Source organism: Mycobacterium sp. SMC-19, from assembly GCF_045310815.1.
Classification (GTDB): domain Bacteria; phylum Actinomycetota; class Actinomycetes; order Mycobacteriales; family Mycobacteriaceae; genus Mycobacterium.
The window spans coordinates 57,672-114,575 of record NZ_JBJIAM010000008.1; the positions used below are offsets into that span (position 1 = coordinate 57,672).

Annotated in this window: 52 protein-coding genes (2 of these 52 running past the window's edge); 19 read left to right on the forward strand and 33 right to left on the reverse strand. The window is 67.4% G+C overall.

Annotation, left to right across the window (positions count from 1 at the left end; all coding sequences use genetic code 11):
- The 3 genes from ACJH5R_RS17700 to ACJH5R_RS17710 form a co-directional block, all read right to left on the reverse strand.
- Window positions 1-813: the 5' portion of an FAD-dependent oxidoreductase gene (locus ACJH5R_RS17700; protein WP_406756636.1), read on the reverse strand. Its footprint begins 537 nt before the window's first position; the window shows 813 of its 1,350 coding nt (coding positions 1-813); its start codon is at window positions 811-813; the stop codon falls past the left edge of the window.
- 85 nt (window positions 814-898) lie between these two features.
- The gene (locus tag ACJH5R_RS17705; RefSeq protein ID WP_406756637.1) at window positions 899-3,853 is read right to left on the reverse strand and encodes an RND family transporter; all 2,955 of its coding nucleotides are present in this window, start codon (window positions 3,851-3,853) and stop codon (window positions 899-901) included.
- Window positions 3,850-4,296, reverse strand: coding sequence for an MmpS family transport accessory protein (locus ACJH5R_RS17710; RefSeq protein ID WP_406756638.1), 447 nt, complete (start codon window positions 4,294-4,296; stop codon window positions 3,850-3,852). Before ACJH5R_RS17710 ends, ACJH5R_RS17705 begins: the two co-directional genes overlap by 4 nt.
- A gap of 123 nt (window positions 4,297-4,419) precedes the next feature.
- On the opposite strand from ACJH5R_RS17710, the gene ACJH5R_RS17715 reads away from it, so the two are divergent.
- Window positions 4,420-5,037, forward strand: coding sequence for a TetR/AcrR family transcriptional regulator (locus tag ACJH5R_RS17715; protein WP_406756639.1), 618 nt, complete (start codon window positions 4,420-4,422; stop codon window positions 5,035-5,037).
- A 295-nt stretch (window positions 5,038-5,332) separates the two neighbouring features.
- Here the strand turns inward: ACJH5R_RS17715 and ACJH5R_RS17720 are convergent, their stop codons facing one another.
- Entirely contained in the window at window positions 5,333-5,782 is a 450-nt protein-coding gene (locus ACJH5R_RS17720; RefSeq protein ID WP_406756640.1) for a hypothetical protein, read from the reverse strand.
- Window positions 5,783-5,835: 53 nt separating this feature from the next.
- Complete coding sequence (locus ACJH5R_RS17725) at window positions 5,836-6,477, reverse strand: class I SAM-dependent methyltransferase (protein WP_406756641.1); 642 nt, start codon at window positions 6,475-6,477, stop codon at window positions 5,836-5,838.
- 54 nt (window positions 6,478-6,531) lie between these two features.
- Between ACJH5R_RS17725 and ACJH5R_RS17730 the strand changes: the two genes are divergently transcribed.
- The 4 genes from ACJH5R_RS17730 (at window position 6,532) to ACJH5R_RS17745 (ending at window position 13,723) form a co-directional block, all read left to right on the forward strand.
- On the forward strand, window positions 6,532-7,332 hold the full coding sequence (locus ACJH5R_RS17730) for a rhomboid family intramembrane serine protease (protein ID WP_406756642.1): 801 nt from the start codon (window positions 6,532-6,534) through the stop codon (window positions 7,330-7,332).
- A 146-nt stretch (window positions 7,333-7,478) separates the two neighbouring features.
- The gene (locus tag ACJH5R_RS17735; protein WP_406756907.1) at window positions 7,479-9,554 is read left to right on the forward strand and encodes an acyltransferase family protein; all 2,076 of its coding nucleotides are present in this window, start codon (window positions 7,479-7,481) and stop codon (window positions 9,552-9,554) included.
- A 142-nt stretch (window positions 9,555-9,696) separates the two neighbouring features.
- Window positions 9,697-13,218: a carboxylic acid reductase gene (gene car / locus ACJH5R_RS17740; protein ID WP_406756643.1), complete on the forward strand. Its 3,522-nt coding sequence runs from the start codon at window positions 9,697-9,699 to the stop codon at window positions 13,216-13,218.
- A gap of 328 nt (window positions 13,219-13,546) precedes the next feature.
- Entirely contained in the window at window positions 13,547-13,723 is a 177-nt protein-coding gene (locus ACJH5R_RS17745) for a hypothetical protein (RefSeq protein ID WP_406756644.1), read from the forward strand.
- Window positions 13,724-13,807: 84 nt separating this feature from the next.
- On the opposite strand, the gene ACJH5R_RS17750 is transcribed toward ACJH5R_RS17745, so the two are convergent.
- The 3 genes from ACJH5R_RS17750 to ACJH5R_RS17760 are packed head-to-tail and all read right to left on the reverse strand — an operon-like array spanning window position 13,808 to window position 17,226.
- Window positions 13,808-14,563: a L,D-transpeptidase family protein gene (locus ACJH5R_RS17750; protein WP_406756908.1), complete on the reverse strand. Its 756-nt coding sequence runs from the start codon at window positions 14,561-14,563 to the stop codon at window positions 13,808-13,810.
- Window positions 14,564-14,611: 48 nt separating this feature from the next.
- A complete protein-coding gene (locus tag ACJH5R_RS17755; protein ID WP_406756645.1) occupies window positions 14,612-15,094 on the reverse strand; it encodes a hypothetical protein in 483 nt (160 codons plus the stop codon).
- A 20-nt stretch (window positions 15,095-15,114) separates the two neighbouring features.
- On the reverse strand, window positions 15,115-17,226 hold the full coding sequence (locus tag ACJH5R_RS17760) for an elongation factor G-like protein EF-G2 (RefSeq protein WP_406756646.1): 2,112 nt from the start codon (window positions 17,224-17,226) through the stop codon (window positions 15,115-15,117).
- Between the two features lie 173 nt (window positions 17,227-17,399).
- On the opposite strand from ACJH5R_RS17760, the gene ACJH5R_RS17765 reads away from it, so the two are divergent.
- Window positions 17,400-18,446, forward strand: coding sequence for a S1C family serine protease (locus tag ACJH5R_RS17765; protein ID WP_406756647.1), 1,047 nt, complete (start codon window positions 17,400-17,402; stop codon window positions 18,444-18,446).
- Between the two features lie 17 nt (window positions 18,447-18,463).
- The gene (locus ACJH5R_RS17770; RefSeq protein ID WP_406756648.1) at window positions 18,464-19,141 is read left to right on the forward strand and encodes a YoaK family protein; all 678 of its coding nucleotides are present in this window, start codon (window positions 18,464-18,466) and stop codon (window positions 19,139-19,141) included.
- Window positions 19,142-19,278: 137 nt separating this feature from the next.
- Here the strand turns inward: ACJH5R_RS17770 and ag85C are convergent, their stop codons facing one another.
- Entirely contained in the window at window positions 19,279-20,271 is a 993-nt protein-coding gene (gene ag85C / locus ACJH5R_RS17775) for a diacylglycerol acyltransferase/mycolyltransferase Ag85C (protein ID WP_406756649.1), read from the reverse strand.
- A gap of 201 nt (window positions 20,272-20,472) precedes the next feature.
- Between ag85C and ACJH5R_RS17780 the strand changes: the two genes are divergently transcribed.
- Together ACJH5R_RS17780 and ACJH5R_RS17785 are read left to right on the forward strand one after the other, a co-directional pair.
- Window positions 20,473-21,696 (forward strand): CoA transferase, encoded by a 1,224-nt coding sequence (locus tag ACJH5R_RS17780; protein WP_406756650.1) that lies wholly within the window; start codon window positions 20,473-20,475, stop codon window positions 21,694-21,696.
- 18 nt (window positions 21,697-21,714) lie between these two features.
- Entirely contained in the window at window positions 21,715-22,170 is a 456-nt protein-coding gene (locus ACJH5R_RS17785; RefSeq protein WP_406756651.1) for a MaoC family dehydratase, read from the forward strand.
- Here the strand turns inward: ACJH5R_RS17785 and ACJH5R_RS17790 are convergent.
- Both ACJH5R_RS17790 and glnA read right to left on the reverse strand, forming a co-directional pair.
- Entirely contained in the window at window positions 22,158-23,213 is a 1,056-nt protein-coding gene (locus ACJH5R_RS17790) for a MinD/ParA family protein (protein WP_406782498.1), read from the reverse strand. The genes ACJH5R_RS17785 and ACJH5R_RS17790 overlap by 13 nt on opposite strands.
- A 111-nt stretch (window positions 23,214-23,324) precedes the next feature.
- The gene (gene glnA, locus ACJH5R_RS17795; RefSeq protein ID WP_406782499.1) at window positions 23,325-24,749 is read right to left on the reverse strand and encodes a type I glutamate--ammonia ligase; all 1,425 of its coding nucleotides are present in this window, start codon (window positions 24,747-24,749) and stop codon (window positions 23,325-23,327) included.
- Between the two features lie 264 nt (window positions 24,750-25,013).
- Here glnA and gltB point away from each other — a divergent pair, with 264 nt between their 5' ends.
- A complete protein-coding gene (gene gltB / locus ACJH5R_RS17800; RefSeq protein WP_406782500.1) occupies window positions 25,014-29,627 on the forward strand; it encodes a glutamate synthase large subunit in 4,614 nt (1,537 codons plus the stop codon).
- Complete coding sequence (locus tag ACJH5R_RS17805) at window positions 29,620-31,071, forward strand: glutamate synthase subunit beta (protein ID WP_406756655.1); 1,452 nt, start codon at window positions 29,620-29,622, stop codon at window positions 31,069-31,071. Before gltB ends, ACJH5R_RS17805 begins: the two co-directional genes overlap by 8 nt.
- 16 nt (window positions 31,072-31,087) lie before the next feature.
- On the opposite strand, the gene ACJH5R_RS17810 is transcribed toward ACJH5R_RS17805, so the two are convergent.
- Genes ACJH5R_RS17810 through ACJH5R_RS17830 form a run of 5 tightly spaced genes read right to left on the reverse strand, consistent with a single transcriptional unit; the run spans window position 31,088 to window position 35,364 of the window.
- Window positions 31,088-31,909, reverse strand: a complete 822-nt coding sequence (locus ACJH5R_RS17810) for an ABC transporter permease (protein WP_406756656.1) — start codon at window positions 31,907-31,909, stop codon at window positions 31,088-31,090.
- Entirely contained in the window at window positions 31,906-33,075 is a 1,170-nt protein-coding gene (locus ACJH5R_RS17815; RefSeq protein ID WP_406782501.1) for an ABC transporter substrate-binding protein, read from the reverse strand. The genes ACJH5R_RS17810 and ACJH5R_RS17815 overlap by 4 nt, the downstream gene beginning before the upstream one ends.
- A complete protein-coding gene (locus tag ACJH5R_RS17820) occupies window positions 33,072-33,812 on the reverse strand; it encodes an ABC transporter ATP-binding protein (RefSeq protein ID WP_406756658.1) in 741 nt (246 codons plus the stop codon). The genes ACJH5R_RS17815 and ACJH5R_RS17820 overlap by 4 nt, the downstream gene beginning before the upstream one ends.
- On the reverse strand, window positions 33,788-34,834 hold the full coding sequence (locus tag ACJH5R_RS17825; protein WP_406756659.1) for an acyl-CoA dehydrogenase: 1,047 nt from the start codon (window positions 34,832-34,834) through the stop codon (window positions 33,788-33,790). Before ACJH5R_RS17825 ends, ACJH5R_RS17820 begins: the two co-directional genes overlap by 25 nt.
- Entirely contained in the window at window positions 34,831-35,364 is a 534-nt protein-coding gene (locus ACJH5R_RS17830; protein ID WP_406756660.1) for a DUF4242 domain-containing protein, read from the reverse strand. Before ACJH5R_RS17830 ends, ACJH5R_RS17825 begins: the two co-directional genes overlap by 4 nt.
- Before the next feature lie 87 nt (window positions 35,365-35,451).
- Here ACJH5R_RS17830 and ACJH5R_RS17835 point away from each other — a divergent pair, with 87 nt between their 5' ends.
- Window positions 35,452-36,060, forward strand: a complete 609-nt coding sequence (locus ACJH5R_RS17835; protein WP_406756661.1) for a TetR/AcrR family transcriptional regulator — start codon at window positions 35,452-35,454, stop codon at window positions 36,058-36,060.
- Window positions 36,061-36,398: 338 nt separating this feature from the next.
- Here the strand turns inward: ACJH5R_RS17835 and ACJH5R_RS17840 are convergent, their stop codons facing one another.
- On the reverse strand, window positions 36,399-37,259 hold the full coding sequence (locus ACJH5R_RS17840) for an LLM class F420-dependent oxidoreductase (protein ID WP_406756662.1): 861 nt from the start codon (window positions 37,257-37,259) through the stop codon (window positions 36,399-36,401).
- A 104-nt stretch (window positions 37,260-37,363) separates the two neighbouring features.
- On the opposite strand from ACJH5R_RS17840, the gene ACJH5R_RS17845 reads away from it, so the two are divergent.
- Window positions 37,364-37,786, forward strand: a complete 423-nt coding sequence (locus ACJH5R_RS17845; RefSeq protein ID WP_406756909.1) for a hypothetical protein — start codon at window positions 37,364-37,366, stop codon at window positions 37,784-37,786.
- 22 nt (window positions 37,787-37,808) lie between these two features.
- Here ACJH5R_RS17845 and ACJH5R_RS17850 read toward each other — a convergent pair whose 3' ends face one another.
- A complete protein-coding gene (locus ACJH5R_RS17850) occupies window positions 37,809-38,444 on the reverse strand; it encodes a TetR/AcrR family transcriptional regulator (RefSeq protein ID WP_406756663.1) in 636 nt (211 codons plus the stop codon).
- A gap of 76 nt (window positions 38,445-38,520) precedes the next feature.
- Between ACJH5R_RS17850 and ACJH5R_RS17855 the strand changes: the two genes are divergently transcribed.
- Entirely contained in the window at window positions 38,521-39,990 is a 1,470-nt protein-coding gene (locus tag ACJH5R_RS17855) for a flavin-containing monooxygenase (RefSeq protein ID WP_406756664.1), read from the forward strand.
- Here the strand turns inward: ACJH5R_RS17855 and ACJH5R_RS17860 are convergent.
- The 11 genes from ACJH5R_RS17860 to ACJH5R_RS17910 all read right to left on the reverse strand — a co-directional run bounded on the left by ACJH5R_RS17860 (window position 39,987) and on the right by ACJH5R_RS17910 (window position 47,050).
- Entirely contained in the window at window positions 39,987-40,706 is a 720-nt protein-coding gene (locus ACJH5R_RS17860) for a YggS family pyridoxal phosphate-dependent enzyme (protein WP_406782502.1), read from the reverse strand. The two genes, ACJH5R_RS17855 and ACJH5R_RS17860, sit on opposite strands and share 4 nt — an antisense overlap.
- 13 nt (window positions 40,707-40,719) lie before the next feature.
- Window positions 40,720-41,193: a ribonuclease E activity regulator RraA gene (rraA, locus tag ACJH5R_RS17865; protein ID WP_406756666.1), complete on the reverse strand. Its 474-nt coding sequence runs from the start codon at window positions 41,191-41,193 to the stop codon at window positions 40,720-40,722.
- Window positions 41,194-41,199: 6 nt separating this feature from the next.
- Window positions 41,200-41,679 (reverse strand): nucleoid-structuring protein H-NS, encoded by a 480-nt coding sequence (locus ACJH5R_RS17870; protein ID WP_406756667.1) that lies wholly within the window; start codon window positions 41,677-41,679, stop codon window positions 41,200-41,202.
- Window positions 41,680-41,779: 100 nt separating this feature from the next.
- Entirely contained in the window at window positions 41,780-42,316 is a 537-nt protein-coding gene (locus ACJH5R_RS17875) for a copper resistance protein CopC (RefSeq protein WP_406756668.1), read from the reverse strand.
- Window positions 42,313-42,999, reverse strand: coding sequence for a YcnI family protein (locus tag ACJH5R_RS17880; protein WP_406782503.1), 687 nt, complete (start codon window positions 42,997-42,999; stop codon window positions 42,313-42,315). Before ACJH5R_RS17880 ends, ACJH5R_RS17875 begins: the two co-directional genes overlap by 4 nt.
- Window positions 42,996-43,655, reverse strand: a complete 660-nt coding sequence (locus ACJH5R_RS17885) for a DUF6474 family protein (protein ID WP_406782504.1) — start codon at window positions 43,653-43,655, stop codon at window positions 42,996-42,998. Before ACJH5R_RS17885 ends, ACJH5R_RS17880 begins: the two co-directional genes overlap by 4 nt.
- A 64-nt stretch (window positions 43,656-43,719) precedes the next feature.
- Window positions 43,720-44,118: a transcriptional regulator gene (locus tag ACJH5R_RS17890; protein ID WP_406756671.1), complete on the reverse strand. Its 399-nt coding sequence runs from the start codon at window positions 44,116-44,118 to the stop codon at window positions 43,720-43,722.
- 342 nt (window positions 44,119-44,460) lie between these two features.
- Complete coding sequence (locus ACJH5R_RS17895; RefSeq protein ID WP_406756672.1) at window positions 44,461-45,150, reverse strand: TMEM165/GDT1 family protein; 690 nt, start codon at window positions 45,148-45,150, stop codon at window positions 44,461-44,463.
- 121 nt (window positions 45,151-45,271) lie between these two features.
- On the reverse strand, window positions 45,272-45,808 hold the full coding sequence (locus ACJH5R_RS17900; protein WP_406756673.1) for a peptidase: 537 nt from the start codon (window positions 45,806-45,808) through the stop codon (window positions 45,272-45,274).
- A gap of 253 nt (window positions 45,809-46,061) precedes the next feature.
- A complete protein-coding gene (locus tag ACJH5R_RS17905; protein WP_406756674.1) occupies window positions 46,062-46,682 on the reverse strand; it encodes a superoxide dismutase in 621 nt (206 codons plus the stop codon).
- Between the two features lie 209 nt (window positions 46,683-46,891).
- The gene (locus ACJH5R_RS17910; RefSeq protein WP_406756675.1) at window positions 46,892-47,050 is read right to left on the reverse strand and encodes a hypothetical protein; all 159 of its coding nucleotides are present in this window, start codon (window positions 47,048-47,050) and stop codon (window positions 46,892-46,894) included.
- Between the two features lie 522 nt (window positions 47,051-47,572).
- Between ACJH5R_RS17910 and ACJH5R_RS17915 the strand changes: the two genes are divergently transcribed.
- Window positions 47,573-48,652 carry a DUF4328 domain-containing protein gene (locus ACJH5R_RS17915; RefSeq protein WP_406782505.1) on the forward strand — a complete coding sequence of 360 codons (1,080 nt, stop codon included), beginning with the start codon at window positions 47,573-47,575 and terminating at the stop codon, window positions 48,650-48,652.
- A gap of 4 nt (window positions 48,653-48,656) precedes the next feature.
- The gene (locus tag ACJH5R_RS17920) at window positions 48,657-49,472 is read left to right on the forward strand and encodes a glycerophosphodiester phosphodiesterase (RefSeq protein WP_406782506.1); all 816 of its coding nucleotides are present in this window, start codon (window positions 48,657-48,659) and stop codon (window positions 49,470-49,472) included.
- A gap of 17 nt (window positions 49,473-49,489) precedes the next feature.
- Here the strand turns inward: ACJH5R_RS17920 and ACJH5R_RS17925 are convergent, their stop codons facing one another.
- Together ACJH5R_RS17925 and ACJH5R_RS17930 are read right to left on the reverse strand one after the other, a co-directional pair.
- A complete protein-coding gene (locus ACJH5R_RS17925) occupies window positions 49,490-50,026 on the reverse strand; it encodes a ferritin (protein WP_406756678.1) in 537 nt (178 codons plus the stop codon).
- A gap of 126 nt (window positions 50,027-50,152) precedes the next feature.
- Window positions 50,153-51,343, reverse strand: coding sequence for an LCP family protein (locus ACJH5R_RS17930; RefSeq protein WP_406756679.1), 1,191 nt, complete (start codon window positions 51,341-51,343; stop codon window positions 50,153-50,155).
- A gap of 189 nt (window positions 51,344-51,532) precedes the next feature.
- On the opposite strand from ACJH5R_RS17930, the gene ACJH5R_RS17935 reads away from it, so the two are divergent.
- Complete coding sequence (locus tag ACJH5R_RS17935; protein ID WP_406782507.1) at window positions 51,533-53,842, forward strand: cellulase family glycosylhydrolase; 2,310 nt, start codon at window positions 51,533-51,535, stop codon at window positions 53,840-53,842.
- Window positions 53,843-53,866: 24 nt separating this feature from the next.
- On the opposite strand, the gene ACJH5R_RS17940 is transcribed toward ACJH5R_RS17935, so the two are convergent.
- Window positions 53,867-54,619, reverse strand: coding sequence for a CPBP family intramembrane glutamic endopeptidase (locus ACJH5R_RS17940; RefSeq protein ID WP_406782508.1), 753 nt, complete (start codon window positions 54,617-54,619; stop codon window positions 53,867-53,869).
- A 69-nt stretch (window positions 54,620-54,688) separates the two neighbouring features.
- A complete protein-coding gene (locus tag ACJH5R_RS17945) occupies window positions 54,689-55,525 on the reverse strand; it encodes a DUF2470 domain-containing protein (protein WP_406782509.1) in 837 nt (278 codons plus the stop codon).
- Between the two features lie 199 nt (window positions 55,526-55,724).
- Between ACJH5R_RS17945 and pheA the strand changes: the two genes are divergently transcribed.
- Both pheA and ACJH5R_RS17955 read left to right on the forward strand, forming a co-directional pair.
- A complete protein-coding gene (pheA, locus tag ACJH5R_RS17950; RefSeq protein WP_406756683.1) occupies window positions 55,725-56,591 on the forward strand; it encodes a prephenate dehydratase in 867 nt (288 codons plus the stop codon).
- Window positions 56,588-56,904, forward strand: the 5' end (the start) of a protein-coding gene (locus ACJH5R_RS17955; RefSeq protein ID WP_406756684.1) for a histidine phosphatase family protein. It continues 373 nt past the right edge of the window; only the first 317 of its 690 coding nucleotides appear in the window; its start codon is at window positions 56,588-56,590; the stop codon falls past the right edge of the window. Before pheA ends, ACJH5R_RS17955 begins: the two co-directional genes overlap by 4 nt.

The window sequence follows — 56,904 nt, forward strand, 5'->3', positions numbered from 1 at the left end:
CGCGGTCCGCATGGCGGTGAAATTCCTTGGGGGAGAGCCATAGTCACCGTGGCGGGCAATGGACAGCATCCACGTGTCGTGCTCGTAGGCCACCAGCAGCAGACCGGGATAGGCGCGCCCGGAGTTGACGAAGACCATCCGGTCCTCGAGCCGTCCGGGTGGGATGCGCAGCAGCTGGCTGGAGTAGGCCCACGCGGGGCGTAGGCGGTGGTCCGGTACGCAGCCGAAGCCCTGTCCGGCCAGGAACTCCGGAGTCCGCGAGGCCCGCCCGGTCGCGTCGATGACGAGGTCGGCGTGCAGCACCTGGGTGAGCTTGTTGTCCCGATTCGTCACTCGCACGCCGCGGACGACCCCTCGATCGTGCACCGGTTCGATCGCGTCGTGGCCGTCGAGGAACGCGACGTTGGTGAGCTTGTCGACGCGTTGGCGCACGTGGAACTCCATGAACGGCCGGCTCGCACTGTAGATCGCCAGGGCCCGGGGATCGGAGAGTGTGCCCGTGCGGTTCAACTCATGACGGCCGATGCGCGCATACCGCCCAGACAGGTCGCAGTTGTCGATCACCACCGCGCCGGCGGTGGCGAGCTCGTCGAGGATCCCCGGAAACAACTCGCCGAGGATGCCGGTGCCGCGGGTGAGGAAGCTGTGCAGATGCCGCCCCTGCGGTACCCCCTTGCGCTGAGCGGGGTGATCGGGGAGCCGATCGCGGTCCACGACCGTGACGGAGGCGTAGGACTCCGAGGCCACCCGCGCTGCCAGCAGGCCGGCCATCCCGGCTCCCAGCACGACCGCTGACCTATCCGAACTGACCATCGCAAGCCCCTCTCCATGACGCAAGGGACCCACGATACAGATAAATTAAGAAAAATAAGAGTATCTTGGCGTAACAGTAAGATTCTTAGCTCGCGGGGATCGGCGATGCCGGTTCGAGCGCCGGCGATTCCGGCGCGAGCGTGAAGGTGCCTTCACGCTCGTCGTCTAACGTGCGGCCAACTTCACGCTCGGCGGGGTGGGCGGCCGGTTCCGGGGCCGGGCGGCGGTGCACATTGATCGGCCACCAGAACCACCTGCCCAGCAGCGCCGCGATCGACGGGGTGATCAGGCTGCGGACGATGAACGTGTCGAACAGCAGGCCCAGCCCGATGGTGGTGCCGATCTGCCCGACCGACCGCAGGTCGCTGGCGATCATCGCGATCATCGTGAAGGCGAACACCATGCCGGCTGCTGTCACCACCTTGCCGGTGGCGCCCATCGCCCGGATCAGTCCGGTGCGCAGACCCGTCGCAGATCCGCTGTTGATCTCCTCCTTCATCCGCGAGACCACCAGCAGGTTGTAGTCGGAGCCCACCGCCAGCAGCACGATCACCGACATCGCGATCACCAGCCACTGCAGCTCGATACCGAACACGTACTGCCACAGCAACACCGACAATCCGAACGAGGAGGCCAGTGACAGCACCACGGTCCCCACGATCACGATCGAGGCCACCAGGGCCCGGGTGATCAGCAGCATCACCACGAAGATCAACACGATGGCCGCGATCGCTGCGATCAGCAGGTCATAGTGCGCCCCGGTCTGGATGTCGGCGTAGGTGGCGGCAGTGCCGCCCAGGTAGAACTTCGCCTTGGCCAGCGGCGTGCCCTTGACGGCTTCCTTGGCGGCCTGCAGCTCGGCGCCGACGTGCGAGATCCCGTCGACGGTCGCCGGGTCGGTGTCGTGGGTGATCAGAATGCGTGCGGCCTGGCCGTCCGGCGACATCATCAGCTCCATCCCGCGCTGAAAGTCGGGACTGTCGAACGCCTCCGGCGGCAGATAGAACATGTCGTCGTTGCGGGCGTCGTCGAACACCTGGCCCATCACCGCAGCGGTGTCGGTCATCTGCTCCAGCTGGGTCACCACCTGGCTGAAGCTGCTGTGCATGGTCAGCATCAGGTCGCGCATGTTGGTGGTGATGGCGATCATCGGCGGGATCTGGTCGGCGATCGCCGGCGTGATCTCATCGACGCGGTCCAACTGACCGGCCAATGCCGCGGTGTTCTCCGCCAGCTTGTCGAAACCGTCGGTGGCGTCGAACATCGAGCGGAAAGCGTTGCACACACCGATGTTGAAACAGTGCGGCTCCCAATAGAAATAGTTGCGCAGCGGCCGGACCTCGTCGTCGAAGTCGGCGATGCGGTCCCGGACTTCCTCCATCGTGCCCTGCATATCGTGGGCGGCCTCGTCGGTGCCGTGGGTGGCATCGGAGAGTTGCACGGTCAGTCCGTGTAGCCGGTCCATCACCGTGATCATCGAGGAGAGCTGGTCGGCCATCGTCTGGGTGTCGTCGAGGCGAGCCTTGAGGAACTGCAGGTTCTCCCGCATCGTCACGCCTTGTGCGCTGATCTGAAACGGCACCGATCCATGTTCCATGGGTGGTCCCAGCGGCCGCGTGATGCTTTGCACCCGCTCGATGCCCGGCACCCGGAAGATGTTGCGTGCGATTCGGTCCAGCACCAGCATGTCGCGGGGATTGCGCATGTCGTGATCGGACTCCACCATCAACATGTCGGGGTTCATCCGCGCGGAGCTGAAGTGCTTCTCGGCTGCGGCATAGCCGATGTTGGACGGGACGTCGGCCGGGATGTAGTGCCGGTTGTCATAGCTGGTCTGATAGCCGGGCAGCACCAGGACGCCCACGGCCGCAATTGCGATGGCGGCGGCCAGAATCGGCAGTGGCCAGCGCACCACGGCGGTGCCCACCTTGCGCCATCCGCCGGTCTTGGTGGCCTGCTTAGGGTCCAGCAGTCCGAATCGGCTGCTGACCGCAAGTACCGCTGGAGCGAAGGTCAGCCCCATCGCCAGGATGGTGAACATGCCCAGCGCACACGGCACCGCCAGGGTGTTGAAGTAGTTCAGCCGGGTGAAGTGCAGGCACAGCATCGCCCCGGCGATGGTCAGGCCGGAGCCCAGGATGACGTGGCTGACGCTGGACAGTGTTGTGTTCTGCGCGGTTTGGCGCTCCTCGCCGGCATTGCGTGCCTCGTGGTAGCGGCCGATCAAAAAGATCCAGTAGTCGGTACCGGCCGCGATGGCCAGCGCGGTGAGGATGCTGACCACGAAAGTCGAGATCGCGAAGACGTGGGAGTTGCTCAGCACCGCGATCAGGCCACGGGCCACACTCATCTCGGTGACAACCACCAGCAGTCCGATCAGTGTGGTCGCGATCGACCGGTAGACCACCAGCAGCATCACCGCGATGACGGCCATGGTGATGCCGGTCATCTTCACCATCGAGGCGTCGCCGGCCTCGTTGGTGTCGGCGACCAGGGCCGCCTGCCCGGTCACATAGGAGCGCAGTCCGGCCGGCGGGTCGGATTCCTCGACGATGTCGCGCACCGCGTCGACCGATTCCACGCCCTGCGCCGAACCCTGGTTGCCCGCCAGGTGCACCTGCACGTAGGCGGCCCGGCCGTCTTCACTCTGCGAGCCCGCCGAGGTGACCCGGTCACCCCAGAAGTCCTGCACGTGTTCGACGTGCACGGTGTCGGCTTGCAGCGTCGCCACCAGCCGGTCGTAGTAGCGGTGGGCGTCCTCTGCCAACTCGGCATCGCTCTCCAGCACGATCATCAGCACGCTGTCGCTGGTGAACTCACCGAATTTCTCGCCGATGTGCTTCATCGCCATCACCGACGGCGCGTCCTGCGGGGAGAGCGAGACGGCGTTGCGCGCGCCGACGACCTCCAGTTGCGGAACCAGCAGATTGGTCGCTGCCGCCGCGGCGAGCCAGAACAGGATGATCGGGATGGCGCACGCGCGGATCAGCCGCGGGAACCACGGAGCTCCTGTGCCGACGGGGGTGTGGTGGCCGCTCATGCCGCTTTCACCACGCAGAACGTCGCGGCGTTGTGGCCGTCGGCCTGGTGTTCGTCGCGCAGTTCGCCGTTGACGGTGATCCGGCAGCCCAGCTCGCGGCTGTCGCCCTGGGCCATGACGTTGGCGAACACGCTCGGTTGCGTGGTGGTCAACGTCAGCGACCAGGGCAGCGAGTGGAACTGGGCTTCCTGGGACTGCGCGCGCTCGTCGACGTAGCTGACCATGCCCGACGTCGACTCGGGGCCGTAGAGCTCGTAGGTGACGTACTTCGGCACTGTGGAGACGATTTCGCCACCGGTGCCGCCGGCGACCGCCGCCCCGTCCGCGCCGAAGACGCCGTGGAACCGGTAGATGACCAGCCCACCGATCGCGGCGACCGGGACGATCACCAGCACGATCCACAGTCGCTCAAGCGGCCCGCGAAGCTTCTTCATTGCGCTCATGACCGTTAACCTTACGACCGTAAAGAAACGAGTGTAAAGTTAAACAGTGCCAGCTCACACTTGCGCGCGAGATGTTATGCAGAACGCAAGTGAGGACAGCTAACAAACCGTTAGGATCACCGCGTGCCCACTCCCCCTCGTCGGCGCAATTTGCGAGGCCACGGCGCGCTGCTGCGCGACGAGATCCTGGCTGCCGCTGTTCGGGTCATCGACGGCGCGGACAGCGAAGCCGAGGTTTCGCTGCGCGGCATCGCCCGCGAGGCCGGCATCGCCGCACCTTCGGTGTATGCGCACTTCGACCATCTGGACCGGGTGCTCGAGGCAGTCACCGAGTCGAGCTGGGTTCAGGTCTCCGACGAGATCGCCGAGCACGTCCAGCAGGCCACTGACCCGCGGGAACGCCTGCTCATCGGCTGTCGGGTGTATGTCTCGTTCGCGCAGCGCCATCCGCTGCGCTACGCGCTGATGACCCAGGACGGTCACGCCCCGCCGGCGGCCCGCCGCGCACTGGCCGTGGTGACCAGAGGATTGCTGGCCTGCCGGGGGGAGGCGCCGGATTCGGACTCGGATCCTGATTCGGACCGGATTGCCGCGGCGTTGTCGGTGGCACTGCACGGCGTCGCGATGCTGCACCGCACCGACGCCCCGAATCTGTGGCTCAGCGATTTCAGCACCGACGAGGTGATCGGAACGCTGGTTGACGGCGCCACCCTACTGCTGGCCGAGGCCGAACCCGTCTGAGTTGACGGTCATCGGTACCTGTCCGTCGCAGCGGCGCTATCCCGCAGACTTACAGGCGATTTTCATCGAATGCTCAGCTCAGGCGGCCATAGGCTTAGCCCGCCCTGAACTGGTGTTACGTGCGGTGCCGTTGACCGCCGGCCAAGATGTGGGACTGGCCGTCGGAGGCACCCTGCAGGACCTGACCTGATCGTCGCCTGATCCAGCCGCCCGGTCGAGTGGGAATTTGGCGACGCATCCACGGCGTGTCGCGTCGTGAGTTTCACACTCGCGCGTGGAGCCGGCGGCTGGAGCGTTAGCCGCCGCTCGGGGCTGGGCTCGGGGCCGGGGGCCGAGCCTGCGGGACGAAGCCTTTGAGCACATCGGGCAGGCCCACCGACTGCTGTGGCACCGGTGCACAGGTGGGCGGGCATTCGGTCAGCTGCCAGGTCTGGCAGCGGTCGGTCCGGAACGCGGTGTCGCTCGGCTCGATCAGCACGACTTGGGACTTCTTGGTCATCGCGCTGTCGAGGGTCTTGTCGCCGCCGATGCGGCGCCAGTAGCAGGCGGCGCCGTCACGCGGGCCGTCGGAGCGATAGGTGCCCGGCACGATGTCCTTGCCGACCGCGAAGGTGCCATCGCCGTCGATCACCTGCTTGGGCGCCGGCGGGGGAGGAGGGGCCGGATCGGCTCCGGCGATCCCGGCCGCAGTGCACCAGGTTGCCAGCGCGATCGCCGTCATCCCGGCCAGCTTCATCGATCTCATACCTAACGAAGGTACCGCGACGGAGCTGCGGGGGACGGGTCGTCGTCAGCTGGTTACGGCTTCACCCCGACCGTGATCAGGTCCGACACGACCAGTGTCCAGGCCGGACGGGCCACGCGATGCTGGTCGGGAACGGTAAAACCGGCGTCGGTGAACAGCGTGCGCATCTCACTGGGCGTCGGCTGGCGTGCCGGGTTCCACCGGATTCCGGTCAGCGTCTTGAGCGGATCGGACAGCCGGGGGCTCATCGCCGTGACCGCCACCATCCCGCCCGGCGCCAGCACCCGGTAGAACTCGCGCACCGCGGCCGGCTGGTTGAAGAAGTGAAACGCCGAGCTGGTGACCACCGCATCAAGCGCGCCATCTTCGAACGGCAGCTGCTCGGCGGGCCCGGTCAGCCACCGCACCCGCGACGAGCGCTCCCGTGCCTCGTTGAGCATGCCGTCGGACATATCCACCCCGTAGACCGCGTCCGGGGACAGCTCACGTTCGATGCGGTCGGCCAGGATGCCGGTGCCGCAGGCGATGTCGGCAACCCGGGCCGGCTGGTGCGACCGCAGCGCGGCGATCAGCTCGTCCTGGGCCGGACGGTAGACCCAACGCTGCAGAAATTGGGCGTCGTAGGCCGGAGCGGCGAAGCTCCAAAACCGGGTGACGACGTCATTGAACGCTTGGCGTGGAGCTTGGGACGACATGATGTGAAATCTACCGGCAGCGCCCCGGCAAACGTGCTCTGAGAGGGTATAGCCATGACCGTCTGCTACCGGCACCCCGATCGGGCCACCGCGCTGCGCTGCACCCGGTGTGACCGTTACATCTGCGGGGACTGCATGCGCAGCGCCGCCGTCGGCCAGCATTGCGTGGACTGCGCGCAGGCGGGCGGCACGCCGGTGCGCCGGGCGGCGCGGCCCCTGGTCCGCGCGGCCTCGGGAGCGCCGGTGGTCACCTACGGGCTGATCGCGCTGAGCGTGCTCGCCTTCCTGGCACAGCTGGCGTCGCGTGAGCTGGAGTCCGAGTTGGTGCTCTGGACACCGGCGGTGGCAGACGGGCAGATCTACCGCTTGCTGACGTCGGCGTTCCTGCACTACGGACCGATGCACCTGCTGCTCAACATGTGGGCGCTGTACGTGGTGGGCCCCGAACTCGAGGGCCTGCTCGGTCGGGTGCGATACAGCGCGCTATACCTGCTCAGCGCACTGGGCGGCTCGGTTGCCGTCTACCTGTTGGCACCGATCACCACCGCGACCGCCGGCGCTTCGGGCGCCATCTTCGGCCTGTTCGGCGCCACGCTGGTCATCGGGCGCCGTCTGCGGATGGACGTCCGCGCGGTGGGCGCGGTGATCGTGGTCAACCTGATCTTCACCTTCACCATTCCGCACATCAGCTGGCAGGGGCACGTCGGTGGTCTGATCACCGGGGTGCTGGTCGCGTTCGCCTACGTCTATCCGCCGCAGGCGAGCCGGACCCGGATCCAGGCGGCGGCCAGCCTTGCGCTGCTGGCACTGTTCATCGCGCTGATCTGGTGGCGCACTGCCGAATTGGTCTACTGATCGCGAGCGTGTCATCCGGCTGAGACGACCGCTCGCCCCCTAAGCTTTCGGTGGTCCACCAGCGAGAGGATCGACCAATCGGCGCCAACGGCGACCAAGATGACATGAGTCGACCGGCCGGGAACCGGACTCGCCAGGCCACCTCGATGCGCACCTCGGGTAAATCGCGCTGGGTTGCGCCGGCCCCGCGTGCCGCCCGGTTGACCACCGCGCGCGCCGCGGATCGGGTTCGGCGGGAGCGGCGACGCCCGGGCATTCACGCCCTGGACGGTCTGCGCGCGATAGCCGTCGCGTTGGTGTTGGCCGACCATGGCGGCATCCCCGGACTGTCGGGCGGGTTCCTGGGTGTGGACCTGTTCTTTGTGCTCAGCGGATTCCTGATCACCTCGCTGCTCATCGACGAGCTGGGCCGGACCGGCCGGATCGACCTCACCGGCTTCTGGATCCGGCGCATCCGCCGACTGCTGCCCGCTCTGGTGCTCATGGTGCTGACCGTCGCCATAGCCCACGAGCTGCTGCCGTCGGAGGCGGTGGTGGGCCTGCGCGAGGACGCGATCGCCGCCTTCTTCTGGGTAGCCAACTGGCGGTTCGTCGCTGAGCACACCGACTACTTCACCGAAGCCGGCACGCCGTCGCCGCTGCAGCACACCTGGTCGCTGGGCGTCGAGGAGCAGTACTACTTCTTATGGCCGCTGCTGCTGATCGCGATCGCGTTGCTGCTGGGGGCCCGCGCCCGGCGCCGCGGCGGGTGGGCCACCGTCGGCGGGGTGCGGCTGACGGTTTTCCTGTTGGCCAGCGCAGGGGCGGCGGCTTCGGCGACGGCCGCGGAGATGCTGGCCTCAGACGCCACCCGCGATCGCGTCTACTTCGGCACCGACACTCGTGCGCAGGCCCTGTTGATCGGTGCCGCGGCCGCGGCCCTGCTGGTGGGGGACTGGCCGGCGCTCACCGCGGGCTGGTCGGTGGTGCGCACCCGCCGCGCGCTGTGGGTCGCTCGCCTGCTGCCGCTGGGTGGGCTGGCCGTACTGGCGATGGCGGCCCACCGCGCCACCGGCACGGCCGCGGAGTTCCACGGCGGCCTGCTCACGCTGGTGGCCGTCGCTGCGATCGCGGTGATCGCCCCGATCGCGCTGCATCAGAGCGGTCTGGTCGCCCGGGCGTTGGCCTGGTCGCCGCTGGTGTGGCTGGGGACCATCTCCTACGGCGTGTACCTGTGGCACTGGCCGGTCTTCCTGGTCCTCAACGGGCAGCGCACCGGGTGGTCGGGGTGGGCGTTGTTCGCCGTGCGGTGCGCCGCCACGCTGCTGCTGGCGACGGTGTCATGGTGGGTCCTTGAGGAGCCGATCCGCCGCTGGCGGCCGGCGCGGGTGTCGCTGCTGCCGCTGGGGGCCGCCGTCAGCGGCACTGCGGTGGCAGTCACGGTGCTGGTGGTCCCGGTCGTCGAGCGTCCCACAGCCGAGAACGGTGTGACCCCGGATGTGGCCGCGGCCGCCGCGGTGTCCCCCTCGCCGCCTGCGCGGCTTTCGGAGGTCAAAAAGCCACCACCGCAGGCCGCGCGACGCGACCCCAACCGGCCGCGCACCGTGTCGGTGTTCGGTGATTCGATCGGCTGGACCCTGATGCACTATCTGCCGGACACCCCCGGTTACGACTTCATCGACCACACCGTCGTCGGCTGCAGCATTGTGCGCGCCGGGCCATACCGCTGGGCCGGCAAGGTCATCGACCAGGGCAAGGAGTGCGACGGATGGCCGGCGCGCTGGACTCGGCAGGTCAAGGCCGACCAGCCCGATGTCGTGCTGTTGTTCGTCGGCCGCTGGGAAACCGTGGACCGGGTCAACGAGGGTCAGTGGTCGCGCATCGGTGACCCGACCTTCGATGCCTATCTGACCGCGGAGCTGCGCCGTGCGCTCGACGTGCTCCAGGCCGCCGGCAGCCGGGTCGTGGTGACGACCGTGCCGTACAGCCGTTACGGTGAGCGGCCCGACGGCAGCCTGTGGCCTGAAGACAAACCCGAGCGCGTCGACCGCTGGAACGCCCTGCTGCGCCGGGAGGTCGCCGGGCGAGAAGCCGTCACGGTGATGGACCTGAACAAGAAGCTGGGGCCGGCAGGCACCTACACCGCCAAAGTCGACGGCATCAAGGTCCGCAGCGACGGCATTCACCTGACGCCCGAAGGGGTGAAGTGGCTGCTCCCGTGGCTGGAGGAATCGCTGAGCTGACGCTCACTGGCAAACAGCCGTGAGTGCAACGTCACACCAGTTCAGGGGTCCTAAATTAAGTTAGTTTTGCTAACGTAGTTTACATCGGCGCAGACCGCGCCCCTGAAAATCACTTTCACGAAATATCCGTTAGAGGTTCGATATGTCGCCTGTTTCCACCACCGCTGACGAGGAGCAACTCGCCCGCCGCATCGCCGACCTGGTCGCCACCGACCCGCAATTCGCCGCCGGTCGGCCCGACCCGGCCGTCGCCGCCGCTATCGAAGGGCAGTCGCGGCTGGCGCACATCGCCCGGACCGTCTTCGACGGCTACGCCGCCCGGCCGGCGCTCGGGCAGCGTGCCGTCGAGTACGTCACCGATCCGGCCACCGGTCGCAGCACCGCAGCCCTGCTGCCGCGCTACGAAACCATCACCTACGGAGAACTCGGTGAGCGCGTCCGCGCTGTGGCTGCCGCCCTGGCCGCCGGCGCCGTGCGGCCCGGTGACCGGGTTGCGGTGCTGGGCTTCACCAGCGTCGACTACACCGTCATCGACGTAGCGCTGGGCCAGATCGGTGCGGTCTCAGTGCCGCTGCAGACCTCGGCGGCGATCAACACATTGGTGCCGATCGTGACCGAGACCGAGCCCCGGGTAATCGCTGCCAGCGTTGACTCGCTGCCCGATGCGGTCGAGTTGGTGCTGACCGGTCCGGCCCCCACCCGCCTGGTGGTCTTCGACTACCACCAGCAGGTCGATGACCACCGCGAGGCGCTTGCCGATGCGCGGGCGCGGCTGGCCGGTGTCGAGGTGGTGGTCGAGCCGCTGGCCGACCTGCTGACCCGCGGTCACTCCCTGACCCTGCCGGCCCAGGCGCTTGCGGAAGCCGGCGACGACGCCAACCCACTGGCACTGCTCGTCTACACCTCCGGCAGCACCGGCGCCCCCAAGGGTGCGATGTACCCCGAGAGCAACGTGTCCCGGATGTGGGTGCGGTCGACCAAGAACTGGTTCGGCCCGACCGCCGTCTCGATCACGCTGAACTTCATGCCGATGAGTCACATCATGGGCCGAGGCATCTTGTACGGCACCCTCGGCAACGGCGGCACCGCCTACTTCAGCGCACGCAGCGACCTGTCCACCTTCCTCGAAGACCTCGCCCTGGTTCGCCCGACCGAACTGAACTTCGTCCCCCGGATCTGGGAGATGCTCTACCAGCACTTCCGCAGTGAACTCGATGGGGTGAGCGGAGACCGGGCCGCCGCCGAAGCGCAGGTCTTGGCGCAGATGCGCGCCGAACTGCTCGGCGGGCGGTGTGTGTTCGCGATGACCGGCTCGGCGCCGATCTCCGACGAGCTGCGGTCCTGGGTCGACCAGCTCACCGAGCAGCATGTGCTCAACGGCTACGGCTCCACCGAGGCGGGCATGGTGCTCTTCGACGGCGAAGTGCAGCGGCCGCCGGTTCTGGACTACAAGCTGGTCGATGTGCCGGATCTGGGCTATTTCGGCACCGACACCCCGCACCCGCGCGGCGAACTGCTGCTCAAGACCGAGAACCTGTTTCCCGGCTACTACAAGCGTCCCGAGGTGACCGCCGAGGTGTTCGACGCCGACGGTTACTACCGGACCGGTGACGTGGTCGCCGAGATCGCGCCGGACCACCTGGTCTACGTCGACCGGCGCAACAACGTGCTCAAGCTGGCCCAGGGCGAGTTCGTCACCCTGGCCAAGCTGGAAGCGGTGTTCGGCAACAGCCCGCTGGTTCGCCAGATCTACGTCTACGGCAACAGCGCGCAGCCCTACCTGCTGGCCGTGGTGGTCCCGACCCCGGAAGCTGCGGACCGCTTCGACTCCGACGCCGCCCTCAAGGCCGGGATCGCCGAGTCGCTGCAGCAGGTGGCGAAAGACGCCGACCTGCAGTCCTACGAAGTTCCGCGTGACTTCATCGTCGAGACCGAGCCGTTCACCCTGGAGAACGGACTGCTGACCGGGATTCGCAAGCTGGCCTGGCCGAAGCTGAAGGCGCACTACGGCGATCGCCTTGAGCGCCGCTACGCCGAGCTGGCCGAAGGGCAGGCCAGTGAGTTGAGCGAGCTGCGTCAGCACGGTGCTCAGCGTCCGGCGTTGGAGACCGTCAGTCGTGCCGCCGCGGCGCTGTTGGGCGCCTCGGCCGGCGACCTGGCCCCGGAGGCACATTTCACCGACCTGGGCGGCGACTCCCTGTCGGCGCTGACGTTCGGAAATCTGCTGCGCGACATCTTCGACGTCGACGTTCCGGTGGGCGTGATCGTCAGCCCGGCCAACGATCTGGCGGCCATCGCCGACTACATCACCGCCGAGCGCAACGGCTCCAAACGGCCGACTTTCGCCTCGGTGCACGGCCGCGACGCGGTCGAAGTGGCTGCCGCGGACCTGACCCTGGACAAGTTCCTCGACGAGGCGACCTTGGCCGCGGCACCGTCGCTGCCCGGCCCCTCCGAGCAGGTGCGCACCGTGCTGTTGACCGGCGCAACCGGCTTCCTCGGTCGCTACCTGGCGCTGGAGTGGTTGCAGCGGCTGGCCCCGGTGGACGGAAAACTGATCTGCCTGGTGCGTGGCAAGTCCGACGAGGATGCCCGCCGTCGGTTGGACAACGTCTTCGACAGCGGAGATGCGCAGCTGCTGGCCCGCTACACCGAACTGGCCGCCAAGCATCTCGAGGTGATCGCCGGTGACAAGGGTGAAGCGAATCTTGGTCTGGACCAAGAGGTTTGGCAGCGGTTGGCGGACACGGTCGACGTGATCGTCGACCCGGCGGCCCTGGTAAACCACGTGTTGCCCTACAGCGAACTGTTCGGGCCGAACGCGCTCGGCACCGCCGAGCTGATCCGGGTCGCGCTCACCAGCAAGATCAAGCCGTTCACCTACTTCTCCACAATTGGTGTGGGCGACCAGATTCCGCTGGGTCAGTTCACCGAGGACGCCGACGTCCGGGTGATGAGTGCGGTCCGGGCGATCAACGACGGCTACGCCAACGGTTACGGCACCAGTAAGTGGGCCGGCGAGGTGCTGCTGCGTGAGGCCAACGACCTGTGCGGCCTGCCGGTCGCGGTGTTCCGCTGCGACATGATCCTGGCCGACACCAGCTACGCCGGCCAGCTGAACCTGCCCGACATGTTCACCCGGATGATGTTCAGCCTGGTTGCTGCCGGGGTAGCGCCCGGTTCGTTCTACGAACTGAGCGCCGACGGTCAGCGACAGCGCGCGCACTACGACGGCCTGCCGGTGGAGTTCATCGCCGAGGCGTCCACCGCGCTGGGATCCTTCGCGAGCGGCGGGTTCACCACCTATCACGTGATGAACCCGTACGACGACGGTCTGGGGATGGACGAGTTCGTCGACTGGCTGATCGAAGCCGGTTACCCGATTCGGCGGATCGCCGACTACGGCGACTGGCTGCAGCGGTTCGAGACCACGCTGCGCGCGCTGCCGGAAAACCAGCGCCAGGCATCGCTGTTGCCGCTGCTGCACAACTACCAGAAGCCGCAGCCGCCGATCTGCGGATCGATCGCACCGACGGACAGGTTCCGGGCCGCGGTGCAGTCGGCCGGGATCGGGCCTGACCCCGAGCATCCCGACATCCCGCATGTCACGCCGGCGGTGATCGTCAAGTACGTCACCGACCTGCAACTGCTCGGGCTGCTCTGAGGGAAGCGCTGAATAGCGCTTGCTGCGAAGGGGTTTCGGGAAGGTGCTGGTCGCCGTCATGGGCGGCCGGCACCATCGGAACCCGTTTGCGTTTGACGGTCCCGTATTTCGATGACACCATGGTGAACAATGCCACGACATGCCCGTGTGTCCCGACCGGAAGGAGGTGAGGGCGAAGTGAGTTCTAGTGACGGTCCGCATCCGTATCCGTGTTCCACGATCGATCTGTACCTCACCGGTTCCGGCGCCTCCGTTGTGGCCTGAACCACGAGTTCCGCCGACCCGTACGGGTTGTGCCGGCCGGTGAGTTTCCCGGCAGGAGAAAATCATGGCTTTCATCACCATCAGTGTTCTGGCTCTCGACGGCTCGACGAACCACCAGGCGGGAAACCGCATGGTGAACCGGCTGCGCAACCGGATGGCCGCTCGTCGCGAAATGCGTCGTGAGCAGCGTGCTCAGCGCTACGTGGCGCACATGCCCACGGCGGTCCTCGGCGCCTGCTGACGCGGTGCGTCCCAGGCTAGAGCCAAGACAGTCGTAGACGCGGCGAGTTATCGCCGCGTCTACGACTGCCTTAGGCCTTAAGTGCTAGGCCTGCACGATGATTGGGTCGCCCAGGTGTACCGAGTTGAAATACCACGCGGCGTCGTCGGGACTGAGGTTGATGCATCCGTGGCTGACGTTCGAGTAGCCCTGTGAGCCCACCGACCAGGGGGCGGAGTGCACGTAGACGCCACTCCAGGTAACCCGAACGGCGTACTCGCCGTTGAGCAGGTAGCCCTCCGGGTCATTGAGTGGGATGCCGATGGTGCGCGAATCGAACTTGATGGTGCGCTCTTTCGACAGTGCGGTGAAGGACCCGACAGGCGTGGGGCGCTTGGGTTTACCCATGGACGCCGCCATGATTCGTTGGATCTCGCCGTTGACGCTGACGGTGAAGGTGTGGTCCGAGATATCGGCGAGCCCCACCACGGCGTCGCCGGTCTCGAAACCCGTTGACATCCCGTGCGCGTCGACGTCGATCTTGCTGTGCGGTGACCAGTAGCCATCCGGGACCCACTGCACGACATCGCTGCTCGTCCACTCGAAGTGGCCGGCATTATTGCCCGTGGAGTTGATGTGGATCCCACGTTCGGCGGCAGCCCGGTCCCCGACCGGTCCATTGAAGGTCACGATCACCGGGTAGGCCACCCCGACCACTGAGCCGGCGGCCGGCTCGATCGCCGCGACGGCCAGCCCCCGTGCCGGCGACGTCTGAGCCGCTTCGCTGATTCCGGCCGACGCCCCAACAGACACGAGTGCCAGGGCCATCGACCCGGCAATCGCCACAATTCCCCGCCTCACATTGCGCATGGCATCCATTGTGCCAACAGCTACGGCATCAGCGCAGGTTTAGCCGTCGTCCGACGCGGTGAGCAGGTCTCCCCAGGCGGCCTCGGTCCCGGTCGAGCCGATGTTGTGGATCGCCAACATCGACCCGCCGGCCAGCGCGATCACTGCGGTGACGATGCCCAGTCGCAGCAGTGAACCGACTTTGCTGCCGCGTGACAGCGCCACATGCAGTCCGGCCAGCAACGCCGCGGCGACGGCCAGGCCCAAGGCCATGTAGAGGCCGTACTCGCCGGCGGCCATGTGGGCGTCCAGCTCGGGTGACCCGGCGAACTTACCGGTGTCGGCCAGCCACTCGCCGGCAGTGACCGTCAGCGGCGTCACGAGCAGCGTGATGGCGGAAAACGTCACCACCAGCCAGACCAGTCGCCGCCGGGCCGCCGGCCATACCGCGCACACGATCAGCAGTATCGCGGTCAGTGGCACCAACGACACCACCACGTGCAGCAGTACGACGTGCGCGGGCAACCCGGCGATTGTCGACATGGACGTCCTCTCTCCGACGATCAGGCGGTGCTGGCAGCATGCGCGACCGCAGACTCCGGCAGCGGTTCATAGCGGGCGAAGCCGCGCGTGAAAGAACCGGCACCGTGGGTCAACGATCGCAGGTCGACTGCGTACCGGATGAGCTCGGTCTGGGGTACTTCGGCCTTCACACTTGTGCGGTCCGCACCGACCTTGTCGGTGCCCAGGACCCGGGCGCGGCGGGCGGACAGATCACCCATCACCGCGCCTACCAATTCGTCGGGGATCACCACGGTGACGTCGTCGATCGGCTCGAGCAGCCGCACCCTGCCGGTCGCCGCGGCGTCGCGTAGGGCGGCGGCGCCCGCCATCTGGAAGGCGAAGTCGGACGAGTCGACGCTGTGCGCCTTGCCGTCGATCAGGGTTACCCGGATGTCGACCACCGGATAACCGCCGCCGGCGTCGAGCGTCAGCCCGCGCTCCATCTGGGCGCGAATGCCCTTCTCCACGCTGGGGATGAATTGGCGGGGCACGGCTCCGCCGACCACGCGGTCGACGAACTCGAAGCCGGCGCCTTGAGTCACCGGCTCCACTTCGATGTCGCAGATCGCGTATTGGCCGTGGCCACCGGACTGCTTGACATGGCGGCCGTGGCCTTTGGCCTTGCTGGAGAACGTCTCTCGTAGAGCCACGCGCAGGGCTACGGTATCCACCGACACCGCGTAGCGGTGGGCCAGCGCATCAAGCACGATTCCCGAGTGTGCCTCGCCCATGCACCACAGCACCGTCTGGTGGGTTTCCGGGTTCCGCTCGATGCGCAGGCTGGGGTCCTCGGCGGCGAGCCGGGCCAACCCGACAGCCAGCTTGTCCTCATCGGTCTTGGCGTGCGGAATGACCGCGACCGGCAAGAGCGGATCCGGCATGGACCAGGGTTTGCACACCAGCGGTTCGTCCTTGCCCGACAGCGTGTCCCCGGTCTCGGCGTGGCTCAGCCGGCCGATGGTGCAGATGTCGCCGGCCATCACCACGGTGGTTGGACGCTGCTGCCTGCCGAGGGGAAACGCCAGCGTCCCGATCCGATCGTCTTCGTCATGGTCGGTGCGACCTGTCCCGTCGCCGAAGAATCCGGCGCAATGACCGCTGACATGAATCCCGCTGTCGGGCTTGATGGTTCCAGAAAACACCCGCACCAGGTTGACCCGGCCGAGGTAGGGGTCCGATGTTGTCCGGACGACTTCAGCCAACAGTGGCCCGTCCGGGTCGCAACTCAGCCCGGCACGAGCCACGCCGTTCGGGCTGAATACCTCCGGGAGCAGATGTTCCGGCGGCGCGGGAAAGCCGGTCGAGACGACCTCGAGCAATTCAGGGACGCCGATGCCGGTGCTGCCGCAGGCCGGGATGACCGGGAAGAACGAGCCGCGCGCCACGGCCCGCTCCAGATCCGCGGCGAGCACCGCGGGTTCGATCCGCTCCCCACCCAGGTAGCGGTCCAGCAGAGACTCGTCCTCCGACTCCTCGATGATCGCCTCGATCAGCGCGCCACGCTGCTGCTCGGCGTCGGGCAAATCGACGGATTCGGCTGCCAGCAACCCGATCACGCCGTCGCCCCGGCCCGGCGCGGGTAGATACAGCGGCAGCACCGTATCGCCGAACGCCGCCTGGGCCGCGGCCAGGCGGGCGGGGAAGTCGGCCCGTGCGTGGTCCAACTTGGTGACGACGACCGCGCGCGGCATACCGACCCGACTGCACTCCTGCCACAGCGTGGCAGTCGCGTCGTCGACGTCTTCGTTGGCCGCGATCACGAACAGTGTGCAGTCGGCGGCCCGCAACCCGGCACGCAGTTCTCCGACGAAGTCGGCGTAGCCCGGAGTGTCGATCAGGTTGATCTTGACGCCGTCGTGCTCCAACGAGGCGCACGCGACCCCGACCGAACGCTGCTGACGGAGTTCCGCGTCGTCGTAGTCGCAGACCGTGCTGCCGTCGGCGATGCATCCGGCTCGGGTCAAGACACCAGCGCTCACGAGCATCGCCTCGACCAGTGTGGTTTTGCCGGAGCCGGGTGGACCGACCAGCGCGACATTGCGGATGGCGGCCGGACTGGCCGCGGTCGGGGCGGAACCGGCGCCCCGTGCTGTTCCGGTCTTGTCTGCCATGGCAGCCTCCTCCGCAGATCAGCCTTCCCTCAACGGTCGCTGAGCACAAGAGTTGCGCCGCGGCGACGATTGCCCAGCCGGCGTATAGCGTTTGCCAGCCGGATTGGCGGTTCCGGTAAGCTGGGGATTCTTGTTTCGCGAGTCCCGCGGCACGACTGCAGGAGGTACGACGAATGAGCGGAGCGCATCGCCCTGTCCGGTGGCGGCTGCTCAGTGCGGTGACCGCGGCGATCGCCACGGCCGGGCTGGTGGCGGCGCCGGTCCAAGCGTCGCCTACTCTGCCCGCTTTTCCGCTCGACCCTGCGGCGATGATTGCGCAGGTCGGTCCTGCAGTGGTCAACATCGATGCCCAGATGGGCTACCAGAGCGCAGTCGGCGCCGGAACCGGGATCGTGTTGGACCCCGGCGGCGTGGTGTTGACCAACAACCACGTCATCGCCGGCGCCACCGGGCTCACGGCGGTCTCGGTTGCCAACGGCCAGACCTACGAGGTCGACGTGCTCGGCTTCGACCGCAGCCACGACGTCGCAGTACTGCAATTGCGCGGCGCCGGCGGCCTACCGGCTGCGAACATCGGCAACTCCTCGCGGGTCGCCATCGGTGACCCGGTGGTCTCGTTGGGCAACGCCGGCGGCCATGGCGGTGCGCCGACCGCGGTGCCGGGACGGGTCATCGGTCTGAACCAGACCGTCTCGGCCGCCGACGAGTTGACCGGCAGTACCGAGACCCTGACCAACATGATCAAGGCCGACACCGCGATCCGTCCCGGTGACTCGGGCGGTCCGATGGTGAACGCCGCCGGACAGGTGATCGGGATGAACACCGCGGCGTCGGACAACTACAAGTTCGCCCAACCGGGCGGCGAAGGCTATGCCATCCCGATCGACCAGGCGATGGCCATTGCCGGTCAGATCCGGGCCGGTATCTCGTCGAACACCGTGCACATCGGTGAGACCGCCTTTATGGGTGTCGGTGTGATCGACAACATCGGCGGCGCGCGGGTCGCCCAGGTGCTCGACGGCACCCCGGCCGCGGCCACCGGTATCGCCCGCGACGACATCATCACCTCGGTCAACGGCCGGCCGGTGAACTCGGCAACCGACCTGACCGACGTACTCGACCAGCGTCACCCGGGCGACACCGTCACGCTGACGTGGCGCAACCCGGGCGGCGGAGAACACAGCGCAACCGTGACCCTGGTTCCAGGTCCGGTCGGCTGACACATATTTAGGCGCGCGTGCTAGATAAACGCTATGGCAGTGAAGCAAGACTGTCGTGGGTTCTTGCTGGGCTTGCCGGGGTTCTGGCCGCCACGGCGTACACCCACTCCGAGGGGTACTTCGTCACCTTCATGACCGGCAACGCCGGGCGTGCGGCGCTGGGCTTGTTCACCGACAGCCAGTGGATGTCGATTTCCGCGGCCGCCCTGCTGGTGTCCTTCATCGCCGGCGTGGTGATCGCCTCGCTGTGCCACCGCCACATCTGGCGCAGCCGACCGCACGGCGCTTTGCGGCTGACCGGGGTGTCGCTACTGGCCGCCACCGTGACCGACTGGATCGAGGGCGGGCCCGCGCTGCCGGTCCCCCTCCTGCCGATCCTGCTCGTCGCGTTCGGGGTGGGCGCACTGAACACCACGTTCGTCCGCGATGGCGAAGTGTCGATCCCCTTGAGCTACGTGACCGGCACAGTGGTGAAACTGGGGCAGGGCATCGAGCGCCACATCAGCGGCGGCAGCATCCACGATTGGTTCTTCAATTTCATGCTGCTGACCGGATACATCTCCGGGGCGGTGGTCGGTGGCATCATCAGCGTGTTCGTCGGTGGTACCTGGATGTTGGCTACCGCCACGGTTATCTGCCTGATGGCCACCTGGTACAGCCACCGCTATGTCGACCGCCGCGGCTTGTGGCGCTGACCGCTCGCTCCTCCTAGTCCCGCGCCGAAGCCGTTTGCAGGTCCTTGTCTGCGAACGTCGGCTTCGTTTCACCCTTTCCCACAGACACGTCGGCGGCAGTGCTGGATTGCACTGCCGCCGAGGTGTTGGGGGATTGGTTAGGTCGGGTCGACTCCCGCACCCAGCACCCGCTGGATGTCGGGCTTCATCGCGACCAGCTGCTCGTTCCAGTACGGCCAGTCGTGCGTCCCGTTGGCCGGGAAGTTGAACACGCCGTTGTTGCCACCGGCCGCCGCGTAGTTCTGCTGGAACTGCTGGTTGGTGCGCAGTGTCAGGCTCTCCAGGAACTTGGCGGGCAGGTTGTTGCCGCCGAGGTCGCTCGGTGTGCCGTTGCCGCAGTAGACCCAGATCCGGGTGCGGTTGGCCACCAGCCGCGGGATCTGCACCATGGCGTCGTTACGCTTCCAGGCCGGGTCGGACGACGGGCCCCACATGCTGTTGGCGTTGTAGCCGCCGGCGTCGTTCATGGCGAGCCCGATCAAGGTCGGCCACCAGCCCTCGGAGGGGTTCAGGAACCCCGAGAGCGCCGCTGCATAAGGGAACTGCTGCGGGTAGTAGGCCGCCAGGATCAGCGCCGATCCGCCCGCCATCGACAGGCCGACCACCGCGTTGCCGTAAGGCGAGACACTCTTGTTGGCCTGCAGCCAGGTGGGCATCTCCCGGGTCAGGAAGGTCTCCCACTTGTAGGTGTAGTTCTGGCCGTTGCCCTGCGACGGCTGGTACCAGTCCGAGTAGAAGCTGGACTGACCGCCGACCGGCATGATCACCGACAGCCCGGACTGGTAGTACTCCTCGAATGCCGGGGTGTTGATGTCCCAGCCGCTGAAGTCGTCCTGGGCGCGCAGCCCGTCGAGCAGGTACACCGCGTGGGTGCCGCCCGGCTGGAACTGGACTTTGATGTCCCGGCCCATCGCAGCCGAGGGGATCTGCAGGTACTCCACCGGCAGGCCCGGGCGGGAGAACGCGGACGCGTTACCCGTACCACCGACAGCCCCGACGAGGCCGCTCAGCAGCGCGGCCCCCACCGCCGCGACCATCAGCCGGCGCGGTAGCCGACTCGCCGCGTTACGCAACTTCTCAACGCTCTTCATAGCCCTTGTCCCATCCCAATGTCGTGCGGTCTAGCCCTTCTGAACGGAGTCAAACACGGTGCGCCGTCGTGTCCTGTTCGCCGCCACGGGTTTTCATATCGCGGTTCGGCAACGATTGAGATTCGGCGCGGACTCGCCACCGGCCGGGTGGCCTTGTGGGTGGGCATATAGTCGACGTAATTCATCGACGAAGGGCAGGTCATGCAGGCGAGTGCTCGGGCCTTGGGGACCGCTGAGGCTCCGTTGGCCGGGGTGCGTGTCATCGAGATCGCCAGCTTCGTCGCCGTCCCGCTCGCCGGAATGACGCTGGCGCAGCTCGGTTGCGACGTGGTGCGTATCGACCCGATCGGCGGTGCGGCCGACTACCGGCGCTGGCCGGTCACCAACGACGGCACCTCTATCTACTGGACGGGCCTGAACAAGGGCAAGCGCTCGGTGGTCGCAGACCTGCGTTCGCCCGAGGGGCAGCGCGTGGTGCAGCAACTGATCGCCGACAGTGGTGTGTTGCTGACGAATATGGCTGGCCGGCAATGGCTTTCCTACGAAACGCTCGCAACGATGCGTCCTGACCTGATCCACCTCGAGGTTCTCGGACGTGCCGATGGCTCGACCGCTGTGGACTACACGATCAATGCGGGTGTCGGCTTTCCGCTGGTCACCGGGCCCGGGGACTACGCCGCCCCGATCAACCACGTGCTGCCGGCCTGGGATATCGCCTGCGGGCTGCACGCCGCGCTGGCGGTGTCCGCCGCGCTGCACCGCCGGGACCACACCGGCGAGGGCTGCCGGATAAGCCTGGCGCTGGAGGACGTCGCACTGGGCACCGCCAGTGCCCTGGGCTTCCTCACCGAGGCCATGGTCAACGGCACCCGCCGGGAACGCATCGGCAACGCGGTTTACGGCCAGTACGGGCAGAGCTTCGCCAGCGGTGACGGGGTCTCGTTCATGGTCGTCACGCTGACCGATCGGCACTTCCGAGATCTGGCCGAGCTGACCGGATCGACGAAAGTCCTTGCCGCACTGTCGCAAGCGCGCGGCATTGATTTTGGCGACGAAGGACAGCGTTATCGGCACCGCGACTTGCTGACCGGGCTGTTCAGCGGGTGGTTCGCCGAGCGACCGGCGGCGCAGATCGAAGCCGCCCTGGCGAGAACATCGCTGCTGTGGGACCGCTACCGCAGCTTCGCGGAGGTAGCCGCCGACGAGCGCCTGCGCGACAACCCGATGTTCGCCACGCTGTATCAGCCCCGGGTGGGGGAGTACTTGGCGGCCGGCCTGCCGGCGTCGATCGACGGCTCCCACCCCCCGGCCGTCGCGGCACCTGCGCTGGGTGCCGACACCGGACAGGTGCTGGCGGACCGACTGGGAATGAGCACCGACGATATCGACCGACTGCGCCAAAGCGGCGCGGTGGCAACGGATTAGCAAAGGAGCTCCGACCAAGTGCGTACTTTCGGATCGATCGATGAGCTTGCCGCATGCCAGGGTCAGGTGATCGGCCACAGCGATTGGGTGACCATCACCCAGGACGCGGTCAACCTGTTCGCCGACGCGACCGGTGATCATCAGTGGATTCACGTCGATCCGGAGCGCGCGGCCACCGGGCCCTTTGGGACCACGATCGCCCACGGCTACATGACACTGGCCATGCTGCCGCAACTGATGGCGCAGATCAGTCGCCTCGACGGGGTCAAGCTGGCGATCAACTACGGATTGAACAAGGTGCGTTTCCCGGCGCCGGTGCCGGTCGGCTCCAAGATCCGGGCCGAGACCTCCCTGGTCGAGGTGGCCGATGTCGGCGGTGGCGCCCACCAGGTGACCTTCTCCACCACGGTGTCCATCGACGGCCATGCCAAGCCGGCCTGCGTCGCCGAGAGCGTCGTGCGCTACGTGCTCTGAGTACGGCCCGGCTTCGCGTCCCGGCGTTGGGGGCGGGACGCGAAGTAGTGCGCGACGATCGCCGCGATTTGCAGGAATCGCCGGCGGGTCGCCGGCGCCATCTCGCTCATCACGTCGATCACCCCGCCCGGGCGCAGGTGCGGGTCGAACGGCACCTCAACCACGGCCTGGCCGTGCTGCAGGAACTGCGCAGTCAGTGTCGAGCGGGTGCGTCGGTCGGCATGGCCGTCGGAGTCGTTGAGCACCACCACGGTGCGCTGCAACAGCCCGCCCTGGCCGCGGTCGGCCAGCCACTCCATGGTCTTGGCGGCCGCGCCGGCACCGTCCGCCCACGGTGACGAGACCACGATCAGGGCGTCCAGGTCACGCAGCGCCTCCTGGGTCACCGGCGAGTCCATCGTCGAACCGCAGTCGATGATCGAGATGGTGAAGTGCCGGTCCAGGCGCAGCGCGGCCTCCCGGTACAACGCCGCGTCAAGGATCCGGCGACTGCCCGCGGCCGGCTCGCCCACCAGGACGTAGAGTCCCGCCGCATTGGCGCCCACTCGGCCGCTGATGTCGGCGAACGATTGCATGCTCTGATCGGCGGCCAGATCCCAGTAGGAGCTGGTGGCATGCGGGTCGATACGGCTGCCCAGCCGGCCGAACGCGGTGTCGGCATCCACGGCCACCACATGGTCGGCCCGGCGCAGCGCGGCGAACACCGAACCGACGCTGGCCGCCACCGTCGTCTTGCCGACGCCGCCTTTGCCCAGCACGCCCACCTTGTAGCTGCCGTTGGGCAGCGACCGGATGGCCGCCTGGTAGGCCGTCTCCTCCCGCTCGGCCGGTGACGGGCCCAGGTTGACCAGCCCCAGCGTCGCGGACAGGACCACCCGGCGCCAGCCGCGGGCAGGCTGCGGTCGCGGCATCGGGCCCGGCGGCGGGTACGACGCCATCGGCTGCGGCTGCGGCTGCGGCTGCGGCGGAGGCGGCGTCCAGGGCCGGGGCTGTTGCTGCTGCGGCGGCATCCGCTGCCGCAGGAAGTCGTCCTCTGCGTTCATCGGCTCCTCGAGGCATACGGCGGCACGGCCAGGCGGCCCATCAACACCGCAGCCTAGTCGCGGAAGCGCCCATCGCCGGGCAGCCCAGCCCGAGTCGCGCTTGCGCCCCGATCAGCAGTCGTAATAGAGCGCGAACTCGTAGGGGTGCGGGCGCAGGTTGACCGGGGTGATCTCGTTGTCCCGCTTGTAGTTGATCCAGGCCTCGATCACATCGGGGGTGAAAACCCCACCTTCGGTGAGATATTCGTGGTCCGCCTCGAGGTTGTCCATCACCTCGGCCAGGGTGGTCGGCGCCTGCGAAATCGAGGCCGCCTCGTCGGCCGGAAGGTCGTAGAGATCCTTGTCGACCGGGGCGGCCGGCTCGATCTTGTTCTTGATGCCGTCGATGCCGGCCATCAACATGGCCGAGAACGCCAGGTACGGGTTGCCGGAGGAGTCCGGGCAGCGGAACTCGAGCCGCTTGGCCTTGGGGTTGGTACCGGTGATCGGGATGCGCACGCAGGCCGAGCGGTTGCGCTGGCTGTAGACCAGGTTGATCGGCGCCTCGTAGCCCGGAACCAGGCGCTTGTAGGAGTTGATGGTGGGGTTGGTGAACGCCAGTAGTGACGGCGCGTGGTGCAGGATTCCGCCGATGTAGTGCCGGGCGGTGTCCGAGAGTCCGGCATAACCGATCTCGTCGTAGAACAGCGGCTCGCCGTCCTGCCATACCGACTGGTGGACGTGCATACCTGAACCGTTGTCCCCGAAAAGCGGCTTCGGCATGAATGTCACCGTCTTGCCGTGCGCCCAGGCGGTGTTCTTGATGATGTATTTGAACAGCATCAGGTCATCGGCGGCGTGCAGCAGGGTGTTGAACTTGTAGTTGATCTCCGTTTGCCCGCCGGTTCCGACCTCGTGGTGGCCGCGTTCGACGGTGAACCCGGCGTTGGTGAGATTGGTCGACATTGCGTCGCGTAGATCGACGTATTGATCGGTGGGCGCGACCGGGAAATAGCCGCCCTTGGGGCGAACCTTGTATCCGAGGTTGGGGCTGCCGTCGGCTTCGGTTGTGCGGCCGGTGTTCCACCAGCCGGCCACCGAATCCACTTTGTGGAAAGACCCGTTGATCTGTGAGTCGAAGCTCACCGAGTCGAAGATGTAGAACTCGGCTTCGGCGCCGAAGTAGGCGGTGTCGGCGATGCCGGTACTGGTGAGATAGCTCTCGGCCTTGCGCGCGATGTTGCGTGGGTCGCGTGAGTAAGGCTCGCGGGTGAACGGGTCGTGGACGAAGAAGTTGAGGTTCAGCGTCTTTGCGGCCCGGAACGGATCGATGCGGGCGGTTTCCGGGTCGGGCAGCAGCAGCATGTCCGACTCGTGGATGGACTGGAAGCCGCGGATCGACGAACCGTCGAAGGCGAGGCCGTCCTCGAATACGCTTTCATCGAGCGCAGCGGCCGGGATCGAGAAATGCTGCATAACCCCCGGCAGGTCGCAGAATCGAATGTCGACGTACTCAACGGACTCGTCGGCGACGAGCTTGAAAATGTCGGCGGCCATATTGGTCTCCTTCGCGTGCAGACAGCCAAACGATAGGCAGTGCACATTTCCTGGACATCATCCAGTTATTGCGTTGGCGTAACACAAACCTCACGGCAAGCGTGCTGTCCAGCGAACTAGCACGTTTGCTGGGTCGGGGTATATCGTGGCGTTGCCTGTGAGATTTTTCAGGCAGGAACGCCGTTCAACGTCGCACGGACCAATCCCCTTGACCGCTTGTCCATAGAGGGCAACGGGCAGGGATGTGCGAAGGGTTAGGTGGCGATGGCACCCAGTCGGGTGGGGCTCTACAACCCCGCGTTCGAACATGACGCGTGTGGGGTGGCCATGGTGGTCGATATCCATGGCCGACGCAGTCGCGACATCGTCGACAAGTCGGTCACGGCGCTGCTCAACTTGGAGCACCGAGGCGCAGCCGGAGCCGAACCGAACAGCGGCGACGGCGCCGGGATTCTGATCCAGATCCCGGATCTGTTCCTGCGGGCCGTAACCGATTTCGAGCTGCCTCCCGAAGGCAGCTACGCCACCGGGATCGCCTTTCTGCCGCAGTCGGCCAAAGAGTCGGCGGCAGCCTGCGCCGGCCTCGAGAAGATCGTGGAAGCCGAGGGCCTGCAGGTACTCGGCTGGCGCGAAGTGCCGATCGACGACTCGTCGTTGGGTGCGCTGGCCCGTGACGCGATGCCCGGCTTCCGGCAGCTGTTCATCGGCGGGGCGTCTGGCATGACTTTGGAGCGGCGTGCCTATGTGGTGCGCAAGCGCGCCGAACACGAGCTGGGCAGCAAGGGCCCGGGTCAGGACGGGCCGGGACGGGAAACCGTCTATTTCCCAAGTCTTTCCGGCCGAACCATGGTGTACAAGGGCATGCTGACCACGCCGCAGCTCAAGGCGTTCTACCCGGATCTGGCCGACGCGCGGATGCAGAGCGCGTTGGGCCTCGTCCATTCCCGGTTCTCCACCAACACTTTTCCGTCGTGGCCGCTGGCGCACCCGTTCCGTCGGATCGCGCACAACGGGGAGATCAACACCGTCACCGGCAACGAGAACTGGATGCGCGCCCGGGAGGCGCTGATCCGCACCGAGGTCTTCGGCTCCGGACGCTCCGGGAACGCGAAAAGCACAGTCGACAAGCTGTTTCCGATCTGCACGCCGGGCGCCTCCGACACAGCCCGGTTTGACGAGGTGCTCGAGCTGCTGCATCTGGGCGGCCGCAGCCTGCCGCACGCGGTGCTGATGATGATCCCGGAGGCCTGGGAACGCCACGAAAGCATGGATGGGCCGACGCGGGCCTTTTACGAGTACCACGACTCGCTGATGGAGCCGTGGGACGGCCCGGCCTCGATGACCTTCACCGACGGCACCGTGGTGGGCGCCGTGTTGGACCGCAACGGCCTGCGGCCATCACGTATCTGGGTCACCGCGGACGGGCTGGTGGTCATGGCGTCCGAGGCCGGGGTACTCGACCTGGACCCCGCCACGGTGGTGCACCGGCAGCGGTTGCAGCCCGGCAAGATGTTCCTGGTGGACACCGCCGCCGGGCGGATCATCTCTGATCGCGAGGTCAAATCGACGCTGGCCGGTGAGCGGCCGTACCAGCAGTGGATCGACGAGTGCCTGATCGGAATCGACGAGCTTCCCCCCGGTGACGCACCGCGGATGGAGCATCACCGGGTTCTGTTGCGGCAGCATATGTTCGGCTACACCTACGAAGAGCTCAATCTGGTACTCGCACCCATGGCGCGCGCCGGCGCTGAGCCGATCGGATCCATGGGTACCGACACCCCGGTGGCGGTGCTCTCGGCGCGGCCTCGGCTGCTGTTCGACTACTTTCAGCAGTTGTTCGCCCAGGTCACCAACCCTCCGTTGGACGCCATCCGCGAAGAGGTGATCACCAGCCTGCAGGGCGCGCTCGGCCCGGAAGGCGACCTGCTCAACACCGACGAACCCACCTGGCGGCAGATCGTGCTGCCGCAGCCGATCTTGAGCAACTCCGAGCTGGCGAAGCTGGTGAAGCTGAGCCCGGACCAGCGGATCGGTTCCCGGGGCCCGCACGGCCTGTCTACGGCCGTCATCAGCTGCCTGTATCCGCCTGCCGCGGGCGGTGCCGGGTTGCGCGCAGCGCTCAAGCAGGTATGCGCCCGAGCCTCGGAGGCGATCGCCGAGGGCGCCAGCTTCCTGGTGATCTCCGATCGGGAGTCCGACGAGACGATGGCTCCCATCCCGTCGCTGTTGGCCACCGCGGCCGTACATCACCACCTGGTCGCCGAGCGGTCCCGCACCAAGGTCGGCCTGGTGGTCGAGTCCGGTGACGCCCGCGAGGTGCACCACATGGCGGCGCTGATCGGGTTCGGCGCCGCCGCGGTCAACCCGTACCTGGCGTTCGAGTCCGTCGAGGACATGCTCGATCGGGGCCTGATCGAAGGCCTCGACCGCGACAAGGCCCTGTCCAACTACGCCAAGGCCGCCGGCAAGGGTGTGCTGAAAGTCATGTCCAAGATGGGGATCTCGACGCGGGCGTCCTACACCGGGGCGCAACTGTTCCAGCCGATCGGCATCTCCCAAGACGTCCTCGACCAATACTTCACCGGTCTGTACTGCCCGATCGGCGGGATCACCCTCGACGACATCGCCGCCGATGTCGCCGCCCGCCACGCGCTGGCCTACCTGGATCGCCCGGAAGAGCGGGCGCACCGTGAACTGCCGGTGGGCGGGGAGTACCAGTGGCGACGCGAAGGCGAACACCACCTGTTCAACCCGGAGACGGTGTTCAAACTGCAGCATTCCACCCGGACGGGCCAGTACGCGGTCTTCAAGGAGTACACCAAGCTGGTCGACGACCAGAGTGAACGCCTGGCCACGCTGCGTGGTCTGCTGCGATTCAAGGCCGGTGAGCGGCCGCCGGTTCCCGTCGAAGAGGTGGAGCCGGCCACCGAGATCGTCAAGCGGTTCGCCACCGGCGCGATGAGTTACGGCTCGATCTCCGCCGAGGCACACGAAACGTTGGCGATCGCGATGAACCGGATCGGCGGCCGCTCCAACTGCGGTGAGGGCGGCGAGCATTCCGGCCGCTTCCTTCCCGATGCGGACGGCTCCTGGCGACGTAGCGCGATCAAGCAGGTCGCCTCGGCGCGATTCGGCGTGACGAGCGAATACCTGGTCAACTGCACCGATCTGCAAATCAAGATCGCGCAGGGGGCCAAGCCCGGTGAGGGTGGTCAGCTTCCGGGCAACAAGGTGTATCCGTGGATCGCCGAGGTTCGTCATGCCACCCCGGGTGTCGGGTTGATCTCCCCGCCGCCGCACCACGACATCTACTCCATCGAGGACCTCAAGCAGCTGATCCACGACCTGAAGAACGCCAACCCGGAGGCCCGCATCCACGTGAAGCTGGTCGCCGAAAACGGTGTCGGAACCGTGGCGGCCGGAGTGTCCAAGGCACACGCCGACGTGGTGTTGATCTCCGGCCACGACGGGGGAACCGGTGCAGCGCCACTGACCTCGCTCAAGCACGCCGGAGCGCCGTGGGAGCTGGGGTTGGCTGAAACCCAACAGACCTTGCTGCTCAACGGGCTTCGGGACCGAATTGTGGTGCAGGTGGACGGCCAGCTCAAGACCGGACGCGACGTGGTGATCGCGGCGCTGCTGGGGGCCGAGGAATTCGGTTTCGCCACTGCGCCATTGGTGGTGTCGGGCTGCATCATGATGCGGGTCTGCCATCTGGATACCTGCCCGGTGGGCGTGGCAACTCAGAACCCACAGTTGCGTGAACGCTTCAATGGCCAGCCGGAGTTCGTTGAGAACTTCTTCTGGTTCATCGCCGAAGAGGTTCGCGAGTACCTTGCGGCATTGGGGTTCCGCACCCTCAACGAGGCTGTCGGCCAGGTGAACGCGCTGGACACCACGCTGGCGCGGGCCCACTGGAAGGCCCACAAGCTCGACCTCGCACCGGTCCTCCACGAACCGGAGTCAGCATTCATGAACCAGGATCTGTACTGCACTTCCAGTCAGGACCATGGGCTGGACAAGGCTCTGGATCAGCAGCTGATCGCCATGAGTCGCGAGGCTCTGGACGCGGGAGCCCCGGTCAAGTTCACCAGCGCGATATCCAACGTCAACCGGACGGTCGGCACCATGCTCGGCTATGAGGTCACCAAAGCCTATGGTGCTCAGGGGTTGCCAGAGGGGACCATCGACATCACCTTCACCGGGTCGGCCGGCAACAGCTTCGGGGCATTCCTGCCTCCGGGGATCACCCTGCGGGTCTTCGGCGATGCCAACGACTACGTCGCCAAGGGGCTGTCCGGTGGTCGGATCGTGGTCCGTCCCCCGCTGGACGCGCCAGACGGCTACGTCGCCGAAGAGAACATCATCGGCGGCAACGTGATTCTATTCGGCGCCACCTCCGGCGAAGTGTTCCTGCGCGGGGTGGTCGGGGAACGGTTCGCGGTCCGCAACTCCGGTGCGGTGGCGGTGGTCGAAGGAGTCGGTGACCACGGCTGTGAGTACATGACCGGGGGCAAAGTGGTGGTGTTGGGTCCGACCGGGCGCAACTTCGCCGCCGGCATGTCCGGGGGAGTGGCCTACGTCTATGACCCGGACCGGCAGCTGGGCGACCGGCTGAACACCGAGATGGTGGACCTCGACACATTCGACGATTTCGACGCCGACGATGTGGCTTGGCTGCGTGACGTGTTGGCGGCGCATATCGCCGCCACCGACTCGGTGCCCGCTCGCGCGATCCTGGCCGATTGGGCCAACCGCGGACGGGACTTCGTCAAAGTGATGCCGCGCGACTACCGGCGGGTTCTCGCCGCGGTCGCCGAGGCGAAAGCCAGCGGCACAGATCCAGAGGAGGCGATTATGGCGGCGGCTCATGGCTGACCCGAGAGGATTCATCACCAACACCCAGCGCATCCTGCCGTTGCGCCGTCCGGTCTCAGACCGGGTGGGCGACTGGAACGAGGTGTATCAGGATTTCGCCGAGGACACCCTGCGCAAGCAGGCCGGACGCTGCATGGACTGCGGTATCCCGTTCTGCCACCATGGCTGTCCGTTGGGCAACCTGATCCCGGAGTGGAACGACCTGGTGCGCACCGGGCGCTGGCGTGAGGCGTTCGACAGGCTGCATGCCACGAACAACTTCCCGGACTTCACCGGGCGGCTCTGCCCGGCGCCCTGTGAACCGGCCTGTGTGCTGGGCATCAACCAGCAGCCGGTGACCATCAAGCAGGTCGAGTACGAGATCGTCGAACGCGGCTTCGCCGAGGGCTGGGCGCAGCCGATCCCGCCGTCGGTCCGCACCGGGAAGTCGGTCGCGGTGGTGGGCTCGGGACCGGCCGGGTTGGCCGCCGCCCAGCAACTCACCCGGGGCGGGCACACGGTCACGGTTTTCGAGCGCGACGACCGTATAGGTGGGCTACTGCGTTACGGCATACCGGAATTCAAGATGGAGAAGCGCATCTTGGACCGGCGTTTGGAGCAGATGGCCGGCGAGGGAACGCTATTCAAGACCAGTGTCAACGTCGGGGTGGATCTGACGGTCGAGCAGCTGCGCGAAGAGTTCGATGCGGTTGTGTTGGCCGGCGGCGCTACCGCCTGGCGAGACCTGCCGGTCCCGGGCCGGGAGCTCGACGGCATTCATCAGGCGATGGAATACCTGCCGTGGGCGAACCGGGTGCAAGCCGGCGACCTGGCCGAGCCGCCGATCACCGCGCACGGCAAGAAGGTGGTCATCATCGGTGGGGGTGACACCGGCGCCGACTGTCTGGGCACGGTGCACCGCCAGGGCGGGACGTGCGTGCACCAGTTCGAGATCATGCCGCGTCCTCCGGAGATCCGTGATCCTTCCACCCCGTGGCCGACGTACCCGTTGATCATGCGGACCACGTCTGCGCACGAAGAGGGCGGTGACCGAGTGTTCTCGGTCAACACCGAGGCGTTCACCGGCCGCGACGGCCGGGTGACCGGGTTGCGGGCCCACGAGGTGCGCCGCCGGGGCGGTGGCTTCGAGAAGGTGGAGGGCACCGACTTCGAGCTCGAAGCCGATCTGGTGCTGCTCGCGATGGGATTCGTCGGGCCGGAACGTTCGCCGCTGCTGGCCGATCTGGGCGTGGAGTTCACCGAACGCGGCAGCGTGGCCCGCGACGCGGAGTACGCGACCGCGGTGCCGGGTGTCTATGTCGCCGGCGACATGGGCCGGGGCCAGTCCCTCATCGTGTGGGCGATCGCCGAAGGGCGTGGTGCCGCTGCGAGTGTGGACCGGTATCTGATGGGCCGCACCGCATTGCCGTCGCCGATCGCCGCGACGGCGGCGCCGCTTCGCTGAGCCGGCCAGCCCGCATTCAGCTCGCGGCGCTCCGGCGCGGCGCGAGAAGGATGCGGGCGGCCAGGTCGAGCAGGTAGCCGAGGACGCCGATCACGGCGATCACCGCGACGACCTGGTCGTAGGCGAGCTGGTCGCGGGCGTTGAGGATCTGATACCCCAGTCCTGATCGCACGCCGAGCATTTCGGCGGGCACCAGCACCACCCAGGCGATGCCCAGGGCCAGTCGCAGACCGTTCTGTACCTGCACGCGGACCGCCGGCAGGACCACGGCGGTCAACTGCTCGAACCGGCTGGCGTGCAACGACCGCGCGACATGCAGGTAGCCCGGGTCGATTGCATGCACTCCGGCGACCGTTCCGAGCAGCACCGGCCAGACCGCCGCGGCGGCGATCAGGAAGATCACCGGCTGGCTGCCGATCCCGAACACCGCCACGATGATCGGGGTCCACGACAGCGGCGAGATCATCCGCAGGAACGCCACCACCGGCCCGGCCGCCCGCTCCGCGGTGCGGCTCAGGCCGATGAGCAGGCCGGCCGGGATGCCGACCAGGGCGGCGATCAGCAGACCGATCAGCAGGCGGTAGAGGCTTACCGCGGTGTCGGACACCAGTACGCCCCGACCGACCAGGTCCGCCAGTGCCGCAACCACATGCTGCGGTGCGGTCTGTCGCAGCAGCGACGCCGGGGCGCAGAGCACCGAAGTCGCGGCCCACCACAGCGTGACGGCCACGCCGACGCTGGCGACCGGGGGCCACACCCGCGGCCACCACAGTGACCGTGCACCCGTATCGGCATCTGGGGCCGGCTGGTCATTGGGCTGCACTGCGATGGTGGTCATGAGGCATGTACCTGTTCTTCTCGGTCCAGTGATGCGGCTAGGCCGAACGCCCCCGGCCCACCGTGTTGTGCCAAGGCGGATCGCACGAACTGGTCGTCGACCAGGTCGGCGTGCACCCGGGCCGGGTCCAATCGGTCCAGGAAGCGGCGATCGCCGTCGATGACCGTCTCACCCATCGCTTCTACGAGGCGGTGGGTGAAGCCGGCAAAGGGGAACGGGGTGAAGCCGAGCCGTTGCGGTTGCCAGTCCGGATGTGCCAGCGGATACGGGGGATCGGGATAGGTCAGCGCCAGCTGAACCGCCGGCACCGGTTGCGGCAGGTAGTGGCCGCCGCCCAGTGCTTTGGCCGCCTTTACCCGGTCGTCGTTCAGAAGCAGCTGCGCACCGACCACGGCGTCGGTCACCTGTTGGATGGCGTTGGGCCGCTGGGCGATCACGTCGTCGCGGGTGATCAGCACGCAGCAGGCGTGGTCACGCCACACGTCGCCGAGGAAGCTGTGGATCCGGCCGATCTTCTTGATCTGGGCGACCGCGTTGAACGGGTCCGCGACGACGTAGCCGCCGATCGAGCGGTTGGCCAGCGCGGGCACCATGTCCGACGGGCTCATCACGATCAGCTCGACGGTGCGTGCCGAGCGAGAAGCGCTGCGCCGCACCACCGGTTGCAAGCCGTGTGCGCGCAGCAGTTGCTGCAACACGATGTTGTGGATGGACCACCAGAACGGGATCGCGACCTGGGTACCGGCCAGGTCTGCCAGATCCTCGATGTGCGGTGCCACGGTCAGCGCCGAACCGTTGGTGTGATTCCAGCCCAATACCCGAACTCCACCGCCCAGGGCGTAGCGCAGCTGGACCGCCATCGGCATCAGCAGATGCACCACATCCACCTTGCCCGTCACGAACGCCTCGCCCAGCGCTGCCCAGCTGCGGAACAGCACCGGTTTGGCCGAACTGACCAGCCCAGCCGGGTACAACGCCGCGTTGTGCGCCAGCAACAGTGGCGCAGCGTCGGTGATCGGCAGGTAACCGATACGCAGCGGGCCGCCGGTGTCGGCGGCGCGGCCGACGGTTGCGCTGCGGGCGAGGTCACCGATGCCGAAGGCACCGCCGGCCGCCGCAGCTGCCGCCCCGCCGATCAGCAACCTGCGTCGGGTCAGTGCGGTCACGACCGCACCCCGGCGACGCCGATGGGCTGGGCGTCGTAGTGCGCGAGGATCTCCTGGCGCAGGCCGGTGTTATCGCCTGGAGCTGTGCTGCCGACCGACCACTCACTTCGCAGCCGCCCGTCGGCGCCGAGCAGCACGACCCGCTCGGCCAGTCGTAGTGCCTCGTCGACATCATGCGTCACCAGCACAACGGTCACCCGTAGCTCGGCGGCCAACTGGGCCAGCCAGCCCTGCAAGTCGGTGCGGGTGGTGGGATCCAGTGCGCTGAAAGGCTCGTCGAGCAACAGCAACCGCGGGTTGGTAGCCGCCGCACGAAGAATGGCCACGCGTTGCGCCTGACCTCCGGACAGTTGATCGGGATACCGGTCGGCCAGCTGGTCGACACCGAAGCGGGTCATCAACTCAGTGGCACGCGCCTGGTCGAAGTCCGCGCGGTGGGCGGCGAAGCGTCGTGCGTAGGCGACATTGTCGGCGACGCTCAACCACGGCATCAGCAGCGGTCGCTGAAACACCACACCGGTGCGTGGCCGGTTTCCGTCGGAGTTCCAGGTGACGGTGCCGCCGTCAAGTGACTCCAGCCCGGCCAACACCCGCAGCAGTGTCGATTTGCCGCTGCCACTGCTCCCCAGGACCGCGACGAACTCACCGTCACCGACCGAGAAGTTGATATCGCGCAGGACCGTGACGGATCCAAACCGCTTGCTGCCCTGGGCTACTCGTACCGACTCAGTTCCCACCGCAGTTGTCCTTCCGATGGCGATTGAATAGGGAGAAAAGCCGCTTCCCGGAAGCGTCGGTTGGCCGCGCTGCGGGTGGCGTAGCCGGCACCGCCGGCCAACGTCGACTCCAGCCGGGTGGCGTCGACCGCGGTCGTCGCGGCGTCCAGGCGCAGCCGGATGATGTCGGCGAGGCCGGCCGCGTGTGAGCGGCCGGTCAGTGTGAACAGCTTGTCGCGCAACCCGTGAAGCTGTCGGCCGAGTTCGGCGTGCTCGGCGCCGAACTGCTCGGCCAGCCTGCCGCCGGCTTGGCCCGCGCCCTCGATCGCGGCGGCAGCCACTCCGACACAGAAGGCCGTCTGCAGCAACAGAAATGTCGGTCGAATGGTGCTGACGAAGGAAGCCAGGTCGTTGGTGAGGATCTGCTCTGGGGGGACCGGGACATCGTGGAGGCGAAGCGAGGTTGAGGCGGTGGCTCCCAGCGCCATCAAGTCGGGAGCCGGGTTGATCGTGATGCCCGGATGATTCGCATCGACCACCGCTACCAGGGTTGCTCCATCGGGGCGGCGGGCCGGCAACACGATCAGGGAATCATCGAAGACGTTGGACGCCCAGTGAATCGGCCCGGTGACGCGCAGGTCGTCACCGGAACCGTCGGCGACCAGGGGAACCGGGCCAAGGCCGGCGACCTGCTTGAGTCCGGCCGCCATCGCCGTCACTCCCGCGCGGGCACCGCTGCTCAGCGCCTTCAGGCGGACCGCACGTGCCGGTGCCGGTGCGTGGGCCAAGTAGGTCACCGCCATGGTGTGCGCCCACAACGAGAATCCGACCGCCAGACTCGCCGCCGCGGTGTGCTCGATCATCGAAACCAGCTCCGGCAGACCGTCGTCGCGCAATGCCGCCTCGAAGAAGCCGGCCGACCCGAACAGAGCCAGGTCGGCGCGGACGTCGAGGCCACCGGAGTCGAGCGCCTCGGCACGGTCCGCCACGATCGCCGTGAGGTCGGCCAGCGCGGTGTGCACAAAGCGCACCGGAGCGCTCACCGCTGCTCGCCTTCCAGGCGGTGCAGTCGGTCGATCGGAGTGGTGACGGCTTCACGAGCGCGGCGGACCGCGGTCTCGTCGGGGGCGTCATAGAAGCACAGGCACTTGTCCATGTCTTCGCGCACGTAGGTCCGCAAGAAGGTCACCTCGGGGACGTCGGCATACTTCGGCGACTTGGCCTTCTTACGGGCCAAGTAGGTGTCCATGTCCAGATCGGCGGGCAGGTCCCATTCGACGAGATAGCCGGCGGCGGGGCGGGCGGCCTTGAGTTGCGCGACCTCGGCGCCGACCAGCCGTACCGGGTGTGGGCCGCTGACCTCGGCCACCGACAGGGTGGTCGCATCGATCGAAGGCGCCTGACAGGAGCCGAATTCCGCGATCGCGAAGATCCGGTGTGCCTCACCGGTCACCTGGGCCTCGATCAGTTCACCCCCGCCTTGATGGATGACAGCGTCGAGTTCCTTGATCGCGCGGTCGGCGTCGGAGCGGTCGAGGCGCAGCGGAGCGATCTCGTAGAGGTACAGGGTCATGGGGTTGTCCTTTCGCCGTCGGATGGCTACGACGGTGCCAGCGATAGACAACCCTGTCTATCGAGGCGACTGGGTTAATCTGCTGCCATGACGCGCACGACCGGACCGGGCCGGGATCAGGCCTCGCGGGCCACCCGTGGCGTCCCGCCCGCGCAACGTCTTCTCGAGACAGCGACAGAACTCTTTGCAGCACAAGACATTCGGGAAGTGGGTATCGATCGGATCCTGGCCGAAGCCGGGGTGGCGAAGGCGAGCCTCTACAGCCTCTACGGCTCCAAGGAAGCGCTCGTGCTGGCCTACCTCACCGCTTTGGATCAGGCTGATCGCAAGCGATACCACGGGGCCGCGGCTCGACTGGACGATCCCATCGAGCAGATCCTGTTGTTCTTCGATCTGGCCGCGGCGGCCGCCAAGAAGCGTCGCTACCGCGGGTGCTTGTACGTCAACGCGGCCGGCGCGTACGCCGGTACCGAACTTGAGCCGGTGGTTGCCCATCGTCGCTGGATGCATACGACGTTGGCGGAGCTCCTTGCTCAAGCCGGTGTTACCGACGCGCTGGAACGCGCGGGCGACCTCCAGTTGCTCTATGACGGCGCGCTGGTCGGCTCCAAGGTCGAGCGCTCCGTTGCGCCGATCGTCCGGGCGCGCGGCCTGGCCGCCGAGCGAATCGGCGCTACAGCCTCACAAGCCACTTAAACAACTTCTGCCCCAGGCGTCGGCGCGTCGTGTTTTGTTTGCCATGTGCCGGGTGTCTAATGGTTAGCTATGTGATCCACGTTAACGGCGTGTTAACATGGTCCGCATTATTCCAATCTGGTCCGAGCCGGGGCGGGGGTCAGCGCCGTGTACATCAACCCGATATACCGATACCGGATGGGCCGTATGGCCTGGTCACTGCTGCGGCATCCGCGCAGGAGCCGAGAGTTCCCCGCGAAGCATGAGCGCTTGGTCACCGCCGACGAACTCTTGCGCTTCGCGACGTAGGAACCCGAGGCGGCCGGCGCTAGCTCCCGGGAAGAGTTTGCTGACCGTTATCAATTCGTAATCGGAGCCATCAGGCTGGAATCACGGATCGCCTCCGCCAACGGTTCCAGTACCGCCGGGTCGTGGGGCGTCGGCAGGTAGACAATCGCCAGGTCCAAACCCTCGGAGCCGAGTGCTGCGGCGTCCTCGATCACTCGCCCGTAATCGAGATCCGGCTGCAAACGCAGGTGCGCCGACAAGGTGATCTGCTCCGGGTCGCGCCCGATATCGGCGCAATGGCCGGCCAGCACGTCCCGCTTGCGGGCGAACTCGGCGGGAGTGCCGCCGACGAAATTCCAATGTTGGGCATATTTCGCGGCGATCTTCAGCGTGCGCTTCTCGCCGTTGCCGCCGATGCAGATCGGTGGGTGTGGCCGCTGCGGGCCCTTGGGCTCGTTGCGGGCGTCGGTGAGTTGGTAGTAGGTGCCGGAAAAGGTGGTGGTGTCGGTGCTCAACAGGCTGATGAGGACCTGGCAGGCCTCCTCGAAGCGGTCGAAGCGCTCGCGGATGCTGCCCAACTCGATGCCGTAGGCCCCCGACTCCTCTTCGTTCCAGCCCGCGCCGATCCCCAGCTCCAACCGTCCGCCGGAGATGATGTCGAGGGCGGCGGCCATATTGGCCAGTACGGCGGGGTGACGGTAATGGATGCCGGTCACCAAGGTGCCCACGCGCAACCGAGCGGTGGCCTGGGCCAGCGCCGTCAGGGTGGTCCAACCCTCCAGGCACGGCCCGGTCGGATCGGAGAAGATCGGGTAGAAGTGGTCGAAGGTCCAGCCGGACTCGTAGACGTCGATGTCGTCCGCGGCTCGCCAGACGGCCAGCATGTCAGCCCAGGTGGTGTTCTGCGGTGAGGTCTTGAACGCGAAGCGCATCCAGCCGAGCTTAGCGGCGGGTCGAGGGCCGTGAGTCCAGCGGCGATCGGAAGGCCTGCGGAGCCGCAAACTCGGGTGGCGGGAAGTAGGCTCACCCGGTGGTCATGAATCTGGACATCGACACCAAGGTGACGTTGTTGTCGGCGGGCCTGATCTTTCTGCTCGCGCTGTTGTTGGGTGTGTGGAAGTACCAACAGATCGCTACCTCGGAGAATCGCCAGGCCCACGTCTACGTTGACATCGCCCATCGAGCGGCGCTGATGTACTCCTTCGCGACCATGCTGGTGGCGGTGTTCGTAGAGCTCAGCGCCTGGCCGACCTGGGTGAACATGGTCGCGGCGATGGTCATCGTGTTCTTCTTCGTCGTCGCGATCGGCAGTTACATGCTGCACGGCGCCTTGCGCGACACCACTAATCAGTTCGAGCACCTCGGGTGGCGTCTGCACGTCGGCATGGTGCTGCTGATCATCGGCGAAGTTGGCGGCTTTGCGGTGTTGCTGGCCGGGTTCGGCGTCGGCGGCTTCTGAACGCGCCTGGTTCCCGTCGGCGTCAGGACGCCTGGCCGTAGATGCTGCTGACCCAGACGTGGGTCAGCGTTTCGACCACCTGATCGTGCGGCACTGACGGCTGCTCGGCCATCAACGCGGCCATCATGGTCCGCTCGTTCATCTGATTCAGTGACGTCGCGAGATTCAGAGCGTCGATGGTTGTCGGTGCCGCGCCGCGGTCGCGTTCGGCGGTGATCATCGCGGCGGTCTGGTGGATCCATTTCTGCATGAAGGCGTTCCACGTCGCCCGGAACTCCGGGCTGGTGGCCAGCGCCTCTGTGCCGGCCCGGGCGATCGCCCGGTGCGAGCTGAACGCGACGAAGAACGCTTTGATGCCGTTGCGCCAGATCCGGCGCGGGTCGGTCGGCAGACGTTGCACCGCTCCGACGAACTCGGAGTCGGCCGCCGCGATGAGCGGCTCCAGCAGCGAGAGCAGCACCGCGTCCTTCGACTTGAAATAGAAGTAGAACGTGGGTCGCGAGATTCCGGCGCCTTTGGCCAGGTCGTCGACGGAGATCTCGCCCAGCGGGCGTTCCTCCAGCAGCCGTTCGGCAGTTGCCAAGATCGCCTGCTCGCGATCGTCGCCGGACGGCCGCGTCCCACGGCGTCCATGACGGGTCGCATTCGGGCTGGCCATGGCGGCTACTTTACACGATGTCGAGTTAATCAACAGGGTGTTGACTGACTCAACACGCCGTTGATAGCCTGGCGCCATGACTGAACACCTCGATGTTGTGATCGTCGGCGCCGGCATCTCCGGCATCAGCGCGGCCTGGCACCTGCAGGACCGCTGCCCGAACAAGAGCTACGCGATCCTGGAAAGCCGGGACAACCTCGGCGGCACCTGGGACCTGTTCAAGTACCCCGGCATCCGCTCGGACTCCGACATGTTCACCCTGGGCTTCCGGTTCAAGCCATGGCGGTCGGCGCACTCGATCGCCGAAGGCGCAGACATCTGGAACTACATCAACGAAGCCGCCACCGAGAACGGCATCGACAAGCACATCCGGTACCGCCACCGGGTCGTTTCGGCTGACTGGTCGGACGCCGACAACCAGTGGACGGTCACCGTCGACAACGACGGCAAGCAGGAGCAGATCACCGCGTCATTCGTCTTCGCGTGCAGTGGCTACTACAACTACGCCGAGGGCTACTCGCCGGAGTTCCCCGGCGCCGCGGACTTCGCCGGGACCATCGTGCACCCGCAGCACTGGCCGGAGGACCTGGACTACGCCGGCAAGAAGATCGTGGTGATCGGCAGCGGCGCCACCGCGGTGACGTTGATTCCCGCGTTGGCCAATTCCGGAGCCGGACATGTGACGATGCTGCAGCGTTCACCGACCTACATTGGCGCGCTGCCCCTGGTCGACCCGTTCGCGGTGCAGGCAAACCGGTTCCTGCCGACCAAAGCGGCGCACTTCGCCAACCGCTGGAAGGCGATCGGCTTCAGCACGCTCCAGTACCAGCTGGCGCGGAAGTTCCCGAAGTACATGCGCAAGACGCTGATGACGATGGCCAAGCACCGGCTGCCGGAAGGCTTCGACGTGCAGAAGCACTTCGGGCCGCGATACAACCCGTGGGACGAGCGGCTGTGCTTGGCGCCCAACGGCGATCTGTTCAAGACCATCCGCAGCGGCAAGGCGGACGTCGTCACCGACACCATCGACACGTTCACCAAGACCGGGATCCGGCTGAACTCCGGCCAGGAACTCGAGGCCGACATCATCATCACCGCGACCGGCCTGAACATGCAGCTGCTGGGTGGGGCGTCGCTGCTGCGCAACGGCGAGCCGATCGATCTGCCCAAGGCGATGACCTACAAGGGCTTGATGTTCTCCGGCGTGCCCAACGCCGCGGTGACCTTTGGCTACACCAATGCGTCGTGGACGCTCAAGGCCGACCTGGTGTCGGAGTTCGTCTGCCGGGTGCTCAACTACATGGATGACAACGGTTTCGACCGGGTCGAGGCCCAGCACCCCGGTGCCGCGGTGAAGGAAGAGCCGTTCATGGACTTCAGCCCCGGCTACTTCCGCCGGGCCATGGACGACCTGCCGCGGTCCGGGTCGGAGGCCCCGTGGCGGCTCAAGCAGAACTATCTGCTGGACCTGCGGCTGATCCGGCACGGCAAGGTGGACGAGAAGTCGCTGAAGTTCAGCAAGCACCGCGCGCCGGTGAGCGTCTAGCTGGACTCTGGCCAGTAGTAGGAGTCGGGGTAGGGTCGGGACCCGAACAGCGCGGTCCCGATCCGCACCTCGGTAGCGCCCTCGGCGATCGCCAGCGCGAAGTCGCCGCTCATTCCCATCGACAACCGCGGCAGGTCGTGGCCTTGTCCGGCGGCGCTATCGCGTAGCCGGCGCAACCGGCGGAAGCAGCCGCGGACGGTCTCGGGGTCGTCGGTATTGATGGCCAGCGTCATCAAGCCGCGGACCCGCATGGTGGAGTAGCCGGCCAGCTCGTCGAGGAACGGCAGCAGTTGGTCGGGATCCAGACCGTACTTGCTGGGCTCGTCGGAGGTCTTGACCTGCACCAGCACGTCGATGACGCGGCCGGAGGCGCGCAGGTGACGGTCCAGCGCCACGGCCAGCTTGGGCCGGTCCAGGGACTGCACCTCGGCGGCCAGCCGCGCCACTACGCCGGCCTTGTTCGTCTGCAGGTGCCCGATCATCACCCAGTCGATTCCGCAGTCGGACAGTGGCCCTGCCTTATCCTTGATCTCTTGGACCTTGTTCTCGCCGAACCGGTGCAAGCCCAGCTCGACGGCCTCTCGGATCAGCTCGGGACCGAAGGTCTTGCTCACCGCCAGCACATCGACCTCATCCGGCGAACGCCCTGCCGCCCGGCACGCGTCGTCGACGCGCGCGCGGAGCTGTTCCCAGCGCGCCCGCAAGGTGGCGTCCATCGGTGTGCCGGTCCTAGACGACGACGATGCCGTCGTCGTCGCTGTGGGCGGTTGCGCCGGGCACGAAGGCGATGCCGCCGAACTCGACGACGACGTCGCGTTCGCCGGCACCGGTCTTGGTGCTCTTGCGGGGATTGGTGCCCAGCGCCTTGATGCCGATGTCGAGGGTGCGCAGGGTCGAGGCGTCGCGCACCGCGCCGTGCACGATCAGCCCGGCCCAGCCGTTGCTGCGGGCCAGTTCGGCGATGACGTCACCGACCAGCGCGGTGTGCAGCGAGCCGCCGCCGTCGATCACCAGCACCCCGCCGTCGCCCGGTTCGGAGAGCACCGATTTGAGCAGCGCGTTGTCCTGGAAGCAGCGCACGGTGCTGATCCGGCCGGCGAACTCCGTGCGGCCGCCGAGTTGGCGGAACTGAACGTCGCAGCTGCGTACGTCGGGGCCGATCTCGTCGACCAGGTCGGCGGTGGGCCGGAAGCGAGCCGTCACCGCCGGTCAGCCTCGGCGCGCGCGCCGCAGCCGGCGAAGCAGCAACAGTGCGAACACACCGAGGATTCCGGCAGCCAGCAGCGGGCCGGGCGAACGTCGTGCCGGCGACACCGACGGGGTCAGCGGATTGCGGGCCGTGTCCACCGTGGACTTCGCCTGGGCAGCCGCTTCTTTGGCGCGCTCAGTGAGTTGGCCCGAGCCGTTGGCGGCAACCGCGGGCGGCGTGGGGGCCGCGGCGGGGGTGGCAGGCGCCGCGGGTGCACTCTTGGCAGGCGCCTTTTTGGCGGGTGCCTTTTTAGCGGCCTTGGCCGGAGCCTTCTTGGCGACCGCCTTCTTCGCCGGCGCCTTTTTGGCGGGTGCCTTCTTTGCGGGAGTCTTCTGCGGCGCCGGACCGGGCGGGTCAGCCGGCAGGTCAGCTCCAGCCGGAGCAACCGGCTCGGGCGCAGCGGCGGGTTCGTGGTCGGGCTGGCCTTGCGGTTCGGTCATACGGCAGCTCCTCTGCGGCTTTTCGTCTCAGATCAACTCGGCGACACCGGCAACGTTCCCATCATGCCAGCATCTGCCAGCGGCGACCGCTGGCCGAAAGTCAGGATCGCGGCCGGTTGAACCACAGGCCGACCCCGACAAGTGCCGCCGCGCCGACCACGAAGGGCCAAATCGGCAGGTCACCCTGGGGGTCGGCGTAGCGGCGCGGAACGGCGGGTGCCGTCTCATTGCGGTCGGTCACCGCGGGGCCCGGCTCCCCGGTACCGGCCACCGTGAGCTCGAAGGGCCAGGAACCGGACACCACATGTCCGTCTGCGGAGGTGACCCGATAGTGGACGGTGTAGGTGCCGGTGGGCCCCAGTGGACGCACCGCGACGCTGGCCACCGCGCCGTCTACCCGGGTGTCCCCGGTGGACCACAGGTGCCCGTCGGGCCCCACCACCGTCATGGCGGCGAAGTCGGACTGCAGTTGCTCGTTGAAGGTGGCGCTGACGCGCTCTGGCCCACGCGAAAGCTGCGCGTCCCGGGCCGGGTCTGTTGACACCAGCACGGCGTGCGCGGCGGCTACCCCGGTTGCGGCGAACAACATCCCCAACAGGAACACTCCCGCCAGTGCGCCGCGCAGCGCCCGGCTCACGCTCGCCGCCTACCCAGCGCGATCGTGGCGGCCAGCACAGCGACCAGCAGCGCGGCGCCCCCGAGCAGCCGGGCCGGGTTGTCGGCGTGCCCGCCCGGGTGCTCAGCGGCCTGCGATTCGTCGGTCGGTGCCGGTGCGGCGGAGACCGACGGCGCCGGGTGCTGCGCATGGTGTTCGGGTGCCTGTGCCGGCCCCTTTGCCAGGTGCAGTGAGGGCACCGGGTGCTCCGCCTCACCGCCGCCGGCTGGCGGCGGCTGGTCCCAGCGCACCACGGTCCCGTCGGCGTAGCCCTGTGCCGAGGGGAAGTTCACGGTCTCGGTGTCGGGAAGTTTCATCTTGATCTGGAACAGCCCGAACTGGTCGGCACCGATGCCGGCGCCCGGCGCCGCGGTCCAGGTGACCGACCGCACCACGCCGGTCTTGGCGTCGCGGTCCAGCCGGGCGGTCCAGCCCGGCTTGGTCTCGGTGCGCGCCGCGGCCACGTCGGGCAGTGTCACGGTGAGTTCCGTTGTGGCAGAACCGGTCGGCGACTCGTTGGGAACCTCGAAGGTGACCATCGCGAAGTTGCCCCGGACCGCGCCGGGGCTGCTGGCGTGCACATGTGCCCAGGCCGGAGCGGCTCCGGCGAATGAACCCGCGGTGATCGCCGCGGCCAGCGCCAGGGCCCGCATCCGCGCGCTCATGACGGCAGCCCCAGCCGGGCCATCAGATCGGCGTCGATCCCGTCGAGCTGGTCACTGATCGAGGCGGAGGCGACTCGGCGCCGCTCGCCCGGCATGGTCTCGATGGCGGTGACGGCCGTCGACAGGTCCGACAGCCGTTCGGTGATCGCCGCGACGAACTGCTTGGTCTCGGAGTCCTTGGGCTTGCGGTCCTGCACCAGGCGCAGGGTCTTCTCCGCACCGGCGATCCGCGCCGAGAGCCGTGCTCCGTTGCCGGAGAATTCGCCGATGCGGGCCAGCGGCACCCCGAGCCGGGCGGCGCGCTGCTCGTCGATCAGGCCGCGTACCGCCATCGCGGCGCGGTACACCAGCGGCACCACGACCGGCGCCAGCATTCGGGTGACGACCAGCGTCCGGCGGACGCGCGCGGGAGACAGGAGCCGACCGTCGCGAGCGGCTTTGAGTTGGCTTTCGGCCGCCTTGCGCGCGGTGCGATCGCGGTTGCGGTCCGACTTGATCTGGGCATTGAGCGCACGAGCTTCCGCGCGCTGGGTGGCCTTGAAACGTTTCGCCTCGCCCTTGGCGGCCAGCCGCGCCTCGAGCCTGGCGCCGGCCTTCAGCGCCCGCGCTTCGGCGCGCCGGGTCGCGCGGCTCTTGCGTTTTCTGAACAGGCCCATCGCGGCCGCCTCCCCGGTGTCTCGCTGGAACCGATCAAGCCACCCTAATCGCGGCGCCGGCGCCTCAGGCGCTGAGGTGCTCCTTGCGGCGGAGCTCATCGATGCGGGCCAGGACGTCCTCCTGCGCCTCGGGCGAGAGCCCGACGGCCTGGGTTGCGATGCGGCGCACCCCGGCATCGCGGATGCTGTCCAGCCACGACAATTCGGCATCGAGCTTGGCGTAGTAGTCGTCGTCGGTGAAGAACCCCGGCTTGATCCGGAAGAAGTTGGCCAGTGCTGCCATGGTGGCGGTGGACGGGTTCGTCCGGTTACCCGAGCGCAACTGGGAGAGATAGGGGGCCGACATCGTGACGCCCTCAGCTTTGAGTGCCGCGATTACCTCGGCGGACGTATGCGGTCCGCGGCCGGGTGGATACACCACATCGAAAAGGCGATTCAAGCGGACAGCGAACGTCGCGCTCATCGATAGGACCTCCAGGGGGGTAGGCAGGCGGTCGACAGGCGCTCCGCGAGGGGGCATGCGGTAGCGCCTGATGATTTGCTGATCATCGTAGCGATAGTTACCGACACAACCAAGGGTGTTTCCGTAGCGAATTCGATCTTGATGCATGAGATCGGGCTTGGTGCAGTTCATTCGGCCGGCCGGAGAGGCCACTGCGGCCGGATTCTCGTGACGCGCCAACACAATTGCGTCGTCATCGGTGAGCGAGGAATTCCACCAATACTCCTCTGCTGGTCCTCGCCTCTGGAAGCACCTCCGGTGAAGTGAAGTTTGAACCGTGCACTGAGCTTTCGGCGGGCTTTGCTAACGCGTGGCGGAATCGTCTCCGGCGGTCTGGCCGGAACACCGGAGCGAAGCCCGCCACAGCGCTGATCCCGCCGCCACCGACACCAATCCGGCGACCGAGGCGATGGCCACCGGCCGCCAGCCCAGCGCCTCATCGAAGAGGATCCACAGGCCGCATGCCAGGAAAAGCAGAGCGGCCGCGGCATGCAGCAGGTGTTCGGGCAGCCGGCGGTGCAGCACCGTCCCGGCCGCGATCGCCACCGCGTCGGCCAGCACCATCCCGATCGTCGCGCCAAGCCATACACCCAGCCAGTTGCGGTCACTGGCCAGCGCGACCGTCGCCAGCATCGTCTTGTCGCCGAGCTCGGCCAACAGCACCGAGGACACCACCGCGAACAGCGCGAATCGCGGCTCGCGGACGGTGGCTTCCCCGGTCCCGGAGTTGGTTCCCTCGCGCCATGTCCAGGCCGCGAAACCGATGAAGGCGACGCCGGCGACGGCGGCGATCGGACGGGCGGGCAACGTCAGCCCGAGGAAATGCCCCACCGTCACCGAGATGCCATGGATGGCGAACGCCGCGATGGCCACCCCGCCGAGAACAACCCACCAGCGATGCCGCAGCGCATAGGTCATGGTTATCAGCTGCGACTTGTCGCCGAGTTCAGCGAGGAAGACCACGCCCAGGCTGATCAGCATGGCGGCAAGCATGCGGGACGCCCTTTCGTCGCTGCCGAGGCTAGTGACTCCCCGGCCCGGCCGCCAGCCGGCAGGGAATTTCGGTGGGCCGAATTCGATGATCCGGGAACAGGACAACCCGGGACGAATTCCCTTACGCGGCAAGCAGCATGGCCAGAATCGCCGTGTCGGGATGGCTGACCGGGTCGACGCCCACCCGGCTCACCATCGAAGTCACGGTGCCGTCGGATTCGGCTTCCACCCAGGCGGCCCGGTGCTCCAGTCCCAAGTAGGGCAGGCCGGGCAGCAATACGCATCCGGACGCCGCGCCCCGGCATTCAGGCAGCGAGGGAATGGTCTCCGAGGGCGGGTGCAGCATCAGCAGTGCGGAGGGTTGGCGGCCGGCGAAGTACCCCGGTGCGATCGCCGATTCGCCGGTCACGGTGCCCTCGGCCAGCAGCAATCCGACAGTGCCCGGCCCCGGGTTGTCGGGGAGTTCCTCGTGTGTGCCGAACACCGTTGTGGTGGGCAGCAATCCGGGCATCGAAGCGACACGAACCGCGATGCTGAGCAGCTGGGCCCATTCCTTGGTCGACTCAGGCCAGCGGCCGAAGACCACGAATCCGTGCAGCTCGCCACGGGAATGAAACGGGGCGACTTCGATCGCCCGGCCGGACCCTGTCGTCTCCATCGCGCACCCTCCGCGACACTTTGGCTTCTTGGCTGATTCGCCTGCTCGCATTTCAGCGGGTGGGTTGTCTGGCAGCATGCGGCACCCACACGGCGGGTTCAAGGTGACACGGCGGGGCGGTAGATAACGAAACGCTGAAAACCCGGCGGTTTAGCGAGGCTCGACGGAGGAGAGGCGAAGCTGGAACCGCCGCATAAAACCAAGTGGGGCGCCACGCCAATGGCGCGACGCCCCACTCGTGCCGGCAGTGCGGCTAGAAGATCAGCCCCGACGTCTTCGAGGTGGCGGCCGCGAAACGCGACTGCACATCGGCCCAGTTGACCACGTTCCAGAACGCCTTGACGTAGTCCGCCTTGACGTTCTTGTACTGCAGGTAGAAGGCGTGCTCCCACATGTCGACCTGCAGCAGCGGGATGATGCCCAGCGGGACGTTGGCCTGCTGGTCGTAGAGCTGGAAGGTCAGCAGTTTCCCGCCGAGGGTGTCGTAGCCGAGCACCGCCCAGCCCGAACCCTGCAGGCCGTTGGCGGCCGCGGTGAACTGCGCCCGGAACTTGTCGAACGAGCCGAACGCGTCGTCGATGGCCGCGGCCAGTTCGCCCGTCGGCTTGTCACCACCGTTGGGGGACAGGTTCTTCCACCAGATCGAGTGGTTGACATGCCCGCCGAGGTGGAACGCCAGGTTCTTCTCGTTCAAGAAGATCGCGCCGTGGTCGTCGTTGGCCCGAGCGTCCGCGAGCTTCTCCAGTGCGGAGTTGGCGCCGGCCACGTAGGCGGCGTGGTGCTTGCTGTGGTGCAGTTCGTTGATCTGACCCGAGATGTGCGGCTCAAGAGCTCCGTAATCCCAGTCCAGGTCCGGCAAGGTGTAGTCGGCCACGGGGTTCCTTCCTTCGGTCAGTACTGATCCGGTGTCGATCACCGTTGATCATTGTCGAGAGGCGTTGACGGTCTAGCGGCACCCCACTGCCAGCACGGTCGCGGTGTGATCGGGCCACCTTCACCCACATTGCTCCAACACTGGGTGTACCGCAACAACGGGCCGAGCTGACCCACCGCGTCAGCCGATCACAATGCTCGGGCTGAGGTTCAGGTCAGGACGAGCGCAAGCAGGAATGACAGCAGCACCAGTGCAATCACTCCCGCGCGCAATGACGCCAGCAGATAGGCGCGCTTGTAGGTGGACGATCCCGCATGCCATCCGGTCGCTGTTGCGACGGATCCGGGTCCGATCGGGCGTGCCGTCATTCCCCTGCCCTCAACATCCCTGTGCCCCCAACTTCACCGCGCGCCCACCCCCGTGAGGCGCATCACATCAGTTCTGTGACGGCGATCATAGCGCTTTGTGCGCCCAGTGGAAAAATTCGATGCGATAACCCGACTTACCTGCACGGATGCGTTCCGGGGGGATTTGATATCGCTGATCGCTGCAGCGCATGGCTGCTTAGCCGATCAAGCGATTTCGCTCGGCGCTGTTAATCGGTTCGCTTCGACGACGCTGCGTTATCCACAACCAATGCGTCTTTCGGTATATAAGAAGCACATCACGCCGCGTGTGGCTGTCGATGGGTGTGTGGATAAACCTGTGGAAACTGTGGATAGCTGTTGGTAGCTGTCGGAGCCCAGGCGGGCGGCAAGGAACGTCTTCGCCCGCAATTCCCGCCGGCGCTGGCCGTCGCTCCGCCGACCTTGCGGTCGCCGCGGTGTTGATGGCGTCGACCCGACTGCGGTCGGCTCCGCCGACCTTGCGGTCGCCGCTAGGCTGGTGCCGTGATCCAGGTGTGTTCCCGCTGCAACACGCGGTGGAACGTGCGCGACCGCCAGCGGGCCTGGTGCCCACGCTGCAACGGTGCGCTGTGGGCGCCGTTGACACCCGAGCAAGAAGCCGAGCTGCAGTGGACCCAACCCGGGCCCCCTGTGCCGCCGCCACCAGCCGGGGAAGCGCCGCCGCGGCTGGGACCCGGTTACCGCTGGATCGCAGTACGGCCCGGCCCGCCGCCGCCGCAGGCGCCTGCCCGGCGTCCTCTCGGACCCACCCCGCGTTACTCGGTGATGCCCCGCTGGACTCTGATGGGCGGCCCGATTCGCGCTGCGGCACAGTCGAAAACGGGGGAGCGGGTGGCGCCCACGGCGCGCACGCTGGAGAAGACGCTCGCGGCCGCGATCGCCGCGCTGGGCGTGGCGGCCCTGGTGCACGTCTTGATCTATGTATTGATGATCGTCAATCGCACCATGCTGCTGAATCCCCTGGTTGCCGGCGGCGCGGTGTGGCTGGGCCGGCTGGCCGGACTCGCCGCGATCGCGGCGGTGGTCACCTGTGCCGTGGTGCTGACCAGGTGGCTGCTCGCCCGTCGTTCGGTGACCTTCGCCCGATTGCATCTGCCCGAGACGCGCCCGGCTTGGGCGGTGTGGGCTGGGTGTCTGGTGCCGGTGGTCAACCTGGCCTGGGCGCCGGTCTTTGTCATGGAGCTGGCCAAGCGGGAGGGCCGCCTGGACCGGCTGCGCAAACCCATCGTGGTGTGGTGGGCGGTGTGGGCGGCTAGCACCGCCGTCGCGATCTTCGCCACCGCCACCAGTTGGGCCGACGGGGCCCAGGGCATTGCCAACAACATGGTGGCGACGGTGGTGGCGTACCTTCTCGGCCTGGCCGCAGTGGTGACTGCAGCACGGGTGGTCGAGGGATTCGAGCGTCGCTCGATGGGGCGCCCGGCCCACCACTGGGTGGTGGTGGGCGATGGCCGCGATACCGCCGCCGAATCGCCTCCCCCTGCGGCGGCCGCGGCGAAGCCGGACGAAGCCACGACACCGGCCCCGGTTCGTGAGCCCGACGGGCGGGAACCGGCAGCATAAGCCCATGACACCGGCCGGCGATGTCGTCTCGGAACACCCGTTCGTGGTCGCACACCGGGGTGCGTCTATCGACCGTCCGGAACACACCCTGGCCGCCTACGACTTGGCGTTGCAGGAGGGGGCCGACGGTGTCGAATGCGATGTGCGGCTGACCAGTGACGGTCACCTGGTCTGCGTGCACGACCGTCGGGTGGATCGGACGTCCAGTGGGGCCGGGGTGGTCAGCGAGATGACGTTGTCGCAGTTGCAGCGCCTGGACTACGGCGCTTGGCACCGCGGCGGGCGAAACGGTTCACCGGACCTCGACGGCTTCGGCGACACGGGCCTGCTCACCCTCGATGCGCTGGTTGCGTTGGTCCTGGACTGGCACCGGCCGGTGAAGATCTTCATCGAGACCAAACATCCGGTGCGATACGGCTCGATGGTCGAGCGTGAGGTGCTGGGGTTACTGCAGCGATTCGGGCTCGCCGCACCGGCATCGGCCTCGCGGTCGCGTGCGGTGGTGATGTCGTTCTCCGCAGCGGCGGTATGGCGGATTCGCCGGGCCGCGCCCCTACTTCCGACGGTGCTGCTCGGGTCGGGTGCCCGTTATCTGGGCGGCGGCGCGGCGACGACGGTCGGTGCCACGGCGATCGGTCCGTCGATCGAGACGCTGCGGGAGCATCCGGAGTTGGTGGATCAGGCTGCTGCGCGGGGCCGCGCGCTGTACTGCTGGACCGTCGACCGCAACGAGGATGTCGACTTCTGTCGCGATGTCGGGGTCGCGTGGATCGCAACGAATCAGCCCGCCCGAACCAAGGCGCGGTTGCGGACGGGCTGATCAGCGGGTGAGGGGGTTTACCCGCCGGCGATACGCGGCGCGCCGGTCTCTTGGCCCACCGTGATCTCGCGTGCGATGAAGGTCTCCAATTCGAACAGGTTGTGCCCGGCGCGGTCGGCGACTCGGAGCAGCCGGGTCATCAGGGCCATCTCCTCGACCTGCTCGCGCAGGAACCACTGCATGAATTGTTCGCCGAGGTGATCGCCCTCGTCGCGCGCGGCGCTGGTCAGCCGGCTGATCTGTTCGGTGACGGTGCGCTCCTGTTCGAGCGTGAGCGCCAGCGCATCCCGCGGGGCGTCGAATTGGTTACGCACCGCGTCGACGCCGGGTATCTCCACGCGAATGTCGCGGTCGAGCAGGTACTGCACCAGCATCATCGCGTGGTTGCGTTCCTCGACGGCTTGGGCGTAAAAGAACTTCGCCAATTGTGGTAAATCTTCACCATCGAAATAAACCGCAACCGCGATGTATTGCTGCGCCGCGGTGAATTCGTGGTAGATCTGCTCTTGAAGCAGCGCGTGGAATTTCGTCTTGTGGCTGTCGGTCTCGATCATGAACGCGATGCTACCCCTGGTCAGCGGTGGTTTGCATCCAAGGCGAGGCTTACTCAGGTCAGCATTGCCTAAGTAAAGATAGGGTAGGCTGAAATAGCGCAATCGTGCGCGGAAATTAGGTTTGACTCAATTATCGAAGCTCGACGTGAGTGGTGTATCGCTACGCAATGCTTCGAATAATCGGTCGGCCTGGACGTGGTTCCACACCACCGCGTCGCCGGCGTCGGTCGTGATGAATTCACCGATCGGCACGGTCAGCGTGGTGGTGGCACCGCGCAGGGCCCAGCCCAGGCCTGCCAGGTCCAGGACGCCCGAGTCGGCGTCGACGGTCATTGCGTGTGCGGCGGCGTGCGGCACGGTGTACCAGCGCAGCGGATTGAGCCAGACCGCCGGATCGGCGACGCGGGCGAGCAGCGCCGACAGGAACAGTCGCTGGTGGGCCATCCGATCCAGGTCGGCGCGCGGTGTGGCCCGGCTACGCACATAGCCCAGCGCGGTCGCCCCGGCCAGTTTTTGGCAGCCGGCCGGCAGACTCAGTCCGGCCAGCGGATCGTCGATCGGTTCGTCCGGGCACAAAGTCACGCCGCCGAGGGCGTCGACGAGCGTGGCGAAACCGCCGAATCCGATCTCCAGATAGTGGTCCAGGCGCAGGCCGGTGGCCTGCTCCACCGTCCGGGTCAGCAGGGGAGCGCCGCCGAGGGGGTACGCGGCGTTGATCTTGTCTTTGCCGTAGCCGGGAATCATGACGTAGGAGTCGCGGGGGATCGACACCACGGTGGCCGGTGACGCTGATCCCGCGCCCGGCAGGTGGACGAGCAGCACGGTGTCGGTGCGTCCATCGCCGATGTTCCCGCCGGTGCTCAGGTCCCGCTGCTCCTGCATCGTGAGATCGGCACGGCTGTCGGAACCGACCAGCAGCCACGTCGTCCCGCGGCCCGGCGCCGCGCGGTCGGCGTAATCGGAGAACGCCGCGGTTCGCTGCAGCGCGGTGTCGAGCCAGGCTGCGGCGCCCACCGAACCCGCTGCCCCGAGCAACACCACCAGCACAGCCAGCACTGCCAGTCGGCGCGGCCAGGATCGCCGCCGGCGCGAAACGGGTGGGCGCGGCGCCGGCGGACGCGGCGCGGGCGGAGGCGCCGGGCGGTGACGCGGTTCCGCGACGCGTGGTGCGGGGCGGGGCACCTGCCTCGGGATGGCTCGCGGTGGCGGCGTCGGCGAGGCCGGCCGGCCCTGCGGGACGCGGTACAACAGCGGCGGCGGCTCACGGCGCGGCGGAGGAGTGTGCCAGGGCTGACCCGGCCCGCGATCGCCGTTCACTCGCCCAATCTACGTATCACGCGCCGTCGGGGCGATCTCCCCAGCGCGCTGACCTGGCCGGTGGGCGCCGAACATCACAGTTCATGGCCGACGCGCCACGTTTTTCTCAGGGATTGTTAGAAATTTTCCGAAGAAATCGTTATCTTGTCCACGTTGTCGCCGCGATTGTGGAGAGAGGTCTACCCGCAGATGACTCGTCAGTGCAGCACGAAGCGGAACCGCCGGGTCGCCGGGCTGGGCACGGCAGTGGGGGCGTTTCTGGCGTTCGGAGTGATGCCGTTGGCTGCTGCGCCGGCGGCGTCCGCTGAGGGCTTCGAGGACATGTTCGACCAGGTGCTGGCGCCGTTTATGGACACCACCACCGGCGGCCTGGACTGGGATGCGGTGTTCAGTCCGGCGGCCTGGGATGCGTTCGCCGGGTCCGCGGCTGCGTCATCGGCCCTGGAGAACCTGCTGTACCCCGACGTTGCGGCGTTGGTCCAGAACTGGGTCTACAACCCGCTGTACACCGGTATCGACTGGCTGGTCAGCAACTCGTTGATGGCACCGGTCGTCGATGTGTACAACCAGATCAGTGGGGCACTGGGTCTGGGCCTGATGATCGGCGATGGCGCGGACGGTACGGCCGAGCATGTCGCCGGTGGTGCGGGCGGTTGGTTGTTCGGTGACGGCGGGGCCGGCTGGGACAACACCGAGGTCGGTGGTACCGGTGGAGCCGGCGGATCGGCCGGGTTCTTCGGCAACGGTGGCGCCGGCGGCGAAGGCGGTGAAGGCGGCAGTGGTGGTGCCGGCGGCGTCGGCGGGTGGTACATGGGCGTCGGTGGCGCCGGTGGTGCGGGTGGCGACGGCGTCAACGGTGGCATCGGTGGAGCAGGTGGCGACGGACGCGGGTGGATGCTCGGTATCGGCGGGGCGGGCGGCGACGGCGGCGACGGCACCCACCTGGGTGGCAACGGCGGTGACGGCGGCAACGGGTCGATCTGGTTCGGCGGCGGTGGCGCCGGCGGTGACGGCGGCGACGGCGTCTACCTGGGCCAGGGGGATCTGCCCGCCCTGGGCGGTGCCGGCGGCCTGGCCGGCTCGCTGGGCACCCATGGCGCGGTTGGCCACTTCGGCACGCTGGACGGGGCTCCGGAGAAGGGACCGGCCGAACTCAGCACCGCCGGCGGCTGGATCGTCGACAACGACGGACGAGTCGTCATCCTGCAGGGCGTCAATCAGGTGTACAAGTCGCCGCCGTTCACGCCCGGCGGCGACGGTTTCGGCGCCGACGATGCGGCGTTCCTGGCTGCCAACGGATTCACCGCGGTGCGGGTGGGCCTGTATTGGGACCAGATTGAACCCCAACCTGGGGTGTACAACTGGGCCTACCTCGATTCGGTCCGGGAGACCATCGCGATCCTCAAGTCGCACGGCATCGTCAGCATCCTCGACATGCACCAGGATCTCTACGGTGTGGAGATCGGTGGGCACGGCGCGCCGGACTGGGCGACGATGTTCAACCCGGACGACAACGACACCACGCAGCCGTTCCCGTTCGCCTACGCACTCAACCCGGCGCAGAACCAGGCCTGGGATGCGTTCTGGGCCAACGAGAAGGTGGACGGTATCGGGCTGCAGAACTACTACGCCCGGATGTGGCAGACCGTCGCCGACTATATGGGTGGCACGCCCGGCGTGGCCGGCTACGAGATCATGAACGAGCCGTGGGCCGGCTCCTCGTGGTTGGGCAGCCTGCTCGGCAACTCGCACTTCGACAACCAGTCACTGACGCCGTTCTACGACCAGGTGATCTCGGCAATCCGGTCAGTGGACCCGAACACCACGGTGTACTACGAGCCGAATGTGCTGTTCGGCAATGCCACCGCGGGCATCAACATGGGCGGGGTCGACGACGACAACGCCGTGTTCTCCTTCCACGACTACTGCATCTTCGACGCCCTGGGCGCCGGAAGTTCCGCCGGCTGCTCGCTCTGGGACGGGATGATGATGGAAAACGCCCAGCGCTACGTCGACCGCTACGGCGTTCCCGGCGTGGTCACCGAGTTCGGCGCCACCGGTAACACCGACACCATCGCCAGCCAGCTGAACTCGATCAACCCGCACAAGTTCGGCTGGCTGTACTGGGGCTACAACGACACGGGCTCGCTGGTGCACGACCCCAGCGTGCCGCCGACCGGCGACAACGTGAACGAGGCCATCGTGGCGACGCTGGCCCAGCCCTACCCCCAGGTGATCGCCGGAATCCCGAACAGCTGGTCGTTCGAGAACGGGGTCTTCTCCTTCAGCTACTCCACGGCGATGGCCGGTGGCGGGGGCAGCTTCGACGCCGGGTCGGAGACCCGGATCTCGATCCCGGACATCCAGTTCCCGGACGGCTACCAGGTGAACGTCACCGGCGGGCAGGTCGTCTCGGCGGACAACGCCTCGGTGCTGGTCATCGAATCCAACGCGGGCGCCGGCACCATCACCGTCACGGTGACCCGGGCCGCGGGCTGAGGTCTGCGCGGGCTGCCGTAGCGCTCAGCGCAACCAGCCCAGCTTGTCGGCGAACAGCGCGTACCCGACGAAGGCCACCGTGTCGATCAGGGCATGCGCCAGGATCAGCGGCCACAGCCGCCTGCTGCGCTGCCAGGTGTAGCCGAACACCAGGCCCATCGCGATGTTGCCCAGCCCGGCGCCGAACCCCTGATAAAGGTGGTAGGCGCCGCGCAGTAGCGCGGAACAGGCCAGCGCCACCCACGGCGACACCCGCAGCTGCCGTAGCCGCGTCAACAGGTAGCCGACCACGATCACTTCCTCGGCGAACCCGTTGGCGAACGCGATCACGATCAGCATCGGCGCACGCCACCAGCTGTCGTTGATCGCCGCGGGAATGACGTCGGCGTTGAGCCCCAGGATTCGGGCCAGCAGGTACAGGCCCAGTCCGGGCAGTCCGATCAGGGCCGCCAGGCCGAGTGCGCCGGCCAGGTCGGTGCGGCGGGGCCACCCGCCCAGCCCGATACGGGCGGGTCCGATTCCGCTGCGCCACAGCAGGTACAGCGCCAGCGCGCCCCAGGCGATCAGTTGTGCGGCCCAGGCGGCGTTGAGGCCGAGGTCGATCAGATCGAAATAGGACCTGCGAGGGTTGAGGGCGATCCGCTGGGCGCTGAGGTCACGCAGCACCGCGTCGGCGAGCTGCAGAATCGCGGTGACGGCGCTCAGCCCATAGGTGACGGCCAGGACCAGCAGGATCTCCAGGCGCAGTGCGCGCCGCGGGGCCTGCAGGTCGGTCACCTCGCCACGGTAGCTACTGCTTCTGGCGGCGACCTGCTGCGCCCGGCTTCGCCGCGCTTGCGATCGCCGCTACTGCTCCTGGCGTCGGGCCTGCAGCCCGTTGAGAAACGGGCAGCCCATCAGTGCGCGCACGGCCCGGTTCAGGCTCAGCACATCCTCGACCGGCTGCGGGAAGCTCAGTCGGACATCGCGGTCCCCGTCGGGGGCCTCTACCCGCAGCCACATGCCGTAGCGGTCCACGGCAAGCGGACGGGCCTGGCCACGCCGCAGCTGTGGCGGCAGTTTCGCGGCGGCGAGCCGGGCGACCATCTCAGGGTGCGCCGAGTCGAGGTGCTGCAGCCAATGCGCCTCGATCGCGCAGAACGGGTCGGGACGGGCTGCCAGCAGCTCACGTACGTCGACCGCCTCGGCTCCGGTGGCGTCGGCCAGCACTGCCGACTCGGGCGTCAGCCGCAGCAGTGCGTAGTCGACGTCGGAATCACTGTCGTCGGGTGCACCGATATCGCGGCCACGCGACGCCGAGCGAGGCGAGACGACCTGGAGCAGAGCAGGGTTCGGGTCGACCGCCGCGATCCGGTCGAGCAGCACGGAGATCTCACGGTCGGGCACCGGGCGCAGCAGGCCCCGGAGCCAGGCCAGGGCACGCACGCGTTCGCGCAGTCGCAACGGCGCGTGATCGGTCAGCTCGAGCATCGCCTGCACGCCGGACTCGGCGGCCTGCGCGACCGGGTCCTCGACGGGGACCGCGACCACCACGGATCCATCTCGCAGCAGGTGGCAGACCGGTGCGTTGACGGGCGCGGCGTCGGCGGCGTCGGCGATCGCCACGAGGGCTTGACCCCGGATGCAGGCGCTGCGAATCCGCTCGGCGGACGTCGGGACGGTTGCTGCTGTAGTCGTGGCCATCGATCACCTTTCGAAGTGAGGTAAGCCTAACTTAATTAATGACTCGGGTGGGCGCAACAGGAATTGCGGAATCCGATCGCGGGTGCCACCGCCGCCGAACGTGACGGTGGCGGCACGTTCGAGGGTCGAATGTGAACCTGGCAGCACGCCCGCGCCGCCGGTGAGCGCGTCGGACGGTCGCGGCCGATAGGGTTGTCCGGTGACCCGCATCAGCTATCTCGGCCCGGCGGGGACCTTCACCGAAGCGGCGCTGCTCGCGTTGACCGGCGCCGGACGGGTTCCCGGCGCCGACCCTCAACCGGTGCCGGCCGAGAGCACCCCGGCCGCTCTCGACGCCGTGCGCACCGGTGCCACCGACTACGCGTGTGTGCCGATCGAGAACTCGATTGAGGGCGGGGTGACACCCACCCTGGACGGGCTTGCGGTCGGCTCGCCGTTGCAGATATTCGCCGAAACCGCCTTGAACGTCTCGTTCTCGGTGGTTGTCGCGCCGGGACGTGGCGAGGCGGACATTCGCACGGTGGCCGCTCACCCGGTTGCTGGCGCCCAGGTTCGGCGCTGGTTGGCCCAGCACCTGCCGCAGGCCCAGGTCGTGCCGGCCAATTCCAATGCCGCTGCCGCGCAGCAGGTCTGCGCCGGTGAGGTGGATGCCGGGGTGAGCACCGCGCTGGCTGCCAAGCAGCGGAGTTTGGTGACGCTGGCCGAGGGCGTCATCGACGAACCCAATGCCCGCACGCGCTTCGTGCTGGTGGGCGCCCCGGCGCCGCCACCGGTGCGTACCGGCGCCGACCGAACGTCGGTGGTGCTGCGTCTGGACAATGCGCCCGGCGCCCTGGCGGCGGCCCTGACGGAGTTCGGAAGTCGCGGTATCGATCTGACTCGCATCGAATCCCGCCCGACCCGGACCGAGCTGGGCACCTACCTGTTCTTCCTGGACTGCGTCGGACACATCGACGACGACGCGGTCGCCGAGGCGCTGGCGGCGCTGCGCCGCAGCTGCGCGGACGTTCGCTACCTGGGCTCCTGGCCCATCGAGCCGGCGGGCCGAAGCGAGGCGGCGTCGTGAGCGGGCGGCTGGTGCTGCTGCGCCACGGCCAGTCTTACGGCAATGTCGACCGTCGACTCGACACCCGCCCGCCCGGTTCGGAACTGACTCCGCTGGGCCGCGATCAGGCCCGGGCGTTCGCAGCCGAAGGCATCCACCGCCCGATGCTGGTCGCCCATTCGGTGGCCACCCGCGCGGTTCAGACCGCCGCGGAGATCAGCGGCCGGCTCGGCGTGACCGCCCGGGCACTCGATGGCATCCACGAGGTGCAGGCCGGCGCACTGGAGAACCGCAGTGACGACGACGCGATCGCCGAGTTCAACGCGATCTATCA

Bases quoted from the DNA above. Each gene is read 5' to 3' on its own strand.
- ACJH5R_RS17900 (WP_406756673.1), bottom strand. From the start codon at position 45,808: ATGGAGACGACAGGGTCCGGCCGGGCGATCGAAGTCGCCCCGTTTCAT.
- ACJH5R_RS17745 (WP_406756644.1), top strand. From the start codon at position 13,547: ATGGCTTTCATCACCATCAGTGTTCTGGCTCTCGACGGCTCGACGAAC.
- ACJH5R_RS17735 (WP_406756907.1), top strand. From the start codon at position 7,479: ATGCGCACCTCGGGTAAATCGCGCTGGGTTGCGCCGGCCCCGCGTGCC.
- ACJH5R_RS17920 (WP_406782506.1), top strand. From the start codon at position 48,657: ATGACACCGGCCGGCGATGTCGTCTCGGAACACCCGTTCGTGGTCGCA.
- ACJH5R_RS17935 (WP_406782507.1), top strand. From the start codon at position 51,533: ATGACTCGTCAGTGCAGCACGAAGCGGAACCGCCGGGTCGCCGGGCTG.
- ACJH5R_RS17760 (WP_406756646.1), bottom strand. From the start codon at position 17,226: ATGGCAGACAAGACCGGAACAGCACGGGGCGCCGGTTCCGCCCCGACC.
- ACJH5R_RS17855 (WP_406756664.1), top strand. From the start codon at position 38,521: ATGACTGAACACCTCGATGTTGTGATCGTCGGCGCCGGCATCTCCGGC.
- ACJH5R_RS17705 (WP_406756637.1), bottom strand. From the start codon at position 3,853: ATGAGCGGCCACCACACCCCCGTCGGCACAGGAGCTCCGTGGTTCCCG.
- ACJH5R_RS17725 (WP_406756641.1), bottom strand. From the start codon at position 6,477: ATGTCGTCCCAAGCTCCACGCCAAGCGTTCAATGACGTCGTCACCCGG.
- ACJH5R_RS17845 (WP_406756909.1), top strand. From the start codon at position 37,364: ATGAATCTGGACATCGACACCAAGGTGACGTTGTTGTCGGCGGGCCTG.
- ACJH5R_RS17730 (WP_406756642.1), top strand. From the start codon at position 6,532: ATGACCGTCTGCTACCGGCACCCCGATCGGGCCACCGCGCTGCGCTGC.
- ACJH5R_RS17910 (WP_406756675.1), bottom strand. From the start codon at position 47,050: ATGACGGCACGCCCGATCGGACCCGGATCCGTCGCAACAGCGACCGGA.
- car (WP_406756643.1), top strand. From the start codon at position 9,697: ATGTCGCCTGTTTCCACCACCGCTGACGAGGAGCAACTCGCCCGCCGC.
- ACJH5R_RS17925 (WP_406756678.1), bottom strand. From the start codon at position 50,026: ATGATCGAGACCGACAGCCACAAGACGAAATTCCACGCGCTGCTTCAA.
- ACJH5R_RS17810 (WP_406756656.1), bottom strand. From the start codon at position 31,909: ATGACCACCATCGCAGTGCAGCCCAATGACCAGCCGGCCCCAGATGCC.
- ag85C (WP_406756649.1), bottom strand. From the start codon at position 20,271: ATGAAGAGCGTTGAGAAGTTGCGTAACGCGGCGAGTCGGCTACCGCGC.
- ACJH5R_RS17765 (WP_406756647.1), top strand. From the start codon at position 17,400: ATGAGCGGAGCGCATCGCCCTGTCCGGTGGCGGCTGCTCAGTGCGGTG.
- ACJH5R_RS17830 (WP_406756660.1), bottom strand. From the start codon at position 35,364: ATGACCCTGTACCTCTACGAGATCGCTCCGCTGCGCCTCGACCGCTCC.
- ACJH5R_RS17755 (WP_406756645.1), bottom strand. From the start codon at position 15,094: ATGTCGACAATCGCCGGGTTGCCCGCGCACGTCGTACTGCTGCACGTG.
- ACJH5R_RS17880 (WP_406782503.1), bottom strand. From the start codon at position 42,999: ATGAGCGCGCGGATGCGGGCCCTGGCGCTGGCCGCGGCGATCACCGCG.
- ACJH5R_RS17835 (WP_406756661.1), top strand. From the start codon at position 35,452: ATGACGCGCACGACCGGACCGGGCCGGGATCAGGCCTCGCGGGCCACC.
- ACJH5R_RS17840 (WP_406756662.1), bottom strand. From the start codon at position 37,259: ATGCGCTTCGCGTTCAAGACCTCACCGCAGAACACCACCTGGGCTGAC.
- ACJH5R_RS17790 (WP_406782498.1), bottom strand. From the start codon at position 23,213: ATGAACGCAGAGGACGACTTCCTGCGGCAGCGGATGCCGCCGCAGCAG.
- ACJH5R_RS17805 (WP_406756655.1), top strand. From the start codon at position 29,620: ATGGCTGACCCGAGAGGATTCATCACCAACACCCAGCGCATCCTGCCG.
- ACJH5R_RS17885 (WP_406782504.1), bottom strand. From the start codon at position 43,655: ATGGGCCTGTTCAGAAAACGCAAGAGCCGCGCGACCCGGCGCGCCGAA.
- ACJH5R_RS17870 (WP_406756667.1), bottom strand. From the start codon at position 41,679: ATGACCGAACCGCAAGGCCAGCCCGACCACGAACCCGCCGCTGCGCCC.
- ACJH5R_RS17890 (WP_406756671.1), bottom strand. From the start codon at position 44,118: ATGAGCGCGACGTTCGCTGTCCGCTTGAATCGCCTTTTCGATGTGGTG.
- ACJH5R_RS17850 (WP_406756663.1), bottom strand. From the start codon at position 38,444: ATGGCCAGCCCGAATGCGACCCGTCATGGACGCCGTGGGACGCGGCCG.
- glnA (WP_406782499.1), bottom strand. From the start codon at position 24,749: ATGGCCGCCGACATTTTCAAGCTCGTCGCCGACGAGTCCGTTGAGTAC.
- ACJH5R_RS17710 (WP_406756638.1), bottom strand. From the start codon at position 4,296: ATGAGCGCAATGAAGAAGCTTCGCGGGCCGCTTGAGCGACTGTGGATC.
- ACJH5R_RS17945 (WP_406782509.1), bottom strand. From the start codon at position 55,525: ATGGCCACGACTACAGCAGCAACCGTCCCGACGTCCGCCGAGCGGATT.
- ACJH5R_RS17720 (WP_406756640.1), bottom strand. From the start codon at position 5,782: ATGAGATCGATGAAGCTGGCCGGGATGACGGCGATCGCGCTGGCAACC.
- gltB (WP_406782500.1), top strand. From the start codon at position 25,014: ATGGCACCCAGTCGGGTGGGGCTCTACAACCCCGCGTTCGAACATGAC.
- ACJH5R_RS17780 (WP_406756650.1), top strand. From the start codon at position 20,473: ATGCAGGCGAGTGCTCGGGCCTTGGGGACCGCTGAGGCTCCGTTGGCC.
- ACJH5R_RS17860 (WP_406782502.1), bottom strand. From the start codon at position 40,706: ATGGACGCCACCTTGCGGGCGCGCTGGGAACAGCTCCGCGCGCGCGTC.
- ACJH5R_RS17895 (WP_406756672.1), bottom strand. From the start codon at position 45,150: ATGCTTGCCGCCATGCTGATCAGCCTGGGCGTGGTCTTCCTCGCTGAA.